Below are 57,671 nucleotides of genomic sequence, written 5' to 3'. Positions count from 1 at the left end.
TCCCGATATTGTATAGAAGCAATCGTGTTGGTGCAGGATTACTACATTCTGCCGACAGTTCGATACATTTTCGGTACAAATCGACGAGGTCGCCAGTCGCACCAGTCGAGACGAAAATGAAAAGAGCCGCACATGGCGGCTCTTGAGAGGGGGAGGCAGGATCAGGCCACGCAGTTCACGCCATCTTTGCGCTCAGGTCCACCATCGCATCGACCAGCTTGTCGACGTCATGCACGCTGGTCCACAGGTGCGTGGAAATGCGCATCACGTAATGATCGCTCGGCGCGCCGACCACCGGCACGTTGACGTTGCGGATCACGAAGCCCGGATTGTAGTCGCTCAACATGCGCGCCACGAACTGGCCCGACTTGGTGCTGTTGAGGACGTCGGCGGGGTTGCGGAACGGATTGAACGAAGTCAGCGCCGACACCAGTTTCGGATCGTCCTTCGGCGAATACAGGCTGCCCACGCCCCAGATCTCGACGATGCGCTCCTTCAGGTAGGCCGACAGGGTCAGGTCGTAGGTCTCGACCTTCTTGCGGCCGAGCTGGTCCCACACGCCGCAGGCCGACACCAGCGCATGGTGCATCGGCGTATGCAGGCTGCCGCACGACGTGATCACCGACGCGATATCGTAGGTCGCGGTGCCGTTGGTGGTACGGGGTTGCGGCGTCCAGCTGCTGGTGTGGATCGGATACCAGGCCGGCAGCGGCAGCGGATTACTGGCCCGGATCTTGTTGCGCACGACCAGGATGCCGGTCGAGCCGGGGCCGCACTGCCACTTGTGGCCGGCGCCCGACATGAAGTCCATGCCGAGGTCCGCATAATTGTAGGCCATCATCCCGGGCAGGTGGGCGCCGTCGACGATGCTGATCAGCTCGTTGCGTTTGGCCACTTCCATCAGTTCCGGGATCGGCAGCATGGTGCCGGTCTTGTAGGTCGGCGACGACCACATCATGGCGCGCACGCGCTTGCCCTGGGTGCGCAGCGCGCGGATACGGTCGTCGAACAGCGTGACATAGGTCTGCGCGTTCTGGTTGTTGCCGACCGGGAGCGCGACGCGCGAAATCTCGATGCCGTAGCGCGCGGCGGCAATCGCCAGCGGCACGTCGCCGCCCGGGTGCTCGTGGTTGGTGGTGACGACCACGTCGCCCGGCGCCCACTGCAGCCCCAGGATCGCATGGCACATGCCGGACGAGGTGTTGGCGGAGAACGCCAGTTCATCGGGATCGACGCCAAAACCTGGCGCGACCTGCGTGCGTTCGGCCAGCAGATTGGTGTAGCCGCTCAGGCACTCGGCCGCCTTGGCGCGGTTTTCCTGGTCGAACAGGTCGAGCGACACCTTCGGCATCGAGCCGGCGGTGCCGACGTTCATGAAGCGCTTGGCCGGATTGAGCGGGAACATCGCATTCACCGTGGCCCAGAAGCCTTCGTCGGCCAGCAACTGGTTGCGCAGTTCGTCGGCACGGCTGCTGGCGTTGCCGCTGCTGCAGCCGGTCAAGGGGGCGAGGGTGGCAGCCAGCGCGCCGGACCCGAGGATGCGCAGGAAGTCGCGCCGGTTGCGGCTCCAGTGTGCGGGGACGGTGGCGAGCTCGAGATCGGTCGGGGAAGCGGCGTTGTCGTGTTTTACCGTAAGGTCTTGCATCCTGGTCTCCTGTTGATTTATCGGTGCTACTTAACGGCGTGCCGCGACGATCGCGATTTCGATCGCCGCGTCGCGCGGCAGGCGTGCCACCTGGATCGTTGCCCGCGCCGGTGGATCCTTCTTGAAGTACTGCCCGTAAATCGCGTTCATGGCCGCGAAGTCGTTCAGGTCGCGCATGTAGACCGTGCTCGACACGACATCCTCGAAGCCCAGCCCCTGCGAGGCCAGGCCGTGGCCGATGTAGTCGAGGACCAGCCTGGTCTGTTCCTCGGTGGTCGTACCCTCGATGGCGGTGCCGGCCTTGTTCAGGGCGATGATCCCGGAGAAATAGATCAGCTTGCCGTGGCCGATCATCTGCGAGTAGGGCCCAATGGCCGGATAAATCTTGTCGGTCGACAGGACGACCTTGCCGCCGCCGGCGCCGGGGCCGGGGATGGCGCAGCCGCCCAAGGCGAGCGCGGCGGCTGCAGCACACGCGGTGGAGATGAATCGCTGTATGTTCACGTTTTCTCCCTGATCAATGGTCTTGGATAAATTACTATTTGTCAGCAAATGTGCCGGACCATTAGACGCTCCATTTCGCACGTAAATAGTGCGTCGGCACTAGCGCTTGCGATGGATCAATCTACTGTTGAAAGAGCGTTGTGGAAACGCAGCGTTGTATGCGGGCGGCATGCAAGGACGCGGATGTGGGGAAGGCGTGGCACAAAAGAAAACGGCCCGCTCGATGAGCGGGCCGTCCGTAGAGCGTTCCGGCCGTAGCCGGAGAGTGCTTGTGGTATTACGCCAGGTTCTTGTTGACGAATTCCCAGTTGACCAGGTTCCACCACGATTCCACGAACTTGGCGCGGGCGTTGCGGTAGTCGATGTAGTAGGCGTGTTCCCAGACGTCGCAGGTCAGCAGGGCCTTGTCGTCCGATGCCAGCGGGGTGTGGGCGTTCGAGGTGTTGACGATGTCGACGCCGCCGTCGGCCTTTTGCACCAGCCAGGTCCAGCCCGAACCGAAGTTGCCGATGGCCGACTTCGAGAACTCTTCCTTGAACTTGTCGAACGAACCCCACTTGGCGTTGATCGCGTCAGCGACCGGGCCGGTTGGTGCGCCGCCGCCGTTTGGCGACATGCAGTTCCAGAAGAAGGTGTGGTTCCAGACCTGGGCCGAATTGTTGAAGATGCCGCCCGACGACTTCTTGACGATTTCTTCCAGCGACATGTTTTCGAACTCGGTACCCTTGATCAGGTTGTTCAGGTTCGTGACATAGGTCGCGTGATGCTTGCCGTAGTGGTATTCCAGGGTCTCGGCGGAGATGTGTGGCTGGAGGGCGTCTTTTGCGTACGGCAGCGGTGGCAGAGTATGTTCCATGTCTTATTCCTTTATTGGTTGGCAACGAATTAATTCTTCGGAAACGGCGCATATTCTAAACCGGATGGGCAGACGCTGCTTGTTTGCTGGCGAAAGCACAAGTCTCCCTTACTCCAGCCGGTTCTGGACGCTCGACACTTTGACTTCGGCACTGCCTTCGGCCAGGCGCACCGTCAACACCTGGCGCGCCTTGATCTCGCCCGGTTTGCGCAGCGCCTGTCCTTCGGCATTGCTGACGATCGCATAGCCGCGCTCGAGCGTACGCTGGGGATTGAGCAGTTCCAGCTGGGCGGCCAGGGCGTCGAGTGCGTCGCGCCGCTGTTTGACCGCGCTGCACAGGCTTGCGTTCAGGTGCCGGCCTTCGGAGATGATCTGGGCGCGCAGCGAACGCACGTCCGGGCGGTGGCGTGCCCAGCGCTGCTGCAGCTGGGCCAGCAGCACGCCGCCGCGGTTGAGCGGTGCGCGTACCACGTGGGTCAGGCTGCCGGCCATGGCGCGCAGTTTCAGGCGCTGGTGCGCGATCTGCGCGGTCGGGCTGAGCAGGCGCCGGCTGAGGTTATCCAGGCCCTGGTTCGCTTCGGACAGCTGACGCCGCATGGCGCGGCGCAGGTCGGTGGCGTCCGCTGCGAGCGAACTCATCCAGTCGTCGCGCGGGGTGGCGGCCAGTTCCGCCGCCGCGGTCGGGGTGGCGGCGCGCACGTCGGCGGCGAAGTCGGCGATGGTGACGTCGGTTTCGTGGCCGACGCCGGCAATCACCGGGATGCTGCAGGAGGCGATCGCGCGCGCCACGACTTCTTCGTTGAAACTCCACAGGTCTTCGATCGAGCCGCCGCCACGGCAGACCAGCAGCACGTCGACCTCGGCGCGCCGCGACGCCGTATTGACCGCTTCCGCAATCTTCTCCGCTGCGAACTGGCCCTGCACCGGCGCCGGATACAGCACGATCTGCACGTGCGGCGCGCGCCGCTTTAGCGCGGTGAGGATGTCGCGCAGGGCTGCGGCCTGCGGACTGGTGACGATGCCGATGCTGCGCGTAAACAGCGGCAGCGGGCGCTTGCGGTCCTGGTCGAACAGGCCCTGGCTGGCGAGCTTTTCCTTCAGGCGCAGGAAGGCTTCGTACAGCTGGCCGACGCCGGCGCGGCGGATCGCTTCGACGTTGATCTGGTAGTCGCCGCGCGCACCATACAGGGTCACCAGCGCGCGCACCTCGACCTTGTCGCCTTCGCGCGGCACGAAGCCGGCGTACTGGGCGCGGCCGCGGAACATCACCGCGCGCACCTGGGCGGCGTCGTCCTTCAGGGTGAAATACCAGTGGCCGGAACTGGCGCGCGTGAAATTCGAGATTTCTCCGCCAATCCAGGTCAGGGGAAACGAACGCTCGAGCAGGCGCGCCACTTGCGCATTCAGGGCGGTGACGGTAAGGACGGGCGGGGCGGCGTAGGCGGCGCCGGAATCTGGATTGTTCAGCATGGTTCATTGGCGGACGGTGGAGCGGACAGCTTATGGCATAAGCAAGGTCTGCCGACAAGGGCTTTTTGTACGGAATCGCAGGGCAGGGCGCGCGCCTTGTTTGCTGGCAGCAGAGGACGATTTGTTTAAAATCAATCACTTAACGGGTACGGGATGCACTTGGGCACAATCTTATCCACAGAAAATGTGGGGAACTCGGCAGTATATTTCCCACCTCGCTTGTCCACTGCCATAAAAGCAGGCAGGAGGATCCTTGCTGTTTATAATCAATCACTTAGCTATCCCTCCCTGATCTTGCGCACATTCTTTTCCACAGTTTGTGTGCACAGACGTACAGGCTGAGCCAATTCGCACCCTGAGCCGCGCATTCGATGCTGGAAAAGCCCGTACGGCAGAGGATGTATGCAGGATTTGGCTCAGTGCAAAATATTTGAGCAGCATAAATTTTTCCTTTTAAATCAAGGAGCTTGCGCTGGCTCAAGTCGCTTCCTCACAATTTTGTCCACAGAAAATGTGCAGAACATCGATAGATGGTGAGCCAGCATTCTCCGTCGCGACAGGCGCCACCCGCGTCGGTACACGAACGCAGCGACTGCCACAAATTCAAGCAGGCCACGCAATCTGAATCGAATCAAGCACTTAAGCTGGCACAAGCAGTCTTGCGCACATTCATATCCACAGAAAGTGTGCAAAGCCAGATTTCCTGACCGGTCAAGAATGCGAACGCCGCTGTCGCCTACCCGGATAGCACAAATCGCATGTGGACAAGGCCCGTTGCCTCATTTCGCGCCAGCAGAGGTTTCTTGTTTTAAATCAAGTGCTTATCTTGGAGGAGAGGGTGTTGCACACAATTTTGTCCACAAAAAATGTGGGGAACAAATCAGCAGCGCTCGCTGACCTGTGACCAAGTTGACATGCCGCATTTTTAATCGCGAAAATAATGCTGAGCCAAATCAAGTACTTAACCATAGGCACGGGCCATTGCGCACAATTTTATCCACAGAAAATGTTTGCAAGTCGCGGCCGAGCTGGGAAGCGTTGGAACAGCGTTTGGCAAGCGTGCGACCGAAGTTTCTTCAGGTGCTACATTATTGCGCATTGGAAAAATTCCCTTAAGAATCAACGCGTTTTGATGTGGAACAGGCCCTTGCACACAATTTTATCCACAGAACTTGTGCAGAACTGTACTTGCCGCATTGCTGCCAACTTGCTACATTGCCGGATTCGCTTCTCATCCTTTGGTTCCACCTCTCTTTACCCTTCAGGAGTTCACTTGTTCGCCATTCTTCAAGCCGCAGGCTGGCCCATCTGGCCATTGTTGATCGCCTCCATCGTCGCCCTGGCCTTGATCATCGAACGCCTGATTTACCTGCGCCGTGAAAAGATCTTGCCGAAGCAATTGCTTGGCGAAGTCATCCAGGTCCACCGCAACAAGAAGGCCACCCCCGACGTCATCAACACCCTCGAGCAGAACTCGCCGCTCGGCACCGTCCTCGCCGCCGCGCTGCGCAATGTCGACGCGCCGCGCGAGGTGATGAAGGAATCGATCGAAGAAGCCGGCCGCGGTGTCTCGCACGGGCTCGAGCGTTTCCTCACCACGCTGGGCACGATCGCTTCGCTGGCGCCGCTGATGGGCCTGTTCGGCACCGTGGTCGGCATGATCGAAATCTTCGGTTCGCAAAACGCCGCCGGCGGCGCCAATCCGGCGCAGCTTGCCCACGGCATCTCGGTGGCGCTGTATAACACCGGCTTCGGCCTGGCCATCGCCATGCCGGCCCTGGTGGCCTACCGCCACTTCCGCGCCCTGGTCGACAGCTTCATCGTCGACATGGAACTGCAGGCCGTGAAATTCGTCGACGTCGTCCACGGGGCGCGCAAATGATGGATTTCCGCCGCGGCCGCAAGCGCGAAGATCCGGAGATCAACCTGATCCCGTTCATCGACGTCCTGCTGGTCGTCCTCATCTTCCTGATGGTCTCGACCACCTACAGCAAGTTCACCGAACTGCAGATCACGCTGCCTACCGCCGAGGCCGACAAGGTCGCCGACAAGCCGTTCGAGATCAACGTCACGGTCGATGCCAAGGGTAACTACACGGTGAACAACACGCCGGTCTCCTTCAGCAGCGTGGCCGGCCTCGCCGACGACCTGAAGGCGGCCGCGCGTTCCGGCCCCAACGGCCTGCCGGTGGCCGACCCGGTCGTCATCGTCAATGCCGACCAGTTCGCCATGCACCAGATGGTGATCAACGTGCTGGAAGCGGCGCGCGTGGCCGGCTACGACAAGCTGACCTTCGCCGCCCAGACCGGCGGCAAGAAGTAATCGGCACCAGGCAGGCAGCACGCCTGCCTGGACTGCCCCTTCCCGTATGTCTGCGAAAAACAATTCCCTCGAATCGATCATGACGCGCGCCTGGCTGCGCCGCGGACCGCTCGCCTGCGCGCTGTGGCCGGTTTCCCTGCTGTTCCGGCTGCTCTCAAGCCTGCGCGCCACGCTCTACCGCCTCGGCATCAAGCGCGCGGGGCGCTTGCCGGTGCCGGTGATTGTGGTCGGTAATATCTTTATTGGCGGTACCGGCAAGACACCGCTGACGATCTGGCTGGCGCAAGCCCTGCTCGAAGCGGGTTTCAAGCCAGGGGTAATTTCGCGCGGCCATGGCGCCGAGGGCGAGGCGCCACGCGCGGTGACGCTCCAGTCGAATACGCTCGAGGTGGGCGACGAGCCGCTGCTGATTGCACGCCGCGCCAAGGTGCCGGTGGTCGTTGCGCGGGAGCGCGTCGAGGCGGGCAGGGCGCTGCTGGCCGCCCATCCCGAGGTTGACGTCCTGATCACCGACGATGGCTTGCAGCATTACGCGCTGGCGCGCGACATCGAGGTCGTGCTGTTCGATGGCCGCGGCGTCGGCAATGGCTGGCTGCTGCCGGCCGGTCCGCTGCGCGAGGCGCCATCGCGCCGCCGCGATTTTACTGTCGTCAACGCAGCGGAGATCACGCCCGCGCTGGCGGCTAGTGTCGGCGCCACGCCGTATCAAATGCAATTGATCGGCGAGGTTGCCGAACGGTTGAACAACCCGGCCGAGCGCTTGCCCTTGGCCGCCTTTGCCGGCCGGCGTGTGCTGGCGGCGGCCGGGATCGGCAACCCGGGCCGCTTCTTCGCCATGCTGCGCGGCGCCGGCCTGGCCTTTGCCGAACTGCCCTTGCCCGACCATTATGATTTCCGCGACAACCCGTTTGCGGACGTCGACGCGGATGTCATCCTGATCACGGAGAAGGATGCAGTAAAATGTGGGCAACTTGAAAACCTGAAGGACGATCCACGCTTGTGGACCGTTCCGGTCACGGCGCGCATCGATGCCGCCCTGGCCGAACATATTGTGGAGAAATGTCGTGGACGCTCGCCTGCTTGATATCCTGGTCTGCCCGTTGTGCAAGGGACCGCTCGAATACGATAAGAAGGCCCAGGAACTGACGTGCCGCCCCGACCGCCTGGCCTATCCGATCCGCGACGGCATTCCGATCATGTGGGCCGACCAGGCACGCAAGGTCGAGCCTGTTTAAGCGGGGCGCGATGAGCTTTACCGTCATCATCCCGGCGCGGCTGGCCTCGACGCGCCTGCCGAACAAGCCGCTCGCCGACCTCGGCGGCAAGCCGATGGTGGTGCGCGTGGCCGAACGCGCCCGCGCATCCGGCGCCGCGCGCATCGTCGTCGCCACCGACCACCCGGACATCCTGGCCGCCTGCGCCGCGCATGGCGTCGAGGCGCGCATGACGCGCAGCGACCATCCGTCCGGCACCGACCGCATCGCCGAAGTGGCGCGCGATCTGGGCCTGGGCATGGAAGAGGTCGTGGTTAACCTGCAGGGCGACGAGCCGCTGATCGACCCGGCCCTGCTGGCGGCCTGCGCCAGCCGCATCGGAGAACAGGTGCCGATGGCCACCTGCGCCCATCCGCTGCACGCGGCGGCCGACGTGTTCAACCCGAACGTCGTCAAGGTCGTGCTCGACAAGGCGGGCAGGGCATTGTATTTCTCGCGCGCCAGCATTCCCTGGCACCGCGACGCCTTTGCCGCCACCCGCTACACGTTGCCGCCCGGCGATGCGCCGCTGCGCCATATCGGCCTGTATGCCTACAGTAACGCCTTCCTGCAAGCCTATCCGGGACTCGAACCGGCGCCGCTGGAACAGGCCGAAGCACTCGAACAGTTGCGCGTGCTCTGGCATGGCTACCCGATCGCGGTCCACGTCACCGACAGCGCGCCCGAGGGCGGTGTCGACACGCCGGAAGACCTGGCGCGGGTGCGTTTGCACTTCCCATCTTGATCTGTATGGCAATTGATTAACGGACTCACTGCGGTATCTCAATAAAGTGATTATCAACCGCCGGGATTGGCGTCGGGGCTTACTTTTGTGGTAAGTTTCGTACCAAGGTAGTCAGATATGCATCAATCCGCATTTGTTGCCAACACAATTACAAATTTCAACATTCATTGCTTTAGGAATTTTTCATGCGTCTCATTCTGTTAGGAGCGCCTGGCGCCGGCAAAGGCACCCAGGCTAACTTCATCAAGGAAAAATACAATATCCCGCAAATCTCGACCGGCGACATGCTGCGCGCGGCGATCAAGGCCGGCACCGAGCTGGGCCTGGCGGCGAAAAAAGTAATGGACGCAGGCGGACTCGTGTCCGACGACATCATGATCGGGCTGGTCAAGGACCGCCTGCAGGAAGCCGATTGCGCCAACGGCTACCTGTTCGACGGCTTCCCGCGCACCATCGCGCAGGCCGACGCCATGAAGGACAACGGCATCAATGTCGACTACGTGCTGGAAATCGACGTGCCCGACGAACTGATCGTCGAGCGCATGAGCGGCCGCCGCTCGCACGCCGCCTCGGGCCGCGTGTACCACACCAAGTTCAACCCGCCGAAAGTGGCCGACGTCGACGACGTTACCGGCGAGCCGCTGGTCCAGCGCGACGACGACAAGGAAGAAACCGTCAAGAAGCGCCTGTCGGTCTACCATAACCAGACCGAAGTGCTGCTCGGCTATTACAACAAATGGGCCCAGTCGGGCCTGCCTGGCGCGCCGAAGTACCGCAAGATCACCGGCGTGGGACCAGTCGAACAAGTACGCGACGCGGCGTTTGCCGCGCTCTCGGAGTAATACCAGGGCGGACAGCGATGTCCGCTTTTTTTTCGTCCCGGATGACCGCATCGCCATCCGTCGCACCGCTGGTTTGAATCAAAGTTTTGCAGTACGCAGTGAGTCAGACTGCTTCGCCGAAGAGGTGGACATCTTTCGTTGTGTTGTTGTGACTTGATCTAAAAACTAAGGGGACGATATGGCTGCAAACTATCTCGCGTTTGCCGTGGCATGCGGCGTCATCGCGGTACTCTACGGGCTCTGGGCCCGCGCCTGGATTCTCAAGCAGGACCCCGGCAACGCGCGCATGCAGGAAATCGCGCAAGCCATCCAGGAAGGCGCCTCGGCCTACCTCGGGCGCCAATACCGCACCATCGGCATCGTCGGGCTGGTCTTGCTGGTTGCCATCTACGCTCTGCTGGGCGGCCGCACCGCGCTCGGCTTCTTCGCCGGCGCCGTGCTCTCGGGCGCCTGCGGCTTCATCGGCATGAACGTCTCGGTGCGCGCCAACGTGCGCACCGCCCAGGCCGCCGCAACCGGCCTGAACCAGGCGCTCGGCGTCGCCTTCAAGGGCGGGGCGATCACCGGCATGCTGGTGGTCGGCCTGGGCCTGCTGGGCGTGACCCTGTTTTACTGGTACCTCACCGCCACCGGCGGCGGCAGCCAGACGCGCCACGCCGTGATCGAGCCGCTGATCGGCCTCGCGTTTGGCGCCTCGCTCATTTCCATCTTCGCGCGTTTGGGCGGCGGCATCTTCACCAAGGGCGCCGATGTCGGCGCCGACCTGGTCGGTAAAGTGGAAGCCGGCATCCCCGAAGACGACCCGCGCAACCCGGCCGTGATCGCCGATAACGTCGGCGACAACGTCGGCGACTGCGCCGGCATGGCGGCCGACCTGTTCGAAACCTATGTCGTCACCCTGATCGCCACCATGCTGCTCGGCGCCCTGCTGGTCGGCGGAGAAAATGGCGCGGCCGTCGTCTATCCGCTGCTGCTGGGCGCGGTGTCGATCATCGGCTCGATCGTCGGCTGCTCGATGGTGCGTGCCCGTCCGGGGCGCAAGATCATGTCGGCCCTGTACACGGGCCTGTGGTGGGCCGCCGGCCTGTCGCTGGTCGGCTTCATCGTCGTCACCTGGCTGGTGTGGGACGACAGCGTCATGCGCGGCAGCATGCTGGGGTGCGCCATCGTCGGCATCGTGCTGACCGGCCTGATGGTCTATATCACCGAGTACTACACCGGCACCGACTTCAAGCCGGTGCGCCACATCGCCGAAGCCTCCACCACCGGCCACGGCACCAACATCATCGCCGGCCTGGGCGTGTCGATGAAGTCGACCGCGTATCCGGTGCTGGTGGTCTGCATCGCCATCCTGGTGGCTTACCAGCTTGGCCAGCTGTACGGGATCGCGATCGCGGCGACCTCGATGCTGTCCATGGCCGGCATCATCGTCGCCCTCGACGCCTACGGCCCGATCACCGACAACGCCGGCGGCATCGCCGAGATGAGCGGCATGCCGGACTCGGTGCGCGCCATCACCGACCCGCTCGATGCGGTGGGCAACACCACCAAGGCCGTCACCAAGGGCTATGCGATTGGCTCGGCCGGCCTGGCCGCGCTGGTACTGTTTGCCGACTACAGCCACGCGCTCGATACGGCCGGCATGTCGATGGCCTTCGAGTTGTCGAACCCGATGGTGATCGTCGGCCTGTTCATCGGCGGCCTGATTCCCTACCTGTTCGGGGCGATGGCGATGGAAGCGGTGGGGCGCGCGGCCGGGGCGGTCGTGGTCGAGGTGCGGCGCCAGTTCCGCGACATCAAGGGCATCATGGCCGGCACCGGCAAGCCCGAGTACCACAAGGCGGTCGACATGCTGACGGCCTCGGCGATTCGCGAAATGATCATCCCCTCGCTGCTGCCTGTGGTGGTGCCGGTGGCGGTCGGCATGCTGCTCGGACCGGCGGCGCTCGGTGGCCTGCTGATGGGCACCATCATCACCGGCCTGTTCGTGGCGATTTCGATGACGACCGGCGGCGGCGCCTGGGACAACGCCAAGAAATACATCGAGGACGGCAATTTCGGCGGCAAGGGCTCGGACACGCACAAGGCGGCCGTCACCGGCGACACCGTCGGCGACCCCTACAAGGACACGGCCGGCCCCGCCGTCAACCCGCTCATCAAGATCATCAACATCGTCGCGCTGCTGATGGTGCCGCTGCTGCCGGCCGCGGGCTGGGTGGCCGTGTCGGAACCGGACGTCGCCCAACTGAAATGGTCGCCCAAGCCGGGCGCCCAGAACGGCATGCAACCGGCCAGCGCCGCGGCGCGCACGACGGTGGCGCAAGAGCCGCAAGAGCGGCATTGATCGGCGCTTGTGATGGCTTACCGGCGCAGTTGCCGGTGTGCTACGGTCAGTGGCAAGAGTGAGCGCTGGAGCCTGCCGCCTCAGGCATCGCCCAGCGCTTCCTCGATCGCCTTCGCCAGCGACGCATGATCCGAATCCCCGTGATAGCGCTTGCCATTGATGAAGAAGGTCGGCGTCCCATGCGCCCCCAGCGCGCGGCCCCCCTCGGCATCCGCCTCGACCCGACCGGCGTGCTTGCCTTCGTCGAACTCGCGCGCAAAACGCTGCGCATCCAGGCCCAGGCTGGACGCCACCGCCGGCAAGGCGTCTTCGTCGAACATGCCCTGGTTCTCGAACAGGGCGTCGTGCATCTCCCAGAACTTGCCCTGCGCACCGGCAGCCTCGGCCGCTTGCGCCGCGGCGAAGGCGAAGGGGTGCAGGTCGACCAGCGGCAGGTGGCGGTAGACCAGGGCCACGCGTCCGCCATGCCGGCGCATCAGCTCGCTCAGCGCCGCATGGGCCCTTGCGCAATAAGGGCACTGGAAATCGCCGTATTCGACGAGGACGACCTCGGCATCACGCTTTCCGCGCAGGTGGTCATGTTCTTCGATCTTGATGCTGTTGCTCATCTTTCCTCCTGTATTCAAGCCTGCTGAGGAGGTCATCATGGCACGCAACACTCGCGCTTGCCGCGCGTTTCCGACCATTACTGATCGCCCGGTTGGCGCAGGCATTCAGCACAGACGTTCAGAACACGCACATCCGGTTCGCCTCGGCCCGCAATTCGGCGCGGAAATCCGGGTGCGCGATGGCAATCAGTTCCTGCGCCCGCTGTTTTGCCGATTTGCCGCGCAGCTGGGCTACGCCGTATTCGGTGACAACGTAATTGACGTCGTTCTTGCTGGTGGTGGCGTGGGTGCCGGGCGTGAGCGTCGGCACGATGCGCGAAATCGTGCCGTCCTTGGCGGTGGAGGGCAGCACGATGAAGGACTTGCCGCCGCGCGAGCGGTTGGCGGCGCGCACGAAGTCAACCTGGCCGCCGGTGCCGGAATAGGGCAGGTGGGCAATGCTCTCGCTGCCGCACTGGCCGAGCAGGTCGACCTGCAGGCTGGCATTGATCGAGACGAGCTTGTCGTTCTGGCCGGCGATGTACGGGTCGTTGGTAAAATTCGACGGGTGCATTTCCAGCATCGGATTGTGGTGCATGAAGTCGTACAGGCGGCGCGAGCCGAGCGCGAAGGTCGCCACCATCTTCCCCGGCAGCAGCGTTTTGCGGCGGTTGGTCACGGCCCCGCATTCGACCAGCGTCAGGATGCCGTCGCCGATCATTTCGGTGTGCACGCCGAGGTCGTGCTTATGAGTCAGCTGCATCACCACCGCATCCGGGATGCCGCCATAGCCGATCTGCAGGGTCGAGCCGTCTTCGATCATGTCGGCCACGTACTTGCCGATCGCTTCCTGCACCGGACCGATGGCTGGCAGGCCGACTTCGAGGATCGGCTCGCTGCTTTCGACCAGGCCCGTTACCTGCGAAATATGGACGTGGCAGTTGCCATGGGCGAAAGGCACGTTCGGATTGACCTCCAGCACCACGACGCGCGCCCTGGCGAGCGCCGCCATGGTGTAGTCGGCGCCCAGGCTGAGGGCAAAATAGCCTTGCGCGTTCATGCTCGAGGCCATCGCGAAGACGACGTCGGCCGGCATCAGGCCGCGCTCGATCAGGGTGGGAATTTCGGAAAAATAGTTCGGGATGAAATCGCACCAGCCGCCCTGGCCGCTGGCGCGCGAGGCGCCGCCGAAGAAGAGGGCGGCGTGGCGCACGTGCTGCGCCGTGTCCTGGTCAAAGTAGCCGTATTTGCGCATCGCCAGGATCTGCGCCACGCGCACGTTGCGCCAGCGCGTGCGTTCGTTCGACAGTGCGGTGAGCAGGGTCGGCGGTTCGCCGACGCCGGTCGGCACGATGATCATGTCGTCGTCGCGCAGGTGCACCAGCGCATCGAGGGCGCTGCCGCGCCTGGCTTCGTAGAGTTCCTGGACCGTCTGCATTGCCGTCTCCAATTGTTGTCGGCGCCTCGGCGGGCGCTTCGAAAACCAGCGTAACCCGGAAAACTGACGCAAACATGACACGGCACCGGTGGCGGCCAGCGCACGAAGGCGCGCGCCATGCACGGCCACGGCGGCAGATAATGGTTCCATGAATCAGCCGCCAATGGAGGCGAACATGAAGCACGCGAAACATTCGAAGCCGCTACGCGCCGTCCAGATCGCACTGGCCCTGCTGGTGGCACTGGCGGCCAGCACCGCGGCAAGGCAGGCAGAGGCGCAGGCGCAAACACCGGCCCCGGCTCCCCGGACCACCCCTGTTCCCGCTCCAACCGGTCCCAGCTATGGCCCGGTGCTGCATCCGCAGCCGCTGAAATCCGAACCGGGCGCCCAGCCGGAACAGACCCCGCAGGCGCAGGAAGAAAAAGCCGGCGCCGCGCCAACCGGCCGCGCGCTCGAGGTCGATCCCTCGGCCCGTCCGGCGCCGCAGCCGACAGACCCGGCCAAGGCCGGCAAAGCGAAGGAGCAGAAGCGAGGCGCCAACCGCAGCGCACGCCGCTCGGCGCCGCAACGCGTCGACGTCGTGCCGGCAGTCGTGCCGGGCGCGCCACCGCTGGCCGCACGGCCGCCGGCCCAGCCGACCGCGATCGTGCCTGGTCCGGCGCAGATCAACAGCTGCCTGGGGGGCACCTGTACCGATACTAATGGCACGACCTATAACACCGGGGGCGGCAATGCGGCCGTCAATAGCCAGGGACGGCTCTGTACGCGTAGTGGCAATACGATGCAATGCTTTTGAACCGGATGCCAGTCAGATAAAACGAATTTTCCAAGAAAGATGCCCAGACCGGTAGGGTGGGCGGCTATACCCAGGTGCATGCACGCTTGCTGCCTGAATGCCGCCCACGCGTTCAACCACATTCTGAAATGTCGCGACGAATCTTTGGCTGGCTGAACGCGTGGGCGGCGCAAACGCTGCTGGTTCGCAAGCCGAAGGGGTCTAGCCGCCCACCCTACCTGTCTGTGCATCGTTCTGCCGGCCCCAACGCTTTTACGACAACCATGGTTTTTCCCTCCAAAAATTCGCTACAATCTGCAGGTTGACGTTAACGTAAACGTCAAAACGACCGGACAAAGCGAAAAGGGAAAACCATGCAAATTCAGAACAATGTGTTCATCATCACCGGCGGCGCGTCGGGCTTGGGAGCGGCTACAGCGCGCATGATGACGGAAGCGGGCGGCAAGGTCGTCATCGCCGACGTGCAGGTCGAGGCCGGCACCGCGCTGGCAAACGAGCTGAACGGCCAGTTCGTCAAGTGCGACGTGACCTCCGAAGCCGACGGCCAGGCGGTCGTGGCCGCGGCCGTGGCCATGGGCACGCTGCGCGGCCTGGTCAATTGCGCCGGCGTGGCGCCGGCCGTCAAAACCGTCGGCAAGGATGGCCCGCACCCGTTGGACGTGTTCCAGCGCGCCGTGAACATCAACCTGGTCGGCACCTTCAACATGTCGCGCCTGGCGGCCGAAGCGATGGGCAACACCGAAGGCGCCGAATACGGCGAGCGCGGCATCATCATCAATACCGCCTCGGTGGCCGCCTTCGATGGCCAGATCGGGCAGGCGGCTTACGGTTCCTCGAAAGCGGCCGTGGCCGGCATGACGCTGCCGATGGCGCGCGACCTGGCGCGCAGCGGCATCCGCGTGATGACGATCGCCCCGGGCATCTTCGAGACCCCAATGCTGATGGGCATGCCGCAGGAAGTGCGCGATTCGCTCGGCAAGATGGTCCCGTTCCCACCGCGCCTCGGCATGCCGAAGGAATACGCGCACCTGGCCAAGGCGATCATCGAAAACGTGATGCTGAATGGCGAAACGATCCGTCTGGACGGCGCCATCCGCATGCAACCAAAGTAATTGGTGGAATGAGCCGTTCGACAATTTGATGTAGGATGCCAACGGTATCGGGCGTGCGGACACCTCGCACGCCCGTTTTGCTTTTGGAGATTCGATGACCAAGTTGAACACCCTCGCCGGCGCGGCGCTACTGCTGGCGCTCGCCACCCCATCTGCTGTCGTACTGGCCCAGGACACTGCCCAGCGCGCCCCCGAAATCGCCACCGGCTACACCGAAAAAGCCGGCTGGGCCGCACGCAAGTACATGGTGGCCGCCGCCAATCCGCTGGCGGTCGAGGCCGGCTACGAGATCCTCAAACAGGGCGGCACGGCGATCGATGCCGCCATCGCCGCCCAACTGGTACTGACCCTGGTCGAGCCGCAAAGTTCGGGCATTGGCGGCGGCGCCTTCCTGGTGCATTACGACGGCAAGAAGGTGCAAGCCTTCGACGGCCGCGAGACGGCGCCGAAAGCGGCGGACGAACACCTGTTCCAGAACCCGGACGGCACGCCGGTGTCGCGCACGACCGGTGTGGTCGGCGGCCGTTCGGTCGGCGCCCCGGGCGTGCTGCGCATGCTCGAGCTGGCCCACAAGCAGCACGGCAAGCTGCCGTGGAAAACCCTGTTCGCGCCGGCCATCCGCCTGTCCGAACGCGGCTTCGCGGTCAGCCCGCGCCTGAACGGCTTGCTGACCTGGGATGCGCACATCCGCAAGGACCCGGCGGCGCTGGCCTATTTCTACGATGCCAAAGGCCAGCCGTGGCCGGTCGGGCACGTGCTGAAAAACCCGGCGCTGGCGAAAACCCTGCGCGAGATCGCCGCGGGCGGCGCCGACGCGTTCTACAAAGGCCACATCGCGCGCGACATCGCCGCCAAGGTCAAGGCGCACCCGACCAATCCCGGGCTCCTGACGGCGAAAGACATCGCCGACTACCGTCCCAAGGTGCGCGAGCCGGTCTGCAGCGACTACCGCGTCTACACCGTGTGCGGCATGCCGCCGCCATCCTCGGGCGGCATTGCCGTGGCCCAGATGCTGGGCATGTTCGAAACGCGCGACATGGCCAAACTGGCCCCGGCGAACGGCGTGCCGGGACCGGATGCCGTGCACCTGTTCTCGGAAGTCGGACGCCTGGCCTATGCCGACCGCAACCGCTATGCCGCCGACACCGATTTCGTCCCGCTGCCGGGGCGCGGCCTGCCGGCCCTGATCGACAAGGCCTATCTGGCCAAGCGCGCGGCCCTGGTCGGCGAACGTTCGATGGGCGAAGCGCCGGCCGGCAATCCGCTCGGGTTAGAGGTGGCCTGGGGCCGCGACAACGCCATCGAAACGCCCTCGACCTCGCACCTGGTGGTGGTCGACAGCCACGGCGCCGGCCTGTCCATGACCACGACGGTCGAAGACGCATTCGGCTCGCGCCAGATGGTCGACGGCTTCATCCTGAACAACCAGCTGACCGACTTTTCCTTCGATTCGAAGGATGCCAACGGTCCGATCGCGAACCGGGTCGAGCCGGGCAAGCGTCCACGCAGCGCCATGTCGCCCACCGTCGTGTTCGACAAGAAGACCGGGCAACTGGTGCTGGCGGTCGGCTCGCCCGGCGGACCGGCGATCATCAACTACGTGGCCAAGGTGCTGGTCGGGACGCTCGACTGGGGCCTGAACGTGCAGCAGGCGATCGCCTTGCCGAACTTTGGCAGCCGTAACGGCCCGACCGAACTGGAAGCGGGGCGCTTCCCGCAGTCGACCGTCGATGCGCTGAAAGCGCGCGGCCACGCGGTGCGCCAGAGCGAACAGAATTCCGGCTTGCACGGCATCATGCGCCTGCCGATCCACGGCGAGCCGTACTGGTTCGGTGGTGCGGATCCGCGACGCGAAGGGGTGGCGAAAGGCGATTAAGGCTGGCCAGAAGGACAATAATTGCCTTAAGGCTTTGTTTTGTTTGATAAGCTTACGGGGTGGAATTTCAACCGACACCCCTTTCCTTCGCCGCCCGCTTCCTGAAGACGCTGTTGCCGGCGCTACTGCTGCTGGCCGTCTGCTGCGGCGCGCCGGCTTCGGCCGCGCCGGCGCCGACCCTGCGTTTCGAGCACCTCAGTGTCGAAGATGGCCTGGCCCAGGAATCGGTGCTGGCGATGGCCCAGGACCGCGACGGCTTCATGTGGTTCGGCACCCAATACGGCCTGTCGCGCTTCGACGGCTACCGCTTCGTGAATTTCCGTAACGCCGTCGGCGACCCCGCCACGCTCGGCAACAACTGGGTGCGCGTGCTGCACGTGGACAAGAAGGGGCGCCTGTGGATCGGCACCGATGGCGGCCTCGACCTGTACGACGCCACCGCCCAGGCGTTTCGCCATTACCTGCCGGACGAACCGGCCCGGCGCGGCAACGGCAACCGCCACGTGCGCGCGATCGCCGAGGACGGCAAGGATGGCCTATGGCTGGCCACCGCCGACGGCCTGCAGCATTTCGACATCGCCAGCGGGCGCTTCACGACCTGGCACCACGTTCCGGGCGACCCGGACAGCCTGTCCAGCGACGACATCAACGCCCTGGCCCTCGACCGCCGTGGCCGCCTCTGGATCGGCACCGGCGCCGGCGTCGACAGTTTCGACCCGGCCAGGCAAGGCTTCGGACACCACACGCTGATCGCCCAGGGGAACCAGGCGGTGCAGGCGCTGCTGGTGGACGCCACCGACAACCTCTGGATCGGCCTCTTGAGCGGGCTCGAACGCAAGCCGCTGGCGGCGGGGGCGCCGTCCAAACGCTATGGCCCGGCCGACGGCATCCCGCAGGTCTGGATCGCGGCCCTGTACGACGACGGCAAGGGCGGGGTCTGGGTCGGCGGCCACGACGACGGCCTGTACCGCTGGGATGCGGCGCACGACCGCTTCGAGGCCAGGCGCCACGTCGTCACGGACAAGCACAGCCTGGGGGACGATCACATCTCCTCGCTATTGCGCGACCGCGTCGGCACCTTCTGGGTCGGCACCTGGTATGGCGGCGTCTCGCACGTCGACCTCGCCAGCGGCGGTTTCGCGCGCATCCTGCGCGAACACGACGGTGCGGGAATACCCGCGGACAACCGCGTGCGCGGCCTCGACAACGACGGCAGCGGCCGGCTCTGGCTGGCCAGCGCCAGCACCCTGCAACTGTTCGATCCGGCCAGGACCGGGCTTGACGCCTACCGCAGCTGGCGCCACGAACCCGCCAATCCGAACAGCCTGATCGACTCGTCGGTCAATGCCGTCGTGCGCGACCGCGACGGCATCGTCTGGATCGGCGGACGTACCGGCATTACCCGCTTCGACGTCGCCAGCGGACGTTTTACGCGGCGGGTGCTGGTGCCGGGCGACGTCAACGCCAACAACGTGCGCGCGCTGACGCTCGGGCGCGACGGCGCGGTCTGGGTCTCGACGCGCGGCGGGCTGCACCGGATGGAGCCGCGCACCGGTGCGCTCGAATCCTGGCGCCACGACCCGGCGCGCCAGGCCAGCCTCTCGGACAACAGCGTGCGCCCGGTGCTGGAAGACCGGCGCGGCCGGCTCTGGATCGGCACCTTCAACGGCCTCGACCTGCTCGACCGCGCCAACAAGCGCTTCCGCCACTTCCGCCACGATCCGTACAACGCCACCAGCATCAGCCACGACGAAGTCCACGCGCTGCTGGAAGACCGCCACGGCAACGTCTGGGTCGGCACCGCGGTCGGCCTGAACAAGATGGTGACCGCCGCCGACGGCTCGGTCAGCTTCGTGCGCTACACCACGCGCGACGGCCTGGTCGACGATCCGGTGGCGGCGATCCTGGAAGACCGCGACGGCATCATCTGGATCAGTACCAACAACGGCCTGTCGCGCTTCGACCCGGCTGCGAACAGCTGGCGCAGTTATACCGCGGCCGACGGCACCATCGACGGCGCCTATTTCGACAGCGCCGGCGTGCGCGCGCCTGACGGCACCTTATACTTCGGCGGCTTCAACGGCATTACCGCCTTCGACCCGAAGGGGCTGCGCCACAACGCCATCGCGCCGCGCGCGGTGATCACCGGCATCCAGGTCTTCAACCGGCCCATCCAGCAGGCCTACCCGGACCTGTTGAACGGACCCGTCGAGAGTGCGCGCGCGCTCACGCTGTCGTCCAGGCACTCGGTGTTCTCGCTCGAGTTCTCGGCTCTGCATTACGCCGCCCCGAAGCGCAACCGCTTCGCCTATAAACTCGAGGGCTTCGACCAGGGCTGGGTCAACGCCGACGCCGACAAACGCTTCGCAACCTACACCAACCTCGACCCGGGCCAGTACGTGTTCCGGGTGCGCGCCGCCAACAAGGACGGCGTCTGGAGCGAGACGCCGGCCGAGCTGGCGATCACGATCGAGCCGCCGGTGTGGGGCACCTGGTGGTTCCGCGGCGCTGCGGTGTTCCTCCTGCTCGGCGCCGGTTACGCCGGCTATGCGCTGCGCGTGCGCGGCCTGTCGCGCCAGAAGCTGCGCCTGGAGCGCCAGGTCGAGGCGCGCACCGAGGAGATCGCCCAGCAGAACCGCCTGCTCGAGCGCCAGACCGAGGAACTGCGCCAAAGCGAACGCGCGGTGCGCCGCAACACCGACGAACTGGCCGCGGCCAACCGCGCCCTGTACGACAACGAGCAGCGCCTGCAACTGGCCAAGCAGCGCGCCGAGGACGCGGCGCGCCAGAAATCCGAATTCCTGGCCAACATGAGCCACGAGATGCGCACGCCGCTGGCCGGCGTGATCGGCATGCTCGGCTTCGCCCTGCGCGACGGCGGCGTGCGCGAGAGCACGCGCGAGCAGATCGCGCGCGGCCAGGCGAATGCCCAGTCGCTGCTGGCCATCATCAACGACCTGCTCGATTTTTCCAAGATCGAGGCCGGCAAGCTCACCATCGAAAACATCGACTTCGCGCTCGATGCCGCGATCGGCAACGTGGCCGGTCTGTTCGGCGAACAGGCGGCCGCGCACAGCGTCGGCTTCGCGATCGACCTGGCCGACGACTTGCCGCGCTTCGTGGTGGGCGACCCGACGCGCCTGCGCCAGGTATTGATCAACCTGCTCGGGAATGCCTTTAAATTCACGCCGAGCGGGCAGGTCACGCTGCGCGTCGAGCGCCGGCTTGAAGACCAGACTGTGGAGGCGCAGCACATGATACGTTTTTCGGTGCAAGACACCGGAATCGGTATCATGTCCAGTGCCCTGCCGCGCCTGTTTAACAAGTTCGAACAGGCCGATACCACCACCACGCGCCGTTATGGCGGCACCGGCCTCGGCCTGGCGATCTGCCGCCAACTGGTGGAGCTGATGGGGGGCGCCATCGGCGTGACCAGCAAGGAGGGCGAGGGCAGTACCTTCAGCTTCGTGCTGCCGCTGCCCGACGGCGTCGAACCGCCGACGCGCACGCATGCGCCGCGCACGCCGCACACCCACCGCCTGCGCGTGCTGTGCGCCGAGGACTTCGCCACCAACCAGATCATCGCGCGCATGATGGTCGAGGAGATGGGCCACCAGATCGAGATCGTCGAGAACGGCGCGCTGGCGGTGGCGGCCTGCGCGCGCACCCGCTTCGACATCGTCCTGATGGATGGGCGCATGCCCGAGATCGACGGCGCCACCGCCACGCGCCTGATCCGCGCCGGCGGCACCCTCGACGCGCCGGTGCTCGACCAGCACGTGATGATCGTCGCGCTCACCGCCAACGCCAGCGACGAGGACCGCGACCGCTATCTCGCTTGCGGCATGGACGGCTTCCTGGCCAAGCCGATCGACGAAGCGGCGCTGCACCATCAACTCGGCCACGCCATCGAACGCCAGCTGCAGCGCGGCATCGCGTTGCCGCCGCTGCAGTCCTTGCCGGTCGCCGGACCGGCCCCAGTGTTCGCCTCTGTTCCTGCCTCTGTGCCCGCATCTGTCCCCGCCTTTGTGCCAACAACGGCCGAACTCGACGCCATGTTTGGCGTGGCGGATGTGGACACGGCGCCCGCGCCGGCGGCTACGGACCCGGGCGCGGTCCTGCAGGCGCGCATGCGCGCGGCGTTTGCCGCCGACCTGCCGCGGCGCCGCGCCGAACTGCGCGCGGCCCTGGACGGCGGCGACAGCGCTGCCTGCGCGCGCCTGCTGCACGGACTGCGCGGCAGCGCCGCCCACCTGGGCGCGTTCGAACTGGCCAACCTGTGCGCGGCCCTCGAAGCGGCGCTCGGCCACGGCCGGCTGGCCGAACTCGCCGCCGCACTGCCGCGGCTCGAAGCCACCCTCGGCACGTTTGAACGGCTTCCGGCCTGATCCGGGGAAGCGTCCTATAATATTCTTCAGAGCAACGACTTACCGAAGATGACGATGGCGGCGATGAAAGTGCTGGTGGTCGACGACGACGTGGTGTCGCGCATGATGCTGATGCATCTGGTCGACAATTGCGGCAACTACGAGATCCTAGAAGCCGAGGATGGCGCCGACGCCTGGCGCCAGCTGCAGGCGTGGCAGACGCTGGGACACCTGCCTGCAATCGTGTTTTGCGACCTGCGCATGCCCGGCCTGTCGGGCGTCGAGCTGCTGGCGCGGGTGCGCGCCGCGCCCGGCCTGGCCGTCCTGCCGTTCGTGCTGGTGTCGGCGGCCAACGACGCCGAGACCATCGGCGAAGCCGCGGCGCTGGGCGCCAATGCTTACGTCACGAAACCGTTCCGGATCGAGGGGGTGCGCCCGCACCTGATGGCGCTCGAGGACGACGACACGCCGGCGGCCAGCCTGCGCCGCCTCGGCATCGACGGCGCGCGCCTGGCGCTTTACCTGGGCGGGCTGGCGCGGCAACTGCAGGAGGCGGGCGCGGCCGTCGACGCCGCCCTGGCGGCAGGCGATGCGGTCGCGGCGCTGGACCGTCTGCGCCGGCTGCGCGAAGGCTGCGTCATGCTCGGCCTGCGCCGCGCGGCGACCGGGCTGGCGCGCGCCGAAGCGGCTCCCGAAGCCGTCACGGTGGCGCACGCCTTGCAAGCCGCGCGCGCGGCGGTCGCTTCCCAGGCGGTTGCCCTGGAGCGCGGCAGCGGCGCCTGACGTTCGCTTCAGTTCATCTCGGCTTCCTGCTTGCGGCTGCCGGCCTGGGCCGGCTTGCGCCAGGTGATCACGCGGTACAGGTACCAGGCCAGCATGGCGCCGAGAACGGCCTTCGACACCGGATCGACATAGGTCGCCACTTCCTTGTAATTATTTTCTAGCAGGAAACCGGCCGCCGTCAGCAAGCCGGTCCAGGCCAGCGAACCAATGCTCGAGTACAGCAAAAACTGCCCCAACGACATGTTACCCAAACCCGCCGGGACCGAAATCAGCGTACGCACGGCGGGGATCAGGCGCCCGAACAGCACCGCCTTGCGCCCATGCTTGCGGAACGATTCCAGCGCGGTGTCGATGTCGTCTGGCGTGACCGTCAGCCAGCGCGCGTGGCTGCCGCCGGCAATGCGCTTGAGGCGTTCGCAGCCGTACACCTTGGCCGCGTAATACCAGGGCAGGGCGCCCGCCACCGAACCGGCCGTGCCGGCCAGCAGCACGCCCACCAGGTTCAAGTCGCCGCGCGCGACCACGAAGCCGGCGAAAGGCATGATCATTTCGGATGGAATCGGCGGAAAGATGTTCTCCAGTGCCATCAGCGCGAACACGCCCAGGTAGCCGCTCTTTTCCAGGAACTCGGTAATGAACTCGAACATCGCATACTCCAGACAGGCTCGGGAATGGCGATGATAGCGTGGAAGAGAGAAGGGGCTCGCACGCCCCGAACGCGCGGACAATGTCGTTTTTTCATCAGCGCAGTGGTTGTGGCCGATTGGCCGGCGTATAGTAAATCGCGGTTTCACTGCCGTTCGAAGCGGTAACCTCGATGCATAGGTTTGCATCATTCCCGTCGCATGTGTTTCAGAATCTACCTGAGGACAATGATGGCTACATTGACACTTGATTTATTCCGATCATGCAAAAGCAATCGAAAAAAGCCTGCTGACATCAAAACGAACTACACGGGAGCAGGCAGTCTTTACCCGGACTATGCCGGTTTTTTCCGAAAAGACAGTAGTTTTCGGGCGCCCGACGTCACGACCTTTACCAAAGATGAAGAAACCTGGGTCAGGGGCGTCGACGATATCAACCCGGATAGCAGGCGCAGGTTCGTCAAGCCGAGCGAGGGTGTCTCGCTGACCAAGGAACACGGCAAGTTCGGATTTCGCGGGTGGTACTATTTTCTCTTGCCGGAGGGGACGAGCATCGATGCAGGGCTGGATGTCCAGCAAACCGGCAGCGACAAGTCGCATTATTCGATACGCTGCATTAACGCCATGACGCAAACAGCCTACGAGGGCGCGCTCGACAATATCGCACGTTCCGCGATTGCACGCGCGGTTGAGCTCAAGCGTGCATCCTTGTATTTCGAGGCGTGAGGAGAGAGCGATGCGCAACATCAGCGAACGAGAATTGTCGATCTTTATTTCTCTCTTGTCCGGCAAGATCATGTCAATCAAGCGCGAATTACGCGAAATGGAAGCGCTGGAAGACGGCGATCTGAGCGCCGAACAAATCGACGACCAGGTCGAGATGCAGGAAAGTATCGACCAATACGAAAACATGCTCGATGGCCTTCGGGAAGAATACGAGGCCGGCCTGGTCGATGGCATCAATCTGCCCAGTTATGAAGAATTAACCACGGCAAGAGCGCCGTGAAGCTGCGGCGATAGGGCCAGTTCGTCGCGGGCGCGATGCCTGCGACGATTTTCCTGGATTTTCCTGATTTGCATATGTTTTGCATACATAGCGCAGTTGACCAGGTATTGATTGCCCCAAGTTCGATCGACGTTGCAGGCAAAGCCAAGCCGTTGATACGGAAATGGTCTGGTCTCACATTCAGACACGGCCTCTGCCTTACTCCGTTTTCCGGGGAGCTGGATATGCAGCCCTCCGTGCAGCTTCCCGAGGTAGCTGCGTTCCCAGATAGTTGCCATCCCTGTATAATTCAGCTCGTGTGTCGCCATCGTACAATGGATAGTACAAGGTCCTCCTAAGACTTAGATGTGGGTTCGATTCCCGCTGGCGATACCACTGAACCCATCCTGCCTCAACATTCCGTGTAGGTCTTCCTTGCCCGCCTGTTTGCTCCCATGGAGATGAACGGCAGCCAGTTCGCACGCCTGGCCAGCGCCGCGCAAGCGCTATATCAACGCGGCGGTCAGTGTGCAAGGATTCGCAAGCAGCATCTTCGCAGCGCGCACTGCGCTGCTCGAGACGGCTCCGGCGGCAACGGGAGAGGCGGATGCCGCCGCTGGCGGCACCCTGCGGTTCGGCGAGCGGGCCCTGCATGGCAGGCCGGTATCGTGAACCGCGTGCAATTATAGCGGGCGAAACCAGCTAATTTGGAAGACTCCTGGAAGTGTCGCCGCCGCAATCGGTACAATGGCGGCTTCTTTCACCTTCTTCCGCCGTACCGCGCCCTCTCAACGATTTTCGTGAGACCACCGCGGGTGGCTCCCTCACAAGATTATGGCTGTCATTTCCCTCTCGTCCGCGCAACTCGCGTTCGGTCACGTCGCGCTGCTCGACCACGCGGACTTTTCCCTCGAAACCGGCGAACGCGTCGGCCTGATCGGGCGTAACGGCACCGGCAAGTCGTCGCTGCTGAAAACCATCGCCGGGCGCTTCAAGCTCGACGACGGCCTGCTCGTCATGCAGCAAGGTATCAAAATCGCCTATGTCGAACAGGAACCGACTTTCGACTCCGAGTCGACCGTGTTCGACGCCGTCGCTGCCGGCATGGGCGAACTGCAGGGCATGCTGGCCGAATACGAAGCACTGACCGGCCAGTTCGGCCAGGGCGACGACGATGCGCTGATGGAGCGCATGCACGTCATCCAGGTCAAGCTCGACGCCACCGATGGCTGGAACCTCAGCAACAAGGTCGATACCACGCTCGACCGCCTCGGGCTGAACGCCGATGCGAAGATGGGCACGCTGTCGGGCGGTATGCAAAAGCGCGTCGCGCTGGCGGTGGCGCTGGTGTCGGCGCCGGACGTGCTGCTGCTCGACGAACCGACCAACCACCTCGATTTCAAATCGATCATGTGGCTGGAAGGCTTGCTGCGCGACTTCCGCGGCTCGGTCCTGTTCATTACCCACGACCGCAGCTTCCTCGACAACGTCGCCACCCGCATCATCGAGCTCGACCGCGGCAAGCTGCTGTCCTTCCCCGGCAATTTCTCGACCTATCAGGAACGCAAGCGCGAACTGCTGGCCAACGAGGAAGTCGAGAACGCCAAGTTCGACAAGTTCCTGGCCCAGGAAGAAGTCTGGATCCGCAAAGGCGTGCAGGCGCGCCGCACGCGCGACGAAGGCCGCGTGCGCCGCCTGGAAGCGCTGCGCCTGCAACGCGTGGCACGCCGCGACACCCAAGGCCAGATCAAGCTCGACGTCGGCATGGGCGAGCGTTCGGGCAAGATCGTCGCCGAACTCGAGAACGTGTCGAAGTCGTACGGCGAAAAAGTCATCGTCTCCAACTTCAGCGGCACCATCCTGCGTGGCGACAAGGTCGGCCTGATCGGTCCGAACGGCGCCGGCAAGACCACGCTGCTGAAGATCATCCTCGGCGAAGAAACGGCCGACAGCGGCACCACGCGCCTGGGCACCAAGCTCAACGTGGCTTACTTCGACCAGATGCGCACCCAGCTCAACGAAGAAGCGAGCCTGGCCGACACCATCGCCCCAGGCAGCGACTGGGTTGAAGTCAACGGCCAGCGCAAGCACGTGATGACGTACCTGAACGACTTCCTGTTCGCGCCGGAACGCGCCCGTTCGCCGGTCAAGTCGCTCTCGGGCGGCGAGCGCAACCGCCTGCTGCTGGCGCGCCTGTTCGCCAAGCCGGCCAACTGCCTGGTGCTCGACGAGCCGACCAACGACCTCGACATCGATACCCTGGAACTGCTCGAAGAGCTGCTCGAAGAGTACACCGGCACCGTCTTCCTCGTCAGCCACGACCGCACCTTCCTCGACAACGTCGTGACCCAGGTGATCGTCGCCGAAGGCCAGGGCCAGTGGCGCGAATACGTGGGCGGCTACAGCGACTGGGAACGCGTCAAGGCGACCGCACCCCAGCCATCGGCCCCGGCCGCCAAGCAGGCGCCGGCCAAGGCCGTAGAAGCGCCCGCCGACGCTTCCGCCAAGAAGGTCAAGCTCAGCTACAAGGAACAGCGCGAACTGGACGAACTGCCGAAACTGATCGCCTCGCTCGAGGACGAACAGTCGGCCATCACCGCCCAGCTCAACGCGCCCGACTTCTACAAGACCAACCCGGCCGACGCGCGCCGCATCAACGCCCGCTACGCCGAGATCGACGACCTGCTGCTCGACGCCCTCGAGCGCTGGGAAAAGATCGAAGCGCGCTCGCGCGGCGAGGGCTGACGCTCATAGGTAGTACAGCCTCGGGCCTCGGCCCGGGGCGATGGTCGAGACAATTCATCGACGGCGGACGCGCCTTGCGTCCCGCCACCGGCTGCATGCCACGTTGCATCCGACCCCATCTTCGCGGCCGCCGTTCCAGGCCGCCATCACCCGACCAACATTAGCCGGCGCAACGATGCGCATATCTTCTTGCGTCAAACGCGCGGGCGGAACTCATGCGTGTGGGCGGCGGTCAGAAATGTGGTTGTCACGCGGTGCAGTCATCCCCGGTCCAGCAATGCCTTTCGAAAGAACGACATGTCGAGAATTTGCCTGCATCCGCTCGCTTTCCTGGCCGGCGTCCTGATTGCGAGTCTGGCTCCGGTTCCAGCTGCGGCCATTCCCGGCACCCCGCTCGACCTGTACGGGCGCATCGGCTGGGCGCACGACGACAACCTGCTGCGCATCCCCGACGGCGCACCGGCCTTCGACGGCCGACGTTCCGATTCCTGGACCACCTTCGAATTTGGCGCGGTGCTCGACAAGCCCATCCGGCGCCAGCGCCTGCTCGCCGTCGCCAAGCTGTCGAAAGTAAAATTCGACCATTTCCGCCAGCTCGACTACGACGGCCGCGACCTGCAGGCGACCTGGTACTGGGAGCTCGGCAACCGCTTCTCGGGCAAGCTCGGCGCTACCCATGCGCAGACGCCGGCGCCGTACACCGATTTTCCCAGCGACGAACGCAACCTGCGCAAGGGGCGGCGCAGCTTTTTCGAGGGCGTCTGGAAGCTCCATCCGCGCTGGGAGGCACGCACCGCACTGTCGCGCGACCGCTTCGACTACGAACTGGCCGCCCAATCCTTCAACGACCGCACCGAAGACGTCGTCGAGCTCGAAGGGCGCTACCTGGCACGCAGCGGCAGCACCGTCGGCCTGGTGCTGCGCCGCATCGACGGCAGCTATCCGAACCGGCGCCCGTTCGCGGGAGGGGTGCTCACCGACGATTTTCGGCAGGAAGAGATCAAGGCGCGGGTCGACTGGAAAGCCGGCGGCTCGACCACGCTGCAGGGACTGGCCGGCTATGCGCGCCGCAGCCAGCCCTCGTTCGGCGCCGGGCGCACGAGCGGCGCCAATGGCCGCGTTACGCTGCTGTACGACCCGGGCGGCAAACTTACCGGGCGCGCCTCGGTGTGGCGCGATTTCGCCCCGCTGGAAAGCCCGGTCGTCAGCTATACGCTGAACAAGGGCGTCAGCCTGGGCGCGACCTGGAACGCCACCGGCAAGATCCGGGTCGAGGCCGACGCCGTCCACGAACGGCGCGACTACAATCCGCGCGACGGTTTTACCGGCACCGGCAGTCTGGACGACACGCTGCGCTCGGCCAGCCTCAAGGCAAGCTGGGAAGTCCGGCGCAAGCTGACGCTGTCGGCGGCCTGGGTGCATCAGTCGCGCAGCGGCTCGCCCGTGCTCGGCATCGGCGACTTCAAGGCCAATACGCTCGCCATCAACGCCAGCGTCCAATTCTGAGCCGGTCACATGCGATGACGGTCAACGACATTCCGCTCATCTCGTTTTTCCAGCGCGTGCTCGACCCCCTGATCATCATGGGTTCGCTGTACGTGTCCTCGCTCGCCTGGCGCGAACCGTTCTCGGGCTATTCGCTGGTGCTGATGGTCCTGGCCTTTTTCATTTCGTCGGCGGTCTACCAGCACATCGATCCCTACCGCACCTGGCGCAGCGGGCGCATGCTGGCCTATGCGCGCGACATCGTGTTCGGCTGGTGCGTGACGATCGGCGTGCTGTACTTCCTCGGCTCGGCCAGCGGCCTCAAATATTATTACGACGAACGCGTGCTGCTGGCCTGGGCGATCGCCACCCCGGCGGCCTTGCTGGCCAGTCACCTGCTGGTGCGGCGGGCGGCGGGGCGGCCCGTGCGCGGCAGCGAGGTGCGCTCGGTCATCGTGGTCGGCGCCAACGAGGTCGGCGCCAAGTTCGCCGCCATCTGCGAGCACCATCCGAACCTGTTCATGCAGATGCACGGCTTCTTCGACGACCGCGCCAGGGTGCGCCATCCAGCGGGCCTGCGCCATCCGGTGCTGGGCGGGGTCGGCGACGTGATCGCGTACGTGCGCAGCAATAACATCAAGCTGATCTTCATCAGCCAGCCGATCTCGGCCCAGCCGCGCATCCGCCACCTCATCGACGAATTGCAGGACACCACGGCCTCGGTGTATTTCCTGCCCGACGTGTACGTGTTCGACCTGATGCAGGCGCGCTTCGACAACGTCGGCGGCATGCCCGTCATCGCCATCCGCGAGACACCCTTCATGGGCATGAACAGCATGATCAAGCGCGCCAGCGACATCGTGTTCGGCAGCATCATCCTGGTCCTGCTCGCGCCGCTGATGCTGTCGATCGCCGTGGCCGTGAAGTGCACCTCGCCGGGGCCTGTCATTTTCCGCCAGCGCCGCTACGGCCTGTACGGCGAAGAGATCATGGTCTGGAAATTCCGTTCGATGTGGACCCTCGACGACGGCAGCGAGGTCGTACAGGCGCGCCGCGACGACGCGCGGGTGACGCCGGTCGGTCGCTTCCTGCGCCGCAGCTCGCTCGACGAATTGCCGCAGTTCGTCAACGTCCTGCAGGGAAGCATGAGCATCGTCGGTCCGCGCCCCCATGCCGTCGCCCACAACGAGCAATACAGGAAACTGATCAAGGGCTACATGCTGCGCCACAAGGTCAAACCGGGCATCACCGGGTGGGCCCAGGTAAACGGTTTACGCGGCGAGACCGCCACCCTCGACCGGATGGAAGCGCGCATCCAGTACGACCTTGACTACCTGCGCAATTGGTCGGTGTGGCTGGACCTGTGGATCATTTTAAAGACAGTGCGCGTGATTTTGACGCGAGAGAACGCGTTTTGAAGCAAAGCGCTTAATCGTCGCTTAAACACGCTGCGCCAAGGGAAGCGCCGCTTCGCCCGTGCCCGAAGAGGGTCCAGGATGATCGTTCGAGCGCGGCGGCGCGTCCGACGTCACCGGAAAGCGTTTTTGGTTCCCTGAAAAACGGCGATGCCCGTCAAGAGACGTGCGGTACACGACAGGTAGGCTTGCACAGCAATGCACGCGATGATGCGCATTGCAACCGATATTGCAACCGATATTGCAACCGGATCGGAGGAAGCGTGAATCATCCAGAACCCCGCATCTATGTGGCCGGTCATCGCGGCCTGGTCGGCTCCGCCATCGTGCGCGCCCTGCGCGCCCGCGGCCACACGCATATCGTCACGCGGTCCCACGCCGAACTCGAACTGACCGACCAGCCGGCGGTGCGCGCCTTCTTTCGCGCCGAGCGCATCGACCAGGTCTACCTGGCCGCGGCCAGGGTAGGCGGCATCCATGCCAACAACACCTATCCGGCGCAATTCATCTACGACAATCTGATGGTGCAGGCAAATGTCGTGCATGAAGCCTGGCGCGCCGGCGTGGGGCGCCTGCTGTTCCTCGGCTCCTCGTGCATCTATCCGCGCCTGGCGCAGCAGCCGATCCGCGAGGACTACCTGATGGAGGGCGGACTCGAACCCACCAACGAGCCCTACGCCGTGGCCAAGATCGCGGGCATCAAGCTGTGCGAAAGCTACAACCGCCAGTACGGTACCGATTTCCGCAGCGTGATGCCGACCAACCTGTACGGCCCGGGGGACAACTACCACCCGCAGAACAGCCATGTGATCCCGGCCCTGGTGCGGCGCTTCCACGACGCCAAGGCGAACGGGGCGGCCGAAGTCGTCATCTGGGGCAGCGGCAAGCCGATGCGCGAATTCATGTACGTCGACGACATGGCCGCCGCCAGTGTCCACGTGATGAACCTGGCGCCCGAGACCTATGCGGCCAGTACCGACCCGATGCATTCGCACATCAACGTCGGCACCGGCGTCGATATCAGCATCCACGACCTGGCCTGCATGGTGGGCGAAGTCGTCGGCTTCGAGGGACGGATCGTGTTCGATGCCGGCAAGCCGGACGGGACGCCGCGCAAGCTGCTCGACGTATCGAAACTGCGCGCCCTCGGGTGGAGCGCCAGCACGCCGCTGCGCGACGGATTGCGCCATGCGTATGCGGCCTTTCTTGCGGCGCAGGTTGCCGATGTGGCCGCCTGACGGCGCGGCCGGCTGTCGTCATTACATTCAGCAGTGTTGCCGTGCTTTCCATCATTGTCGAGGACCTATGTTGACCATCGCGCGCAAGGCAGGATCGGGAAACAGGCCAGGCTGCCGCGCCGCCGCGATGGCCGCGCTGGTGCTGGTGCTGGCGGCATTGTCAGGATGCGGCGACAAGGCGCCGCCGGCCCGGCCCGGCCAGGCGCTGGCCAACGTGAATGGCGAGGAAATCACGGTCCTGCAACTGAACGAAGAGATACAGCGCGCCAACATACCGGCCGCGCGCCAGCAGCAAGCCAGCAAACAATTGCTGCAGGCGCTGATCGACCGCGAACTGCTGGAGCATGCCGCCATCGGCGAAAAACTCGACCGCGACCCGAAGGTCATGGGGGCGATCGAGCGCGCGCGTTCGCTGATCGTGGCCCAGGCCTATATGCAAAAGCGGCTCGCCAAGGTGGCGCCGCCGACGCCGGGCGAGGTGGAAGCCTATTACAAGGCGCATCCCGACTACTTCGACAAGCGCAAGCAGTTCCGCATGGAGCAGCTCACGCTCGCCGCGCGCGACTTGACCCCGGAAGTGCGCGCGGCGGCCGATGGCGCCCGCTCGCTCGAGGAAGTGGCGGTCTGGCTCGATGCCCATGGTATCCAGTACGGGCGTTCCCAGGCGACGCGCAGCACCGCCGACCTCAACGCAGGGCTGGCAAAGAAATTGCTGGAGATGCCGAAAGGGCAGTTGTTCAGCGTGCGCGAAGGCGAGCGCGCCATGCTGCTGGCGCTGGCCGAGGTGCGCGATGCGCCGGTGCCGCTGACGGTTGCCGCACCGCAGATCGCGCAATTTCTCGTCACCCGCAAGCACAAGGAGCTGGCGGCGGCCGAGGTCGAACGCCTGCGCCAGGGGGCGAAGATCGAATACCTGAACAAGGAGCTGGCGCTCGATGCCAACAGCACGCCGGCGGCGCGGCCGGAGAGCAGGACAGGGACCACGGCTGCGGGCGGCGCAGCGCTGCCTGGCGGCCAGCCGCCGCCCGCCGCATCAAGCTCGGCGGCAGCGTCAGCGGCGGCGCCGGCGGCAAGGCCGGCGGCAGCACCGTCTGCAGAGGGCGCCGCACCCGCGGCGGCCAAGCCTGCGCCCGTGCCCGACAACGCAGCCCTCGACCGCGGCGTCGCCGGCCTGAAGTAACGCGGACCATGGACCCACCGACAGGAGCGATCATGACCTCACTACGACACTGGATTGCCGCCGGCCTGCTGGTACTGGGTGCGGCGTTCGCGACGGGGTTCGCAGTTGCAGCCGAAGTACTGCTCGGCCCGGGGGACGTGGTGCGCCTGTCCGTCTATGGCAGTCCCGACCTGTCGGTCGAGACACGCGTGAGCGAAGGCGGCACGATCACTTTCCCGCTGCTGGGCCAGGTCGCGGTGGGCGGCCTGTCAGTGGCGGCGGCCGAGAAAAAGATCGGCAACCTGCTCGAGAAGGGCGGCTACCTGAAACAGGCCGAGGTCAACATGCTGGTCACGACGCTGGCGAGCCAGCAGGTGTCGGTGCTGGGCCAGGTCAACCGGCCGGGGCGCTATCCGGTCGAGGGGCGGCGCAAGGTGCTCGACCTGCTGGCGATGGCGGGCGGCGTCAGCGCCGAAGGGAGCGACCTCATCAGCCTGGTACGCACGCGCGACGGCAAGACCAGACGCGAAACGATCGACATCGTCGACATGGTGCGCAAGGGCGAGCTCGACAAGGATGTCGAGGTGGCCGGCGGCGACATCATCTTTGTCGAACGGGCGCCGCGTGCCTATGTGACCGGCGAAGTGCAGCGGCCCGGCGCGTTCCGCATCGAGCGCGGCATGACGGTGCAGCAGGCGATCTCGGCCGGCGGCGGGCTGACCCCGCGCGGCAGCGACAGCGGCATGCGCATTACCCGGCGCGAGTCCGACGGCCGCGCCGTCACGCTCGAGGTGCGTGCCAGCGATCCGGTGCAGGTCGACGACGTGATCACCGTGCGCGAGAGCTGGTTCTGAGCCGCATCGGAGCCGCATAGTGGAGCCGCCATGAACCTGCGCCAATTTCTCTCCTTGCTGCGCGCGCGGCGGCGCCTGATCCTCGCGACCCTGTTCGCCACCATCCTGCTGGCGCTCGGCTGGAGCCTGATCCAGAGCAAGACCTATACGGCAACCGCCTCAGTGCTGCTGAACTACAAGGGCGTCGATCCGCTGACCGGCCTGACGATGCCGGGTCAGCTCCTGCCCGGCTACATGGCGACCCAGATCGACATCATCAGCAGCAAGAATGTGGCCTTGCGCGTGGTCGACCGGCTGCGCCTGGCGACGAGTCCGGCCGTGATCGCCCAGTTCCAGGAAGCGACCGAGGGCAAGGGCACGGTGCGCGACTGGCTGGCCGACCTGCTGCTCCGGCGGCTCGACATCAAGCCGGCGCGCGAATCGAGCGTGGTCGAGATCGGCTTCAAGGGCGCCGACCCGGCGTTTTCGGCGGCGGTGGCGAACGCTTTTGCCGAGGAATACCAGAATGCCAGCGTGCTGTTGAAAACCGAGCCGATGAAAAAGGCCGCCTCCTATTTCAACGAACAGACGAAACAGCTGCGCGACAACGTCGAAAGCGCCCAGTCACGCCTGTCGAAGTACCAGCAGGAAAAGGGCATCGTCAGCCTCGACAACAACCGCGTCGACGTCGAACTGTCGCGCCTGAACGACCTGTCGAGCCAGCTGGTGGCGGCGCAGGCGGCGGCGCTCGAAGCCACCTCGCGCGAGCGCATGGCGGGCGGGGGCGCCGCCAATTCACCCGACGTGGCGAACAATCCGCTGATCCAGAACCTGCGCGTGGGATTGGCCGCGGCCGAGGCCAAGCTGGCCGAGGGGGCGGCGCGCTATGGCGCCAGGCACCCGCAATACCTGGCCACGCGCGCCGAGGTCGAGAAGATGCGCGCCGACCTGAATGCGGCGCTCGGGATGGTGTCCAAAAGCGTCGGCGGCAACGCCCAGGTCCTGCGCCAGCGCGAGGACCAGTTGCGCGAAGCGCTGGCCGCGCAAAAGACCCGCGTGCTCGAACTGAACCGCACGCGCGACGAACTCGGCGTCCTGCTGAAAGACCTCGACAGCGCGCAGCGCGCGTTCGATGCCGCCAGCGGGCGCTTCTCGCAGACCCGCATCGAAGCGCAGGCGGAGCAATCCGACATCGCCGTCCTGAACCCGGCGGTGGCGCCGGCCGAACCGTCCGGTCCACGCGTGCTGCTCAATACGCTCGTCGCCATCCTGCTCGGCACGGTGCTGGGGCTCGGGCTGGCCCTGCTGCTCGAATTGCTGCAGCGTCCGGTGCGCTCGGCCGGCGACGTGCAGGAGCTGCTCGGCATTCCCGTGCTCGGGACCATCGAATGGCATGCGCAGCCGCGGCGCGGCGGCTTGCCGGCGCTGTTCAGGCCGCGCAGGCCCTTGCGCCTGAATTGAAAGGATTGTTCCGATGAATTCACCGATCCTGTCGCCGCTGCCGCCCGATGCGCCAGGCATGGCCGATGCTGCCGATGTGGCGGACTCGCGCATGGGCATGCTGCTGCAGGAGGCGGGCAAGCTGACGCTTGAAGATGCCGAGCGCGTGCTGCGCATGCACCGCGACCTCGGCATCCGCTATGGCGAAGCGGCGCTGCGCCTGGGGCTGGTCGGCGAGGACGACATCCGCCAGGCACTGGCGCGCCAGTTCGCCTATCCCTACGTGCTGCCGGGGCAGGCCGGCTATTCGGCGCGGCTGGTCGCGGCCTACGAGCCGTTCTCGCCCCAGGTCGAGGCCTTGCGCGCGATCCGCAGCCAGCTGATGCTGCGCTGGTTCGCGCGTGGGCGGCGCGCGCTGGCGGTCGTCGGCGCCGACCCGGACGACGGCGCCGCCCTGTTCGCCGCCAACCTCGCCGTCGTCCTCTCGCAGCTCGGCGAGCAGACGCTGCTGGTGGACGCCAACCTGCGCGCCCCGCGCCAGCACGACATCTTCGGCTTCAAGCCGCGCCAGGGCCTGTCCGACCTGCTCGCGGGGCGTACCGGCCTCGACGTCGTCCATCGGGTACCGGATTTCGTCGACCTGTCGGTGCTGCCGGCCGGTACCTTGCCGCCCAATCCGCAGGAGCTGCTCAGCCGCGACATCTTCCGCAGCCTGCACACGCTGCTGGAAAGCCGCTACGACATCCTGCTCTACGACCTGGCGCCGTTCGGCGCCGGCGTCGATGCGCTGGCCGCGGCCAGGCAGGCCGGCGGCGTGCTGCTGGCCGCCCGCAAGGACCATACGCGCGTGGCCGATGTCGCGCGCATAGCCGAGCAACTGGTCGAGGCGGGCGCCGAAGTCGTCGGCGCCGTCATGATGGAGTTCTGAGTGAGCGCGGACGCACGCTCCGGCTTCGCGGTGCCGAGCGCGCCGGGTAGCGGCCAATCGGCGCCGGGTAGCGGCATTGGGGCCGGTGTCGACATCGGCATCGGGACCGGCTTGGGGGGCGGATCCAGCGCTGGGTCCGGCACCAGCGCCGAGCCTGCACGCGCCGCCACGGCCGATGCCAGCGCCGGCGCCGGGGCCAGCCGTCCAGGCACGCGAGGCAGCGCGTGGCCCCGGGCCACGCTGGGCATGCTACGGACGGCACTGGCCGCTGCCGCCCCAGAATGGTGGCCGGTCTGGCTCGGCCTGGCCGTGCTGTTCCTGCCCACCTTTGCCAGCCTGTTCAGCGGCGCCTGGATCGGCGAGGAACAGGGACATGGGCCGATGATCTTCGGCCTGGCCTTGTGGCTGATCTACCGCAAGTGGCCCGAGGTAAGGGCGCTGGGGCCGGCGGCGTCGGCGGCCGCCGGCTGGCCGGTGCTGGCCTGCGGCCTGCTGCTGCACCTGCTGGGGCGCACGCAGCACATCCTGATGTTCGAGATCGGCGCCATCGTCCTGACCCTTGCCGCGGTCGTGCTGGTCAAGCGCGGCGCGGCGGCGCTGCGCGTGCTGTGGTTTCCCTTCTTTTTCATGCTGTTCATGGTGCCGCTGCCGAGCGAATTCGTCGCCGCGGTGACGATGCCGATGAAGATGGCGGTGTCCTGGGCCACCGAGCACTTGCTGTTTGCCGCCGGCTATCCCGTGGCGCGCGCCGGCGTGATCCTGCAGATCGGCCAGTACCAGTTGCTGGTGGCCGATGCCTGCGCCGGCCTGCAGACCCTGCTCACGCTCGAGGCGCTGGGGCTGTTCTACCTGAACCTGATGCGCCACCCGTCGGCCTTTCGCAATGTCGGGCTGGCGCTCCTGATCGTCCCGATCTCGTTCTCGGCCAACGTCATCCGCGTGATCGTGCTGACCCTGGTCACCTATTACCTGGGCGACGCCGCCGGACAGGGCTTCCTGCACGGCTTTGCCGGCATGGTGCTGTTCCTGACCGCGCTGGCCTTGATCCTGGCGGTCGACTCCGGCCTGCAATGGATGGCGCGCCGGCGCGCCGGCGTGCGGGGGAAGGGACGATGAACCGGCGCTTCCTCTCCAGCCTGCTGCTGGGCGTGGCGATGGCCGTCGCCTCGGCCTTGAGCATCGCGCTCATGCCGTCGCCAAAGGCCGTGGCGGCGCAGGCGGCATTCAGCCTGGAGGCGATGATCCCGGCCCGTTTCGGGGCGTGGCGCATCGATCCGCACATCATCCCGCTCACGCCCAATCCCGAGCAGCAGGGCGTGCTGGAAAAGATCTACGACCAGACGCTGTCGCGCACCTATGTCGACGCGGCGGGACGGCGCGTGATGCTGTCGATCGCGTATGGCGGCGACCAGAGCAAGGCGTTGCAGCTGCACTTGCCCGAGGTCTGCTACGTGGCCCAGGGTTTCGAGCTGCTGCGCGACGGCAGCGACCGCCTCGCCACGCGCTTCGGCGTCCTGCCGGTGCAGCGCCTGGTCGCGCGCCAGCAGGAGCGCAACGAACCGATCACCTACTGGATCACGATCGGCGAACACGCCACCCGTTCCGGCATCGAACAAAAGCTGCGCCGCCTGGCCTACGGCCTGTCGGGCGAAATCCCCGACGGCATGCTGGTGCGGGTATCGAGCATCTCGAACGACGAGCCCGCCGCCTGGCGCGTGCAGGACCGCTTCATCGCCGAACTGCTGGCCGCACTCGGCGCCCCCGACCGCACCCGCCTCATCGGCAGCGGCATTGGCGCTGGCAGCGGCAGCGGCAACCGCAGTGGCCGCGGTTGACACCTGGGGCGGCGGCCATGCTTGACACCTTCCTCCAGTATGTCTTCACCTCGCTGCCGTTTGCCGTCGTGGTCTTGCTGGCGCTGGCCGGCGTGCTGGCCGCCGGGCTCGGCCTGGTGTGGCCGCGCCTGCTCGTCTACCCGTATCTGTGCGCCTTTTTCTGGATGTCATCAACGACCTACGGCAGCCTGGCCGTGTTCGTCACACCCGGCGTCTACAGCCGCGGTTCGGGCTTGCTGCTGTTTCCGGTGGTGCTGTGGACCATGCTCGGGGTGTGGTGCTGCGCGCGGGTCGCGGCCGGATTCCGGCGCGGCGTGGCGCCAGATTGCAACCTGCGGCCCTGGTTCTGGGGCTGGGCGGCGCTGCTGTGCGCCCATGTGGGTGCGGCGGTGCTGGCCGGCGTGCCGCCCAGGGAGGCGCTGGCGCCCTCGGGCTTTTCCAACATCGTCTGGATGGGGCCGCTTGTCGCGCTGCTGCTGCTGGCATTTCGCACCCGTGAGGAGGCGATCGAGCTGGCGCGCTTCGTCATGCTGGCCGGCCTGGTGCGCGCGCTGTATGGCCTCGGACGCTGGGCGGCGTTTGGCGGCGACCCGAACAATGTGTACGCGAACATGAACGCGATCCGCATCCGCCTGACCTTCTTCGACATCAACGACAGCCTGCTGTGCATGATGGCTTGCGCAATCGCCGCTGTCGGCCTGTTCGGGCCGCGCCCGGCATTGGCTGCGTCTGCTTCCTCGGCTGCGGCTGCGCCGGCGGCCCGGTCCGCACGTGTATTCAACGCGGCGATCCCGCGGACCGGCCCCGGCCCGGTCTGGCGGGCCCTCGAATGGCTGACCCTGCTGGCGACGGCGGCCTGCATCGTGCTGTCCTACCGGCGCAGCGCCTGGATCGGTTTCGTATGCGGCTGCGCGGTGGTACTGCTGCGCTTTCCGCCGCTGCGGCGCATCCAGCTGGCGCTGGCGGCGCTGCCGCTGGTGGGCGGCGCGCTCAGCTATGCCGCCCTGAGCCGGCTGGGCCAGGCCAAGGGCAGCAGCAGCGGCCTGGCCAGCCTGCTCTACGACATGCAGTCGCGCCGCTTCGGTCCGGAAAGCGAGCGCGTGCTGGAACTCAAACTGGTGCTGGCCGACATCCTGGCGCGGCCATTCACCGGCATCGGCGCCTGGGGCCGCTACACCGGCTACCAGCAGATTTCCTGGCAAGCCAATCCGGACGGCGGCCTGTTCGTGCACAGCGGCATCCTGCACGTGGCGCTGAAAGCCGGCCTGCCCGGCATCGCGCTGCTGGCGGGCACGGTCTGGGCCTTCGTGCTGGCGGCGCGCCGGACCTTGCGCAGCCTGCCGCCCGAATTGCTGGGCCTGGGCACGGCCGGCGTCGCCGCCGTCGCCTTCATGATCCCCGACGTCCTGATCGGTACGCCGTTCCCCCAGGTGCGCACGACGCAAATGCTGGCCGTCGCGCTCGCGCTGCCGTATGTGGCGCTGGCCGCCGCCGGCGTCCCGGCACCCGCCAAACGCAGCACGCACGTGCGCCTGCGGCCCGACGTGGCGCCCGCATGATGGCCCGCATGCGCCCCTCGTCCGGCACGGCCCGGCCTGCATCCACCCATCCCGCCGTCGGCGATCCACCATGAACCTGCGCCTGCTCCGCAACGCCTGGTCGAACCTGCTCGGCGCCGCCGTGCCGGCGCTGGCGGCGCTGGCGACCGTGCCCCTGGTCGTGGCCGGGCTGGGCGAGGCCGGCTACGGGCTGTATTCGCTGGTGACGGCGATCGTCGGCTATTTCGCGGTGATCGACATCAACGTCACCGCCGGTTCGGTCAAGTACATCGCCGGCCAGCATGCGCGCGGCGAGCACAGGGAGGTGGCCGCGACCTTCTGCTTCGGCCTGGCCGTCTACCTGTTGATCGGCATGGCGGGTGCGCTGGGGATTTTTGCCGGCGCCGAGGTGCTGGTGACGCGCGTGTTCGCGGTGCCGCCGGCGCTCGGAATCGAGGCGGTGGCCTGCCTGCAGCTGGCCGCGCTCGGCTTCCTGTTCGGCCAGTTGCAAAGCTACCTCAACAGCGTGCCGCAAGGGCTGATGCGCTTCGACGTATCGGGACGGATCGAGATGGTGTTCGGTACCCTGGTGCCGCTGCTGACGGTGGCGGTGCTGTTGACGGGGCATGGCTTGCTGGCGGTGATTGCGCTGCGCGTGCTGGCCAGCGGCGTGCATTGCCTGGTGCTGTGGCGCGGCATCCGCCGTTTATTGCCGGAACTGCGCTGGCGCTGGCCGGGGCGCAGCCTGCGCGCGAACATCCTCGGCTTTTCGGCCTGGTCGTGCCTGTCGCGCTTCGCGGCCTTATCATATGCGCATGCCGACAAGCTGATCATCGGCGCCCTGGTCGGCGTCACCGGCCTGGCGTATTTCACGGTGGCGTCTACCCTGGCCAACCGGGTGCTGGGGCTGACCTTTCGCATGTCCGGCATCTTTTTCCCGGCGGCCAGCGCCCTGGCCGCGGGCGGCGAACTGGCGCGCCTGGACCGCGCCTACGTCAAGGCGACGCGCTACGTGGTTTACCTGAACGCCTCGATGCTGGTGCTGCTGGCCGTATTCGCCTATCCCTTGCTGGCGCTGTGGATGGGAGCCGAGTTCGCCCGCAACGGCGCCACCGTGCTGGCGCTGATCGCGCTGGCGCAATGCATCGATTCGCTGACCAGCCTGCCGTCCCTGGTGAACGACGGCATGGGCCACCCGCGCCTGTCCGGCCTGTTCGCGCTGGCGCGGGCGCTGGCCGGGCTCGGCATCGTCTACCTGGGCGTGGCCGGCTGGGGCATCGTCGGTGCGGCCTGGGGCCACCTGGCGGCATCGATCGTGTTCACGCTGGCCTTCATCGTCGTTGTGCACGGGCGCACCGTGCCGACCGGCCTTGTGCGCCTGTGCACACGTGCTTACCTGCCGGGGATGGGCGCGGCGGCCGTGGTGGCGCTGTTCGCCGCCCTGGCCGAACGCCTGTTCGACCGCAGCCTGGCCGACTTCGTGCTGATCCTGGCCACCACGGCGAGCTTGCTGGCGCTGCTCGGCATGGTGTTCATCGCCGAAGCGGGCGACCGGCGCTGGGCCTGGGCGCGCGTCAAGGCGCTGGCGGGAGGCTGATGTGCGCATCCTGCTCGTTTCCGAAGACTTGCCGGGCATCCAGGTCGGTGGCCTGGGCAAGCATGTGGTCACGCTCGGCAATGCGCTGCTGGCGCGCGGCCACGGCGCCTGCATTCTCGGGCGCAGCGATTGCGGTCCCGACGGCGCGGCGCAAATCGGCTTTCGCGGCCGCTTCGAACCCGGCTTCGCTTATGGCCACCAGGGCTGGAAGGAAAAGCAGCTGGGTGTGTTCAATCCCCTGAAACGGCCGTTTATCGCGCGCCGGATCGCCGCCGCCATCAACCGCCATGCCGCCGGCTTCGACGCCGTGCATTACCACGGCCACTTGCCGGCGGTCGGCCTGTACGTCGACCCGCAGGTCAATTTCGTGCAGACCCGCCACGACCAGGGCAGCGAATGCCTGGTGCACCTGCGCTTTCGCGATGGCGCGGCGTGCACGACGCGCAATCCGCGCGATTGTTCAGCCTGCATCCGGCGTGACGCCGGCGCCGTGCGGCGCGCGGTCACCGGGCTGGCCGTGGACGGCTACCGCCAGGCCAGCGCGCGCGCCTTTGCCGCGCGCAAGACCGTGTTCGTGTCGGATTTCCTGCGCCGCCAGTTCCTGCGCGCGGTGCCGGGCGCCGACTTGCGGCGCTGCCGCGTGATCCCGAACTTCGTCGACTACGCCATGCTGCGCCGGGCCGCCGCCGCTGCGCCGTCGCCGCGGGCAGGGGAGGTGGCGCTGGTCGGGCGGGTCGATGCGGGCAAGGGCTTCGGCGAATTCCTGGCCGCGACCAGTGGGCGCCTGCCGCCCCACGCGCGCATCAGCATCGCCGGCGACGGCCCCGAACGCGCGCCCCTCGAAGCGCGCCACGGCGGGCCGGCCGTGCGCTTTCTCGGCTGGCAACCCTATCCGGCGGCGCTCGCGCTGGCGGCGCGCAGCCATGCCTGCGTGGTGCCCTCGACCTGCGAGGAGGCGTGTAGCACCACCGTGCTCGAAGCGCTGGCGCTGGGCAAACCGGTGCTGGCGCTGGCACGCGGCGGCACGCCGGAACTGGCCAGTTATCAACACTACCCGGGGCAGTTGCGCCTGGCCGACAGCATGCCGGAGCTGGTCGAGCGCCTGCGTACGACGCTGGACCAAGCCCCGCCGCAGCAGCAGCCCGGTATCCGTTTCGGTGCTGACGCCGCCCTCATCCTCGACCGCCTGGTGGACCTGTATGAAGAATGAACCGCGATTTTCAATCGTCACCTGCACCTGGAACAGCGCCGCCACCCTGGGCGACACGCTAGCCTCGCTGCAGGGCCAGACCTGGCGCGACTTCGAGCATATCTTCGTCGACGGCGGCTCGCGCGACGGCACGCTCGACATGCTCGCCGCCTATGACGCCGACAAGCGCATCCTGCACGACGTCGGCGGCGGCATCAGCCGCGCCATGAACCGCGGCATCGAAGCCGCGCGCGGCGACATCGTCGCCCACCTGCACGCGGACGATTATTACGCCAATCCGGACGTGCTGGCGCAGGTGGCGCAGACGTTCGACGCCAGCGCTGCCGCCTGGGTGGTCGGCAAGATCCAGGTGCTCAGGGAGGGGCGCCTGCTGCCACCCTACCCGCAGCGACCCTTCAGCTACGCGGCCTACGCGGCGGGGGAGGCGGCGATCCCCCATCCAGCCGTGTTCGTGCGGCGCGAATGGTTCGGGCGCGTCGGCGGCTTCGATCCGCGCCTGCGCTACGCGATGGACATCGACCTCTGGCTGCGCCTGGCCGCCGCCACGCCGCCGGTCCAGCTCGACGCAACCCTGGCCGTATTCCGCGAACATGCCGGCAGCATCTCGACGCGCAACAAGTTGCGCGCGCGCGAAGAAGAATTTCGGGTGCGCAAGCGCCATGCGCACCGGGCGCCGCTGGCCTTCGCGGTGTATTGCATGCGTTACCTGAAACGCATGCACGGCGTGCGCCGGGCAAGCGTGATTCCCGGCTGACAAGGCGTGTTGGCGCTTTGTCTTTGTGAACAAAACACAGCAGTTAATAGTGTGAAATTCAGGGCAAACAACTGTGTTGCTCTGAGGTCAGATTTCCGTGATGCAAGTGAAAAAAGGATGAGTTCGCGAAAAAAGTTGCCGTTGTTCAATTTCTTACTGCGGTAACATCATTTCGTTCGTGCGGCGGGCTCTGCAGAAGTTGTGCACCAGACGCCGTTCTCGGCAGTCTGCGGAAGGCCAGCATACGGCGCTGGCCGGTCCGCCGCACTCATCCATCGTTCTCGGAGCATCATTCATGAAATCCCAACTTCGGGGCCTGGTCCAGGCCCTTGCCCTGGCATCGCTGTGTGCGCTGTCCCTGAATGCGCACGCGGACTGGGCCCAGGCGACCGATCCGCTGATCGTCCAGCCGGGTCCGGCGGGCGGCGCCGTCCAGGCGCAGAATCCGCCAGGCTTCACCTGGGCGCGCCATCCGGCCGGGCCGGCTGCGTATGACATCGAAATTACTCCCGCCGGCGGCGCGCCGACCGTCGCCGTCGTCGACCGCAACTGGTATCTGCCGGCCAAGGCGCTGCCGCTCGGTAATTACACCTGGCGCGTGCGTCCCAGCGGCGGCGGCGACTGGTCGACGCCGCGCAGCTTCGCGCTGACGGCGCGCTCGACCGTGTTCGAAGTGCCGGACAACGCCACGCTGCGCGCGCGCATCGCGGGCAAGGCCAGGCCGCGCGCCTTGCCGCCGTCGTTCACCCTGTATTCGACCTGGAGCGCGGGCAAGAAGGCCGAGCTCGATCCCTACGTCAGCCGCATGACCAACGAGATCAAGCTGCAGATCAATGCCTTGCCGGTCCTGAACGACGCGCGCTGGCCGATCACGATCGCCACGCCGCTGACGGCCGCCATGGCCTCGCAGCAGACCGACATCCGCCAGCGCATCAACGAAGCGAGCCGCCAGCTCGAAGCGGCCGCGGCGATGTGGCGCATGAAGCGCGATCCGCTGTTCCTGAACGAAGCGCTGCGCAAGGGCGACCAGCTGGCCAGCCTCGACCCGAAAGGCCCGACCAGCTATGCCAACCAGGACCAGGCGACGCGCCAGATCTCGGTGTCGCTGATCAAGGCGGTCGACTCGCTCGCCGGCGACCTCGACGGCCCGCGCAAGGCGCGCTGGCTGGAAACGGTGCGCGTGCGTACCGAGGAAATCTACCGCAACCTGGCTGGCGACAATGGCCGCCTCGACCAATACCCGTTCGATTCGCACGGCAATACGAGCCTGGTGTTCCTGGTGCTGATTTCCTCGCTGTCGCTGGGCGACATCCCGGAAGCGCAGAAGTGGTTCGACTTCTCGTTCCGCGCCTACGCCAATGCGCCGTCGCCCTGGGCCGGCCCGGAAGGCGGCTTCGCCAACGGTACCGCCTACGCCGAATACGCAGCCGGCTACCTGGTGCAGCTGTGGGACCCGCTGACCCAGGCGACCGGCGTGAATTTCTACGCCAAGCCGTGGGCGCTCGGCTTCCTCGACTTCGCCACCCAGTTCACGCCGCCGGGCTCGAAGATCCACGCCTTTGGCGACGGCTCGGAAACGAAACCCGACACCCGCGTGTTCCACGCCTTCGGTTCGCGCATGGTGTCGCCGCGCGCGGCCTGGTACGTCTCGAAACTGGGCGGCACCGAAGACACGCTGTCGCTGCTGCAGGCGCCGTACCCGATGCCGGTGGCCGATACCAAGACCCTGGCGCCGCCGTCGAACAGCGCGTATTACCCGAGCATCGGCTGGGTCGCGATGCATAGCGACATCGGCACCAGTGCGCGCAGCTCGCTGTTCTTCAAGTCGAGCCCCTACGGTTCGTTCAACCACAGCCACGGCGACCAGAACGGCCTGCTGCTGTCGGTGGCGGGGCAGCCGCTGCTGGTGAAAGCCGGCTGGTACGACTGGTACGGTTCGCCCTACTGGACCGACTGGTACCACCAGACCCGCTCGCAGAATTCGATCACCTTTGATGGCGGCAAGGGCCAGCTGGTGAACGGCTACCGCGAACAGCTGCAGCGCAACGGCAAGATCATCGGCTTCGCCGCCCAGCCGAGCTACGACTTCGCCGTAGGCGACGCCACCGCCGCCTACGGTGGCCAGCTGACGATGGCCAAGCGCCAGGTCTGGCACCTGCGTAACGCCAGCAACGCGATCCTGGTGCGCGACCGCCTGTCGGCGACCGTGCCGCACACCTATGAATTCAACCTGCACGCCCCGGTGGCGATGACGGTGGAAAGCCCGGGCGCGGTGAAGATCGCCGTCAACGGCCAGTCGGTGTGCGTGCGTTCGCTCAACGGCGACGCCAGTTTCAAGCAGTGGATCGGTCCGGGCGCCAAGGCCAACGTGGTCGAAGACCATGGCGCCTTCTACCTGCCGAACGACGGCAAGTCGGTCGCCGAATTCCTGGTGCTGCTCGACGTCGGCTGCAAGCGGCCGGAAGTCAAGGTGAGTACGTCTGGCACCGTGCGTACGGTCACTGTTGCGGGGCAAAGTGTCACGCTGAACTGAACGCAGGCGGGCGGCCAGCCCACGTTATAGTCGGTGCGCCTGCGGTGGTCCGATGCGTGATGAAAATCGTCCCCGCGGCCCGTGTGCCGCCGGGACGTTTTTTATGGCCGAGGAGGGAGCGATGAAACAGGTGTTCCTGATCCATGCGCACAAGGACCTCGCCCAGCTCAATGCGCTGCTGGCGCGGCTGGCCGACCCGGACTTCATCCTCTACGTCCACCTCGACCGCAAGTGGCGCGTCGATCCGGCCCGGGTCGATGCGCGCGCGCACCAGGTCACGCCGCGCCGCGACGTGCGCTGGGGCACGTTCAGCCAGGTGGAAGCAACGCTGGCCTCGGTGCGCCACGTGCTCGCGCGCGAAGCCGCCTTCGACAAGATGCTGTTCCTGTCGGGGCAAGATTATCCGCTGCTGTCGAATACCGCGCTCAAGGAGGCCCTGGCGGCGCTGGAGGACGTCGAACTGATCGACACCGTGCCGCTCGGCCCGCAGGGCTGGCCGGCCAACTACCGCTACGAATATTTTTACAGCGAAGGCAGCGCCTTGCCGCTGCGGCTGGTGCTGGCGCTGGCCAACCGCACCCTGCGCCTGCTGCGGCGCACGCGCCGCTTTCCCGCCGGCCTGCAGCCCTACGGCGGCTCGACCTGGTGGACGCTGTCGCGCGCCTGCCTGGCCGAGCTGCTGGAGCAGGTCGCGCGCCGTCCCGCATTGTCGCGCTTCTTTCGCAGCGTGCTGTGTGCCGATGAAATGTTCTTCCAGACCCTGGTGATGGCCTCGTCCGCCAGGCAGCGCGTACTGGGGCGCAACTACCGCTACGTGCAGTGGCCGGACGGCAGCGCGCGCAACCCGCAGGTGCTGACCGAGGCCGATGTCGAGCGGGTGCGCGCTTCCGGGGCGCATTTCTGCCGTAAGTTGGAGAGTGGCAGGAGCGATGGGTTGCGGGCGCTGCTCGACGCCTGCGCCCTTGATACGGGCAGCGTGCAAGGGGCCGGGGAGGAACAGCAGTAGCCGTCATTCCGCTCAGTCAAGCCTACCCGCGCTGTTTTCCAGCTAGAACTTGCCACACTGCCCGAATTTCGTTAATCGTAGGGTGGACTCTCGAGTCCACGCGGTACTGCACATGCATTTCGAAAAGCGCAGCGTAGCCCCGAAGCACATACGTGAAGGGGTCCCCGGAGCGCTGGGGTATGCACAGGTACTAACGCGTGGACTCGGGAGTCTACCCTAAATATCGCGAAATGCGCATTGCACGACAAGGTTCTGTACATGAACGGCGTTCCAGCAGCAGCCAGCCATTCCTCCTTGATCGCCCTCAATCGCGCGCCCCGCGCGCTTGCCCCGCGGCGGGCCTGATTCCACAGGGCCTGCGCTAGTATCGACGCGACACCTCGACAGGCTCCCATGCGCACCCGCTCATTTTCGATTGCCTTCATCGTCCGCGACCCGCTGCCGCCGCTGCGCGCCGACGTCGCGACCTTGTTCGGCGCCGAGATGCCGCGCCACGGCGTATTCACCGAGCTGGTGGGGCAGGGCGGGGAAGCAGGAGGCAAGCCCTGGGATGGGGGCGGCATGCACGTCGTCGGCAGCCTGAAAAACCGCTTCGCCAGCCTGCTCGCGCCGCTCTGGGATGCGCTCGGCCTGCTGCGCGCCTGGCGCCGCGAGCGCCCCGACTGCATCCAGGTGCGCGACAAGGTCGCCAGCGCGCTGCTGGGCCTGCTCGCGGCGCGCCTGCTGCGCATTCCGTTCGTCTACTGGATGTCGTTCCCGATCGTCGAAGGCTTCGAGGCGCGCCGCGCCGCGATGGCAGGGCAGCGGCGCTGGGCGGCCTGGCTCGGGCATGCGCTGCGCGCGGCGCTTGCGCGTCCAGTCGTTTACCGGCTGGTGCTGCCGCGCGCCGACCACGTGTTCGTCCAGAGCGACGCGATGCGCGACTGGCTTGCCGGGCGCGGCATCGCCTTCGAGCGCATGACGCCGGTGCCGATGGGGGTCGACGCCGCCGTCTTCGACCGCGCCGCCATCACCCCCAGCCGCGATCCGCGCCTGGCCGGACGCCGCGTCGTGCTCTACCTGGGGCGGGTGGCGCAGTCACGCCGATCGGACTTCCTGCTCGACGTGATCGCCTGCCTGCGCACGCAGTTGCCCGAGGCCTTGCTGGTGATCGCCGGCGAAGCGCCATCAACGGATGAAATGATCTGGATGCGCACCGCCATCGCGACGCGCGGCCTGTCTCACCACGTGCTGCTGACCGGCTGGCTGCAACAGGCGGACGCGCTCGGCTATGCGGTGCGCGCCGAAGTGGGCCTGTCGCCGATTCCGCGCGGGACGCTGTTCGACGTCTCGTCCCCGACCAAGCTGGTCGAATACCTGGCGCTCGGCATCCCCGGCGTGGCCAACGACATTCCCGACCAGCAGCGGGTGATCGAGGAGAGCGGCGCCGGCCTGTGCGTGCCGATGCAGGCCGAGGCCTTTGCCGCCGCCACCTTGCGCCTGCTGCGCGAGCCCGCACTGGCCGCGCAATGCGCCGCCCGCGGCCCGCCCTGGGTGGCGGCGCACCGCACCTACGGCATCCTGGCGCAGGGCGTCGCCCATGCCTACCAGCGCATCCTGGCGCCATGTGGACCTGGTCGCTGAAAGCCACGCTGCGCTCGTTCGCGCGCACGTTGCTGCGCGGCCTGTGGGGCCGCCTGCTGGTCTACCCGCGCCTGGCGCGCCATGAACGCTCGGCCGAAGACTTGAACCGGTACATCGCCGATCGCGCGCGCCGCCTGGGCGTCGCCGTCGCGGCGGACGGCACCCGGCTGTGCCTGGCCGGCGCGCACGGCGCGTTCACGACCAAGGCCATGCTGCGCGAGCATCCGGAACGCTTCCTGCGGCCGCGCACGCCCGGTTCGCTCTTGCGCGCCACGATCCGCACCAGCGGCACCTCGGGCACGCCGCTGTCGCTGGTGCAAACCCTGGGCGCCGTCATCCGCGAGGAGGGCTTCGTGCAGCGCCAGTTGCGCTGGATCGGCTGGCGCCCCGGCGATCGGCGCGCCTGGATCCGCGGCGACATCGTCTGCCCCGACCGCCCGCCGGACGGGCGCTACTGGTGCCACGACCGCTGGGGGCGGATGCTGCTGATGTCTTCGTATCACTTGTCCGAAGCGACCATCGGCGCCTACGTCGCTGCGCTGGAACGCTACGATCCGGTCGTGCTGCACGCCTACCCGTCGTCGGTGGCGGCGCTGGCCGCCTGGCTCGATGCGCACGGGCGGCGCTATCGGGGCCTGGCGCTGCGCGGCGTGCTGACCTCGTCGGAAACGCTGGAGCCCGGCGTACGCACGCTGGTCGAACGCAGCTTCGGGGTGCGCGTGTTCGACTGGTACGGCCAGGCCGAGCGGGTGGCGGCGATCGGCACCTGCGAAGCGGGCAGTTATCACGTACTGACCGATTACGGCGGCGTCGAGCTGCTGGCCGGTGACGACGGTACGTATGAGCTCGTCGGCACCACGCTGAACAACCCGGCCATGCCGCTGGCGCGCTACCGCACCGGCGACCGCGTCGTGCCGGGCGACGGCCGTCCGTGCGCCTGCGGGCGCGTGTTTCCGACCGTGGCGCGGGTGATCGGGCGCCAGGAACGCAGCATCCATTTGCCGGACGGGCGCATCGTGACCCGCCTCGACCGCGTATTCCAGGGGCACGACCGGCACTTGATCGAGGGCCAGGTGTTGTATCGGAGCGACGGCCGTTTCCGCTTGCGCATCGTCGCCACCCCCGGGTTGACGGCCGCGCACGAGGCCGCTTTGGTTGCCGCCTTCCTGCTGCGCGTACCGGGCGTGGAAGTAGGGGTGGAGCGGGTGGCGGCGATTGCGCGCGGCCCCAACGGAAAGTTCGAATTTATCGCCGTCGAGGCATGAACTGTGCGCGGAAAGGGCAACTGATAATGTATGATCGAAATATTGTGCCTTTATCAAGAATAGTGAACACGCTTTCCACCACCAGATCGTCGGACCTCCGTGCTGCCGGAGTTCGCGCATGAAGACGCGCGCGCCGCGCATCCTGATGCTGGGTACCGCGCCCGACGGGCGGGGTGGGGTGGCGGCGCTGGTGGCGGCATTGCGTGCCGGCGGCCTGTTCGAGCAGGCCCAGGTGCGCTACGTCAGCACCCACCGCGAAGGCAGTTCCCTTGCCAAGCTGGAAGCGGCGGTGCGCGGCGGCTGGCAAACCTTGCAGGCTTGCCTGTGGCGGCGCCCGGCCATCGTGCATGCGCACGCGGCCTCGCACGCCAGCTTCGCGCGCAAGTCGCTGCTGCTGTGGCTGGCGCGTTGCGCCGGCTGCCAGACCATTTTCCACCTGCACGGCGGCGGCTTCCGCCAGTTCGCCACCATCGAATCAAGCGCCCTGATGCGGCGCTGGATCCGCCATACGCTCGAGCGCAGCTCGCTCGTGATCGCCCTTACCGAAGGCTGGGCCGGCTTCCTGCGCAGCTTCGCCCCGCGCGCGCGCGTGACGGTGGTGCCGAATGCGGTGCCGCTGCCGGCAAGCATTCATCAAAGCGCCGCCCCTGGCCGGATACTGTTCCTCGGGCGTGTCGAGGCCGCCAAGGGCGTGGCCGAGCTGTTCGATGCCGTTGCGCTGCTGGCGCCGCGTTTCCCGGAGGTGCACCTGGTGTTGGCCGGCGATGGCGACCTGGCCGCCTGGCGCCGCGCCGCGGCCGAGCGCGGCATCGAGGGACGGGTTACCCTGGCCGGCTGGCTCGATGCCGCCGCCCGCGCCGAACAGCTGGCACGGGCCGACGTGTTTTGCCTGCCCTCGCACGCCGAAGGCTTGCCGATGGCATTGCTCGAAGCCATGGCGGCCGGCAAGGCCGTGGTCGCGAGCGCCGTCGGCGGGATTCCCGAAGCCGTGCAGGGCGGCGACAACGGCTTGCTGGTACCTGCGCACGATAGCGCAGCGCTCGCTGCCGCGTTGGCAAGTATGCTGGCGGATGCCGGCCTGCGGCAAAGGCTGGGCGAACGCGCGCGCGCCACGGTGGCGCGGCACTATTCAACCGAAGCAGTATGCGGCCGTCTGGCTGCGATCTACAACGACCTGGTGGGGAATCGATGAACGCTACAGTACGCATGGTTTGGTGGGTGAATCGTCTGCGCTGCATGTCGGTGGCCGAAATCGGCTACCGCGTGCGCCGGATGGCACGCACGAAAATGGCCCGTGGGGCCGCCTTGCGCGCCGTATCGCCAACAACAGCATCATCGGCAGCCGCGGCGGCGCCCATGCCGCGCGCACGCAGCTTCCACGTCCGCGGCGCCCCGGCGCTGAGCCCGGCCCAGGTCGACGCCCTGCTGGCCGAAGCCGACCGCATCTGCGCCGGCCACGTGGTGCTGTTCGCCGACCGCAGTTTCGACGTCGGCGTGCCGACCGTCTGGAACCGCGACCCGGACAGCGGCGTCACCGGTCCCGCCGTGTTTGCCGGCGACATTGCCATCGACAACCCCGAACTGGTCGGCGACATCAAGCACGTGTGGGAGCTGAACCGCCACCTGCACCTCGTGCGCCTGGCCCAAGCCTGGAGCGTCAGCGGCGACGTGCGCTGGCTGCATGCGCTCGAGCAGCAACTGCGCAGCTGGCTCGACCAGTGTCCACCCCTGAACGGCCCCAACTGGACCAGCCCGATGGAGCTGGGCATCCGCCTGATCAACTGGGCGCTGCTGTGGCAACTGGTGGGCGGCGAGGCGAGCACGCTGTTTGCCGGCGAATCGGGCCAGCGCCTGCGCACCGACTGGCTCGACAGTATTCACGCCCATTGCCGCACCATTTCGCGCAACCTGTCGCGCCACTCCTCGGCCAACAACCACCTGATCGGCGAACTGGCCGGCCTGTTCGTGGCGAGCTCGGTCTGGCCCTGCTGGAAGGCGTCCGGCGCCTGGATGGAACAGGCGCGGCGCGAACTCGAACAGCAGGCGCGCCTGCAGTATTCGCTCGACGGCGTCAACCGCGAGCAAGCCTTTGGCTACCACGTGTTCTCGGCCGAGTTCCTGTTCGTGGCGGGACTGGTGGGGCAATCCTGCGACGTGGCGTTTTCGCGCACCTACTGGAGCGTGCTGCAGCGCGCGCTGCGTTTCCTGCGCTCGGTGCGCGATATCAACGGCCATGTGCCGAACGTGGGAGACAGCGACGACGGCAGCGTGTTCCGCCTCGCCGTCGCCGGCAGCGACCGCGCGGCGCAGTTGCTGGCGCTTGGAGAAACCGTGTTCGGCGGCCAGCCGTCCGATCACCCGGGCGTGCGCTGGCTGCTGCACGCGCTGCCCGGCAAGCGGCCCGACGCCGACCCGCACGAATCCGACACCGGCTGGTCCTTCCCCGATGGCGGCTACCTGCTGTTCGGCTCGCATTTCGGCGAGGAAAACGAAATCAAGGGCATGCTCGATTGCGGCCCGCTCGGCTACCTCGGCATCGCCGCGCACGGCCATGCCGACGCGCTGTCGATGACGCTGTCGGTGGCGGGGGAGCAGGTACTGATCGATCCGGGTACCTATTCGTACTGGCAGGAACAGAAGTGGCGCGACTATTTCCGCGGCACCTCGGCCCACAACACGGTGCGCGTCGACGGGCGCGACCAGTCGGTCTCTGGCGGGCGTTTCATGTGGCTGCGCAAGGCGCGCGCCACCATCGAGCGCATGCCGGCCTCGCCCCATGAATTCGATTTCCGCGGCTCGCACGACGGCTATACGCGCTTTGCCGACCCGGTGCGCCACCTGCGCAGCGTGCGTTACGACGCCGCCAGCAGCACGCTCGTCGTGCGTGACGAGGTGGCCGCGAAAAAGGCGCATCCGCTCGAGCTGTTCTGGCATTTTGCGCCCGAACTGAACGTGCGCCTGACCAGCACTGGTTTGCATGTGCGCGGCAAGCGCTTCGCGCTGCAGATGCATGCCACCGGCGCCGACCTGAAGCTCGAACTGGTGCGCGGTGCCGAGAACCCACCGCTCGGCTGGTACTCGCGCGGCTACGAATCGAAGGAGCCGAGCGACGTGCTGCGTATCTCAACCGTATCGTCCGCCGTTCCGGTCGAATGCAGGTTTACAATAACGTTTTTTTAATGTTGTCCGTTTTCCATAATTATTACAGTGGTATAGGGAAGTCTGAACATGCTCATTTATCTGGTCGCGGGCGCTAGGCCCAATTTCATGAAGATCGCGCCGATCGTGCGTGCGCTGCAGGCGCAGTCGGCACTGTCGTTCAAGATCATCCACACCGGTCAGCATTACGATCGCGAGATGAACGACGTCTTCTTCGAGGAACTCGGCATTCCGCAACCGGACGTCTTCATGGCCGCCGGCGGCGGCAGCCATAGCCAGCAGACGGGAAAGATCATGGTCGGCTTCGAGGAACTGTGCATCGCCGAACGTCCGGCCGCCGTGCTGGTCGTGGGCGACGTCAACTCCACGCTGGCCTGCTCGATCGTCGCCAAGAAACTCAACATCCCGGTCGCCCACGTCGAGGCCGGCCTGCGCAGCGGCGACATGTCGATGCCCGAGGAAATCAACCGCCTGGTGACCGACAGCATTTCCGACTGGTTCTTCGTGACCGAACCGGCGGCGCTCGAACACCTCAAGCGTGAAGGCAAGCCGGACTCGGCCGTGCATTACGTCGGCCACGTGATGGTCGACAACGTCCTGTTCCAGGCCGACAAGCTGACCCACGCCGACACTTCCGGCTTCGAAACCGCCGCCTTCAAGGCGAGGGCGCAGCAAAACGGTGGCCAGGGCAAAGGTAAATACGGCGTCGTCACCATGCACCGCCCGAGCAATGTCGACGACCGCGTCATCTTCACCCGCATCGCCGGCGCCCTGAAGGAAATCGCGAGCGAGCTGCCGCTGATCTTCCCGGTGCACCCGCGTACCCGCGCCAACATCGAAAAATTCGGCATCGACCTCGGCCCGAACGTGACCCTGGCCGGCCCGCAAGCCTACATGGCCTTCCTCAATCTGTGGAAGGACGCGGCCGTGGTGCTGACCGATTCCGGCGGCCTGCAGGAAGAAACCACGGCCCTCGGCGTACCATGCGTGACCATCCGCGAGAATACCGAGCGTCCGGTGACGGTCGATGAAGGTTCCAACGTGCTGGCCGGCACCGATCCCGAGAAAATCATGCTGGAAGCACGCAAGGTCTTGCGCGGCGAAGGCAAGCAGGGCCGCCGCCCGCACCTGTGGGACGGCAAGGCCGCCGAGCGCATCGTGGCAGTATTGGCCAAAGAGTTGGCGCTGAAAACCGCCTAGGCACCGCCATGACCCCCGCCATCACGATGATGGGCTGCAGGATCGACAATCTGTCGATGGAGGAAACCCTCTGCCGTATCGAGGAATTCATCCGCTCCGGCAAGCCCCATCAGCACGTGGTGGTGAACGTGGACAAGCTGGTCAAGGCCAGCCGTGACGAAGAACTGCGGCGCATCATCAATGCCTGCGCGCTGGTCAACGTCGACGGCATGCCGGTGGTGTGGGCGTCGCGCCTGCTGGGCAAGCCGCTGAAGGAGCGCGTCGCCGGTGTCGACCTGTTCGAGGCGCTGATGCGCAGGGCGGGCGAGCGCGGCTGGCGCGTGTTCCTGCTGGGGGCGCGTGCCGAGGTGGTGGCCGCGGTGGCCGACAGCTACGCGCGCCGTTATCCGCAACTGGTCATCGCCGGTTGGCGCGACGGCTACTGGCAGGGTGAGGCGCAAGAAGCGGCGGTGGCCGCGCAGGTACGCGACAGCCGCGCCGACCTGCTGTTCGTGGCGATGGGCTCGCCCAGGAAGGAACAATTTCTCGGACGCTGGCAGGAGACCATGGGCGTGCCGTTCGCGATGGGCGTGGGCGGCACCTTCGACGTGGTGATCGGCCGCGTGAAACGTGCGCCGCGCTGGATGCAGCGCGCCGGACTGGAATGGTTTTACCGGTTTTTGCAGGAACCGCGGCGCATGTTCCGCCGCTATTTTATCGAGGACATGGCCTTCATCTGGCTGCTGGTAAAGGAAGCGGCGCGCACGCGCAGGTACTGAATAAAACGCGTTCAACAGGAGGCTCAGGGCAAGGCGCACCGTCGAAGACAGTACGCTAGTACGGCGAGACGGTGCAACGCCGCCATGGGCCTCCTGTTGGACGCGGTAGGGAAGACGCGGTCGTAAGAACCGCTACTGAAGGACAAAGAGGGGACGGTTTTCAACAGCCGTTCTGGAGCGCCGAAACAGGCGCGCATAATTGTGAAGAGAGTGACGACAATGAAGATTCTGGTTACTGGCGGCGTGGGCTATATTGGTTCCCATACCGTCGTCGAGTTGCAAAATGCCGGGTACGACGTGGTCGTGGTCGACAATCTCTCCAACGCCCAGCGCACGGTGCAAGAGCAAGTGCACAAGATTACCGGCAAGTCGTTCGATTTCGTCGAAGCCGACATCCGCGACCGCGCCGCCATGGAAGCGGCCTTTGCCGCCCACAAGGTCGATGCGGTGATCCATTTCGCCGGCCTGAAAGCGGTCGGCGAATCGGTGGCGCAGCCGCTGCGCTACTACGACAACAACGTGTCGGGCAGCGTCGTGCTGTTCGAGACGATGGCGAAGTTCGGCGTCAAGACGCTGGTCTTCAGCTCTTCGGCCACCGTCTACGGCGATCCGGCGTCGGTACCGATCACCGAGGACTTCCCGCTGTCGGCGACCAATCCCTACGGCCGCAGCAAGCTGATGATCGAAGACATCCTGCGCGACCTGATCAAGGCCGAGCCGGACTGGCATATCGCGCTGCTGCGCTACTTCAACCCGGTCGGCGCCCATGAAAGCGGCCTGATCGGCGAATCGCCGTCCGGCATCCCGAACAACCTGGTGCCCTACATCGCCCAGGTCGCCACCGGCCAGCGCGAAAAACTGTCGGTGTTCGGCGGCGATTACCCGACCCCGGACGGCACCGGGATGCGCGACTACATCCACGTCGTCGACCTCTCGATCGGCCACGTCAAGACCCTGGAAAAGCTGGCGCAAGGCCCCGGCCTGCTGACCTACAACCTCGGCACTGGCAATGGCAACAGCGTGCTGGAAATGGTGCGCGCCTTCGAAGCGGCCTGCGGCCGTCCGATCGCCTACCAGATCGTCGACCGCCGCCCGGGCGACATCGCCAAGTGCTATGCCGATCCGGCGCGCGCACGCGATGAACTGGGCTGGGTCGCCACGCGTGATGTCGCGCAGATGTGCGCCGATACCTGGCGCTACCAGACGATGAGCGCGCAGGCCTGAGGCTGCGGCGGCACACGACAACCAGTCAACGAAAACGTCATACCAGACCAATCCGGGCGGGCGCGCCGCAGAACGGCGCATCCGTCCCACAGCATACGAAACGAGGGCGTTTTAATGAAAGCTATGATTCTCGCGGCAGGCAAGGGCACACGCGTTCGTCCGCTCACCTACGATCTTCCGAAACCGATGATCCCGCTGCTCGGCAAGCCGGTGATGGCTTACCTGGTCGAGCACCTGAAAAAACATGGCGTGACCGAAATCATGGTCAACGTCAGCTGGCTGCACGAAAAGATCGAAGAGTATTTCGGCGAGGGCGAGCAGTTCGGCGTCCAGATCGGCTACTCGTTCGAGGGCTATACCACCGACGACGGCACCATCGTGCCCGAGCCGATCGGTTCGGCCGGCGGTATGAAGAAGATCCAGGAATTCGGCCAGTTTTTTGATGACACCACGATCGTGATGTGCGGCGATGCGCTGATCGACCTCGACCTGAAAGCGGCCCTGCTCGAACACCGCCGCAAGGGCGCGATGGCCTCGGTCATCACCAAGGAAGTCCCGTGGGACAAGGTCTCGTCGTACGGCGTCGTCGTCACCGACGAAGAGGGCCGCATCACCGAGTTCCAGGAAAAGCCGAGCCAGGAAGAGGCGAAGTCGAACTTCATCAGCACCGGCATCTATATTTTCGAACCCGAAGTGATCGACCTGATCCCGCCGGGCGTGACCTTCGACATCGGCTCCGAACTGTTCCCGCTGCTGGCCGAGCGCGGCCTGCCGTTCTTCGCTCAGGGCCGCCCGTTCAACTGGCTCGACATCGGCACCATGTCCGACTACTGGGAAGTGCTGCAGACCGTGCTGACCGGCGAAGTCAATCACATGGACGTGCCCGGCACCCAGATCGAACCGGGCCTGTGGGTCGGCCTGAACACGAGCATCGACTGGAACGGCACGACCATCGAGGGCCCGGTCTACATCGGTTCGGGCGTGCGCATCGAAGCGGGCGTGCACATCGTCGGACCGACCTGGATCGGCCACGGCAGCCATATCTGCGAAGGCGCGGAAATTGTCCGCAGCGTCTTGTTCGAATATACGCGTGTGCTGCACGACGTGACGCTCAACGAGATGATCGTATTCAAGGAATACAGTGTCGACCGTGCCGGAGAGATGAAGCACGCCTCCGAATACAGCTCCGAGGAATGGGTGAATGCGCGCGATCGCCGCCGCAGCAGCCGCAAGGAAGGCGCCGGTCAAAAAAAAGTAGCAAGCGGGAATAATCGATAGAAAGCCCAGGCATGAAAATTTACCCAGTGATTCTCTCCGGCGGCGCCGGCACCCGTTTGTGGCCGCTCTCGCGCGCCGTGCTGCCGAAGCAATTGCTGCCGCTCGTCGCCGACAAGACCATGCTGCAGGACACCGCGCTGCGCGTGGCCGGCCTGCCGGGGCTGCAGGCGCCGCTCGTCGTGTGCGGCAATGACCACCGCTTCATGGTGGCCGAGCAGCTGCGCGCGGCCGGCATCACGCCGCTGGGTATCCTGCTCGAACCGGCCGGGCGCAATACCGCACCGGCGGTGGCCGCGGCGGCGCACTACCTGAAGGCGATCGATCCCGAGGCGGTCATGCTGGTGCTGCCGGCCGACCACGTGATCGAAAACACGGGCGCCTTCAAGGAAGCCGTCGCCCGCGCCGCCGGCCTGGTGGCAGGCGGCGGCCTGGCCACCTTCGGCATCGTGCCGCAGGCGCCGGAAACCGGTTACGGCTACATCCGCCGCGGCGCGGCGCTGCCCGGCTGCGATGATTGCTACCAGGTGGAGCGCTTCGTCGAAAAGCCGGACCTGGCCACCGCCGAAGGCTTTGTCGCCGATGGCGGCTACTACTGGAACAGCGGCATGTTCATGTTCGCCGCCGACCAGTACCTCACCGAGCTGGCCAGTTTCGCTCCGGCCATTGCCGAGGCGGCCGAAAAAGCGGTCGCCACCGGTTACCGCGACCTCGACTTCTGCCGCCTCGACGAAGCCGCGTTCTCGAGTTGCCCGTCGGACTCGATCGACTACGCGGTCATGGAGCGCACCGCCAACGCAGTCGTGGTGCCAGCCGACATCGGCTGGAGCGACGTCGGCTCCTGGTCGGCGCTGTGGGAAGTGCAGCAGCACGACGAAAACG

The 57,671-nt window shown here is 66.1% G+C and carries 46 protein-coding genes and 1 tRNA gene; 40 read left to right on the top strand and 7 right to left on the bottom strand.

Going from position 1 to position 57,671, the window contains the following annotated elements; translation table 11 throughout:
- Positions 1 to 175: 175 nt before the first annotated feature.
- The 4 genes from IFT60_RS21525 to xseA all read right to left on the bottom strand — a co-directional run bounded on the left by IFT60_RS21525 (position 176) and on the right by xseA (position 4,475).
- Positions 176 to 1,645 (bottom strand): aminotransferase class V-fold PLP-dependent enzyme, encoded by a 1,470-nt coding sequence (locus IFT60_RS21525; RefSeq protein ID WP_192055522.1) that lies wholly within the window; start codon positions 1,643 to 1,645, stop codon positions 176 to 178.
- 30 nt (positions 1,646 to 1,675) lie between these two features.
- Positions 1,676 to 2,143, bottom strand: coding sequence for a Rid family detoxifying hydrolase (locus tag IFT60_RS21520; RefSeq protein WP_192055587.1), 468 nt, complete (start codon positions 2,141 to 2,143; stop codon positions 1,676 to 1,678).
- 283 nt (positions 2,144 to 2,426) lie between these two features.
- A complete protein-coding gene (locus tag IFT60_RS21515; protein ID WP_192055520.1) occupies positions 2,427 to 3,005 on the bottom strand; it encodes a superoxide dismutase in 579 nt (192 codons plus the stop codon).
- A 108-nt stretch (positions 3,006 to 3,113) separates the two neighbouring features.
- Positions 3,114 to 4,475 carry an exodeoxyribonuclease VII large subunit gene (gene xseA / locus IFT60_RS21510; protein WP_192055518.1) on the bottom strand — a complete coding sequence of 454 codons (1,362 nt, stop codon included), beginning with the start codon at positions 4,473 to 4,475 and terminating at the stop codon, positions 3,114 to 3,116.
- A gap of 1,273 nt (positions 4,476 to 5,748) precedes the next feature.
- On the opposite strand from xseA, the gene IFT60_RS21505 reads away from it, so the two are divergent.
- From IFT60_RS21505 to IFT60_RS21475, 7 genes are all read left to right on the top strand, one after another.
- Positions 5,749 to 6,357 (top strand): MotA/TolQ/ExbB proton channel family protein, encoded by a 609-nt coding sequence (locus IFT60_RS21505; protein ID WP_192055515.1) that lies wholly within the window; start codon positions 5,749 to 5,751, stop codon positions 6,355 to 6,357.
- The gene (locus tag IFT60_RS21500) at positions 6,357 to 6,797 is read left to right on the top strand and encodes an ExbD/TolR family protein (protein ID WP_192055585.1); all 441 of its coding nucleotides are present in this window, start codon (positions 6,357 to 6,359) and stop codon (positions 6,795 to 6,797) included. Before IFT60_RS21505 ends, IFT60_RS21500 begins: the two co-directional genes overlap by 1 nt.
- A gap of 46 nt (positions 6,798 to 6,843) precedes the next feature.
- Positions 6,844 to 7,881 carry a tetraacyldisaccharide 4'-kinase gene (gene lpxK / locus IFT60_RS21495; protein ID WP_192055513.1) on the top strand — a complete coding sequence of 346 codons (1,038 nt, stop codon included), beginning with the start codon at positions 6,844 to 6,846 and terminating at the stop codon, positions 7,879 to 7,881.
- Positions 7,862 to 8,032 (top strand): Trm112 family protein, encoded by a 171-nt coding sequence (locus tag IFT60_RS21490; protein WP_192055511.1) that lies wholly within the window; start codon positions 7,862 to 7,864, stop codon positions 8,030 to 8,032. Before lpxK ends, IFT60_RS21490 begins: the two co-directional genes overlap by 20 nt.
- A gap of 10 nt (positions 8,033 to 8,042) precedes the next feature.
- Complete coding sequence (gene kdsB / locus IFT60_RS21485; protein WP_192055509.1) at positions 8,043 to 8,795, top strand: 3-deoxy-manno-octulosonate cytidylyltransferase; 753 nt, start codon at positions 8,043 to 8,045, stop codon at positions 8,793 to 8,795.
- A 185-nt stretch (positions 8,796 to 8,980) separates the two neighbouring features.
- Positions 8,981 to 9,637, top strand: a complete 657-nt coding sequence (gene adk / locus IFT60_RS21480) for an adenylate kinase (protein WP_192055507.1) — start codon at positions 8,981 to 8,983, stop codon at positions 9,635 to 9,637.
- Between the two features lie 178 nt (positions 9,638 to 9,815).
- On the top strand, positions 9,816 to 11,981 hold the full coding sequence (locus tag IFT60_RS21475) for a sodium-translocating pyrophosphatase (RefSeq protein WP_192055505.1): 2,166 nt from the start codon (positions 9,816 to 9,818) through the stop codon (positions 11,979 to 11,981).
- Positions 11,982 to 12,061: 80 nt separating this feature from the next.
- Here IFT60_RS21475 and IFT60_RS21470 read toward each other — a convergent pair whose 3' ends face one another.
- Both IFT60_RS21470 and IFT60_RS21465 read right to left on the bottom strand, forming a co-directional pair.
- Entirely contained in the window at positions 12,062 to 12,589 is a 528-nt protein-coding gene (locus IFT60_RS21470) for a DsbA family protein (protein WP_192055503.1), read from the bottom strand.
- A 118-nt stretch (positions 12,590 to 12,707) separates the two neighbouring features.
- On the bottom strand, positions 12,708 to 14,006 hold the full coding sequence (locus IFT60_RS21465) for an acetyl-CoA hydrolase/transferase family protein (protein WP_192055501.1): 1,299 nt from the start codon (positions 14,004 to 14,006) through the stop codon (positions 12,708 to 12,710).
- Positions 14,007 to 14,181: 175 nt separating this feature from the next.
- Here IFT60_RS21465 and IFT60_RS21460 point away from each other — a divergent pair, with 175 nt between their 5' ends.
- The 5 genes from IFT60_RS21460 (at position 14,182) to IFT60_RS21440 (ending at position 22,940) form a co-directional block, all read left to right on the top strand.
- Positions 14,182 to 14,802, top strand: coding sequence for a hypothetical protein (locus tag IFT60_RS21460; RefSeq protein ID WP_192055499.1), 621 nt, complete (start codon positions 14,182 to 14,184; stop codon positions 14,800 to 14,802).
- Between the two features lie 353 nt (positions 14,803 to 15,155).
- On the top strand, positions 15,156 to 15,914 hold the full coding sequence (locus IFT60_RS21455) for a 3-hydroxyacyl-CoA dehydrogenase (RefSeq protein ID WP_192055497.1): 759 nt from the start codon (positions 15,156 to 15,158) through the stop codon (positions 15,912 to 15,914).
- Positions 15,915 to 16,008: 94 nt separating this feature from the next.
- Positions 16,009 to 17,790: a gamma-glutamyltransferase gene (ggt, locus tag IFT60_RS21450; protein WP_192055495.1), complete on the top strand. Its 1,782-nt coding sequence runs from the start codon at positions 16,009 to 16,011 to the stop codon at positions 17,788 to 17,790.
- A gap of 59 nt (positions 17,791 to 17,849) precedes the next feature.
- Positions 17,850 to 22,178, top strand: coding sequence for a hybrid sensor histidine kinase/response regulator (locus tag IFT60_RS21445; RefSeq protein WP_374001089.1), 4,329 nt, complete (start codon positions 17,850 to 17,852; stop codon positions 22,176 to 22,178).
- Between the two features lie 54 nt (positions 22,179 to 22,232).
- Positions 22,233 to 22,940, top strand: coding sequence for a response regulator (locus IFT60_RS21440; RefSeq protein ID WP_229511065.1), 708 nt, complete (start codon positions 22,233 to 22,235; stop codon positions 22,938 to 22,940).
- A gap of 8 nt (positions 22,941 to 22,948) precedes the next feature.
- On the opposite strand, the gene IFT60_RS21435 is transcribed toward IFT60_RS21440, so the two are convergent.
- Positions 22,949 to 23,587, bottom strand: a complete 639-nt coding sequence (locus tag IFT60_RS21435) for a DedA family protein (protein WP_192055493.1) — start codon at positions 23,585 to 23,587, stop codon at positions 22,949 to 22,951.
- Between the two features lie 225 nt (positions 23,588 to 23,812).
- Here IFT60_RS21435 and IFT60_RS21430 point away from each other — a divergent pair, with 225 nt between their 5' ends.
- From IFT60_RS21430 to IFT60_RS21295, 28 genes are all read left to right on the top strand, one after another.
- Complete coding sequence (locus IFT60_RS21430) at positions 23,813 to 24,310, top strand: Tse2 family ADP-ribosyltransferase toxin (protein WP_192088000.1); 498 nt, start codon at positions 23,813 to 23,815, stop codon at positions 24,308 to 24,310.
- A 10-nt stretch (positions 24,311 to 24,320) separates the two neighbouring features.
- Positions 24,321 to 24,590, top strand: a complete 270-nt coding sequence (locus tag IFT60_RS21425) for a hypothetical protein (RefSeq protein ID WP_192055489.1) — start codon at positions 24,321 to 24,323, stop codon at positions 24,588 to 24,590.
- A 300-nt stretch (positions 24,591 to 24,890) separates the two neighbouring features.
- Positions 24,891 to 24,965 (top strand) — tRNA-Arg (locus IFT60_RS21420).
- A gap of 438 nt (positions 24,966 to 25,403) precedes the next feature.
- Positions 25,404 to 27,314: an ATP-binding cassette domain-containing protein gene (locus IFT60_RS21415; RefSeq protein ID WP_192055487.1), complete on the top strand. Its 1,911-nt coding sequence runs from the start codon at positions 25,404 to 25,406 to the stop codon at positions 27,312 to 27,314.
- Positions 27,315 to 27,611: 297 nt separating this feature from the next.
- Entirely contained in the window at positions 27,612 to 28,820 is a 1,209-nt protein-coding gene (gene epsL, locus IFT60_RS21410) for an XrtB/PEP-CTERM-associated polysaccharide biosynthesis outer membrane protein EpsL (RefSeq protein ID WP_192055485.1), read from the top strand.
- Between the two features lie 14 nt (positions 28,821 to 28,834).
- Positions 28,835 to 30,217 (top strand): undecaprenyl-phosphate glucose phosphotransferase, encoded by a 1,383-nt coding sequence (locus IFT60_RS21405; protein ID WP_192055482.1) that lies wholly within the window; start codon positions 28,835 to 28,837, stop codon positions 30,215 to 30,217.
- A gap of 260 nt (positions 30,218 to 30,477) precedes the next feature.
- Positions 30,478 to 31,452, top strand: a complete 975-nt coding sequence (gene fcl / locus IFT60_RS21400) for a GDP-L-fucose synthase (protein ID WP_192055480.1) — start codon at positions 30,478 to 30,480, stop codon at positions 31,450 to 31,452.
- Positions 31,453 to 31,519: 67 nt separating this feature from the next.
- Positions 31,520 to 32,632 (top strand): EpsD family peptidyl-prolyl cis-trans isomerase, encoded by a 1,113-nt coding sequence (locus IFT60_RS21395; protein WP_192055478.1) that lies wholly within the window; start codon positions 31,520 to 31,522, stop codon positions 32,630 to 32,632.
- Between the two features lie 32 nt (positions 32,633 to 32,664).
- Positions 32,665 to 33,465 (top strand): polysaccharide export protein EpsE, encoded by an 801-nt coding sequence (gene epsE / locus IFT60_RS21390; protein WP_192055476.1) that lies wholly within the window; start codon positions 32,665 to 32,667, stop codon positions 33,463 to 33,465.
- Positions 33,466 to 33,495: 30 nt separating this feature from the next.
- The gene (gene epsF, locus IFT60_RS21385; protein ID WP_192055473.1) at positions 33,496 to 34,905 is read left to right on the top strand and encodes a chain length determinant protein EpsF; all 1,410 of its coding nucleotides are present in this window, start codon (positions 33,496 to 33,498) and stop codon (positions 34,903 to 34,905) included.
- A 13-nt stretch (positions 34,906 to 34,918) separates the two neighbouring features.
- Positions 34,919 to 35,812: a chain length determinant protein tyrosine kinase EpsG gene (gene epsG / locus IFT60_RS21380; protein ID WP_374001084.1), complete on the top strand. Its 894-nt coding sequence runs from the start codon at positions 34,919 to 34,921 to the stop codon at positions 35,810 to 35,812.
- Positions 35,813 to 36,928: an exosortase B gene (gene xrtB / locus IFT60_RS21375; protein ID WP_374001083.1), complete on the top strand. Its 1,116-nt coding sequence runs from the start codon at positions 35,813 to 35,815 to the stop codon at positions 36,926 to 36,928. It abuts the gene before it with no gap.
- A complete protein-coding gene (gene epsI / locus IFT60_RS21370) occupies positions 36,925 to 37,647 on the top strand; it encodes an exosortase-associated protein EpsI, B-type (RefSeq protein ID WP_192055471.1) in 723 nt (240 codons plus the stop codon). Before xrtB ends, epsI begins: the two co-directional genes overlap by 4 nt.
- A gap of 17 nt (positions 37,648 to 37,664) precedes the next feature.
- Positions 37,665 to 39,206 (top strand): O-antigen ligase family protein, encoded by a 1,542-nt coding sequence (locus IFT60_RS21365; RefSeq protein WP_192055469.1) that lies wholly within the window; start codon positions 37,665 to 37,667, stop codon positions 39,204 to 39,206.
- 70 nt (positions 39,207 to 39,276) lie between these two features.
- On the top strand, positions 39,277 to 40,782 hold the full coding sequence (locus IFT60_RS21360; RefSeq protein ID WP_192055466.1) for an oligosaccharide flippase family protein: 1,506 nt from the start codon (positions 39,277 to 39,279) through the stop codon (positions 40,780 to 40,782).
- A gap of 1 nt (position 40,783) precedes the next feature.
- Positions 40,784 to 41,992 carry a glycosyltransferase family 4 protein gene (locus IFT60_RS21355; RefSeq protein WP_192055464.1) on the top strand — a complete coding sequence of 403 codons (1,209 nt, stop codon included), beginning with the start codon at positions 40,784 to 40,786 and terminating at the stop codon, positions 41,990 to 41,992.
- A complete protein-coding gene (locus IFT60_RS21350) occupies positions 41,982 to 42,746 on the top strand; it encodes a glycosyltransferase family 2 protein (protein ID WP_192055462.1) in 765 nt (254 codons plus the stop codon). The genes IFT60_RS21355 and IFT60_RS21350 overlap by 11 nt, the downstream gene beginning before the upstream one ends.
- A gap of 295 nt (positions 42,747 to 43,041) precedes the next feature.
- On the top strand, positions 43,042 to 45,279 hold the full coding sequence (locus tag IFT60_RS21345; RefSeq protein WP_229511064.1) for a heparinase II/III domain-containing protein: 2,238 nt from the start codon (positions 43,042 to 43,044) through the stop codon (positions 45,277 to 45,279).
- Positions 45,280 to 45,400: 121 nt separating this feature from the next.
- On the top strand, positions 45,401 to 46,285 hold the full coding sequence (locus IFT60_RS21340; RefSeq protein WP_192055459.1) for a beta-1,6-N-acetylglucosaminyltransferase: 885 nt from the start codon (positions 45,401 to 45,403) through the stop codon (positions 46,283 to 46,285).
- 393 nt (positions 46,286 to 46,678) lie between these two features.
- Positions 46,679 to 47,908, top strand: a complete 1,230-nt coding sequence (locus tag IFT60_RS21335; protein ID WP_192055457.1) for a glycosyltransferase — start codon at positions 46,679 to 46,681, stop codon at positions 47,906 to 47,908.
- Complete coding sequence (locus IFT60_RS21330; RefSeq protein ID WP_192055455.1) at positions 47,890 to 49,173, top strand: phenylacetate--CoA ligase family protein; 1,284 nt, start codon at positions 47,890 to 47,892, stop codon at positions 49,171 to 49,173. The genes IFT60_RS21335 and IFT60_RS21330 overlap by 19 nt, the downstream gene beginning before the upstream one ends.
- Before the next feature lie 118 nt (positions 49,174 to 49,291).
- On the top strand, positions 49,292 to 50,365 hold the full coding sequence (locus IFT60_RS21325) for a glycosyltransferase family 4 protein (RefSeq protein WP_229511062.1): 1,074 nt from the start codon (positions 49,292 to 49,294) through the stop codon (positions 50,363 to 50,365).
- Between the two features lie 164 nt (positions 50,366 to 50,529).
- Complete coding sequence (locus IFT60_RS21320) at positions 50,530 to 52,353, top strand: heparinase II/III family protein (RefSeq protein WP_229511060.1); 1,824 nt, start codon at positions 50,530 to 50,532, stop codon at positions 52,351 to 52,353.
- A 48-nt stretch (positions 52,354 to 52,401) separates the two neighbouring features.
- On the top strand, positions 52,402 to 53,532 hold the full coding sequence (gene wecB, locus IFT60_RS21315; protein WP_192055453.1) for a non-hydrolyzing UDP-N-acetylglucosamine 2-epimerase: 1,131 nt from the start codon (positions 52,402 to 52,404) through the stop codon (positions 53,530 to 53,532).
- A gap of 8 nt (positions 53,533 to 53,540) precedes the next feature.
- Positions 53,541 to 54,290 carry a WecB/TagA/CpsF family glycosyltransferase gene (locus tag IFT60_RS21310; RefSeq protein WP_192055450.1) on the top strand — a complete coding sequence of 250 codons (750 nt, stop codon included), beginning with the start codon at positions 53,541 to 53,543 and terminating at the stop codon, positions 54,288 to 54,290.
- A gap of 219 nt (positions 54,291 to 54,509) precedes the next feature.
- On the top strand, positions 54,510 to 55,514 hold the full coding sequence (galE, locus tag IFT60_RS21305; protein ID WP_192055448.1) for a UDP-glucose 4-epimerase GalE: 1,005 nt from the start codon (positions 54,510 to 54,512) through the stop codon (positions 55,512 to 55,514).
- Positions 55,515 to 55,628: 114 nt separating this feature from the next.
- The gene (locus tag IFT60_RS21300) at positions 55,629 to 56,792 is read left to right on the top strand and encodes a nucleotidyltransferase family protein (protein ID WP_192055445.1); all 1,164 of its coding nucleotides are present in this window, start codon (positions 55,629 to 55,631) and stop codon (positions 56,790 to 56,792) included.
- Between the two features lie 11 nt (positions 56,793 to 56,803).
- A partial coding sequence (locus IFT60_RS21295) for a mannose-1-phosphate guanylyltransferase/mannose-6-phosphate isomerase (protein WP_192055443.1) occupies positions 56,804 to 57,671 on the top strand: 868 nt, incomplete at its 3' end.

It is taken from the genome of Massilia sp. CFBP 13721 (genome assembly GCF_014842025.1).
Lineage (GTDB): Bacteria > Pseudomonadota > Gammaproteobacteria > Burkholderiales > Burkholderiaceae_D > Telluria.
This window is presented reverse-complemented; position numbering and strand designations above follow the sequence as displayed.

Excerpts from the sequence above, each read along its gene's own strand:
- IFT60_RS21525 (WP_192055522.1), bottom strand. The coding sequence starts at position 1,645 with ATGCAAGACCTTACGGTAAAACACGACAACGCCGCTTCCCCGACCGAT.
- IFT60_RS21515 (WP_192055520.1), bottom strand. The coding sequence starts at position 3,005 with ATGGAACATACTCTGCCACCGCTGCCGTACGCAAAAGACGCCCTCCAG.
- xseA (WP_192055518.1), bottom strand. The coding sequence starts at position 4,475 with ATGCTGAACAATCCAGATTCCGGCGCCGCCTACGCCGCCCCGCCCGTC.
- IFT60_RS21500 (WP_192055585.1), top strand. The coding sequence starts at position 6,357 with ATGGATTTCCGCCGCGGCCGCAAGCGCGAAGATCCGGAGATCAACCTG.
- lpxK (WP_192055513.1), top strand. The coding sequence starts at position 6,844 with ATGTCTGCGAAAAACAATTCCCTCGAATCGATCATGACGCGCGCCTGG.
- kdsB (WP_192055509.1), top strand. The coding sequence starts at position 8,043 with ATGAGCTTTACCGTCATCATCCCGGCGCGGCTGGCCTCGACGCGCCTG.
- adk (WP_192055507.1), top strand. The coding sequence starts at position 8,981 with ATGCGTCTCATTCTGTTAGGAGCGCCTGGCGCCGGCAAAGGCACCCAG.
- IFT60_RS21475 (WP_192055505.1), top strand. The coding sequence starts at position 9,816 with ATGGCTGCAAACTATCTCGCGTTTGCCGTGGCATGCGGCGTCATCGCG.
- IFT60_RS21470 (WP_192055503.1), bottom strand. The coding sequence starts at position 12,589 with ATGAGCAACAGCATCAAGATCGAAGAACATGACCACCTGCGCGGAAAG.
- IFT60_RS21465 (WP_192055501.1), bottom strand. The coding sequence starts at position 14,006 with ATGCAGACGGTCCAGGAACTCTACGAAGCCAGGCGCGGCAGCGCCCTC.
- IFT60_RS21460 (WP_192055499.1), top strand. The coding sequence starts at position 14,182 with ATGAAGCACGCGAAACATTCGAAGCCGCTACGCGCCGTCCAGATCGCA.
- IFT60_RS21455 (WP_192055497.1), top strand. The coding sequence starts at position 15,156 with ATGCAAATTCAGAACAATGTGTTCATCATCACCGGCGGCGCGTCGGGC.
- ggt (WP_192055495.1), top strand. The coding sequence starts at position 16,009 with ATGACCAAGTTGAACACCCTCGCCGGCGCGGCGCTACTGCTGGCGCTC.
- IFT60_RS21440 (WP_229511065.1), top strand. The coding sequence starts at position 22,233 with ATGGCGGCGATGAAAGTGCTGGTGGTCGACGACGACGTGGTGTCGCGC.
- IFT60_RS21435 (WP_192055493.1), bottom strand. The coding sequence starts at position 23,587 with ATGTTCGAGTTCATTACCGAGTTCCTGGAAAAGAGCGGCTACCTGGGC.
- IFT60_RS21430 (WP_192088000.1), top strand. The coding sequence starts at position 23,813 with ATGATGGCTACATTGACACTTGATTTATTCCGATCATGCAAAAGCAAT.
- IFT60_RS21425 (WP_192055489.1), top strand. The coding sequence starts at position 24,321 with ATGCGCAACATCAGCGAACGAGAATTGTCGATCTTTATTTCTCTCTTG.
- IFT60_RS21415 (WP_192055487.1), top strand. The coding sequence starts at position 25,404 with ATGGCTGTCATTTCCCTCTCGTCCGCGCAACTCGCGTTCGGTCACGTC.
- epsL (WP_192055485.1), top strand. The coding sequence starts at position 27,612 with ATGTCGAGAATTTGCCTGCATCCGCTCGCTTTCCTGGCCGGCGTCCTG.
- IFT60_RS21405 (WP_192055482.1), top strand. The coding sequence starts at position 28,835 with ATGACGGTCAACGACATTCCGCTCATCTCGTTTTTCCAGCGCGTGCTC.
- IFT60_RS21395 (WP_192055478.1), top strand. The coding sequence starts at position 31,520 with ATGTTGACCATCGCGCGCAAGGCAGGATCGGGAAACAGGCCAGGCTGC.
- epsE (WP_192055476.1), top strand. The coding sequence starts at position 32,665 with ATGACCTCACTACGACACTGGATTGCCGCCGGCCTGCTGGTACTGGGT.
- epsF (WP_192055473.1), top strand. The coding sequence starts at position 33,496 with ATGAACCTGCGCCAATTTCTCTCCTTGCTGCGCGCGCGGCGGCGCCTG.
- epsG (WP_374001084.1), top strand. The coding sequence starts at position 34,919 with ATGAATTCACCGATCCTGTCGCCGCTGCCGCCCGATGCGCCAGGCATG.
- epsI (WP_192055471.1), top strand. The coding sequence starts at position 36,925 with ATGAACCGGCGCTTCCTCTCCAGCCTGCTGCTGGGCGTGGCGATGGCC.
- IFT60_RS21365 (WP_192055469.1), top strand. The coding sequence starts at position 37,665 with ATGCTTGACACCTTCCTCCAGTATGTCTTCACCTCGCTGCCGTTTGCC.
- IFT60_RS21360 (WP_192055466.1), top strand. The coding sequence starts at position 39,277 with ATGAACCTGCGCCTGCTCCGCAACGCCTGGTCGAACCTGCTCGGCGCC.
- IFT60_RS21350 (WP_192055462.1), top strand. The coding sequence starts at position 41,982 with ATGAAGAATGAACCGCGATTTTCAATCGTCACCTGCACCTGGAACAGC.
- IFT60_RS21345 (WP_229511064.1), top strand. The coding sequence starts at position 43,042 with ATGAAATCCCAACTTCGGGGCCTGGTCCAGGCCCTTGCCCTGGCATCG.
- IFT60_RS21340 (WP_192055459.1), top strand. The coding sequence starts at position 45,401 with ATGAAACAGGTGTTCCTGATCCATGCGCACAAGGACCTCGCCCAGCTC.
- IFT60_RS21335 (WP_192055457.1), top strand. The coding sequence starts at position 46,679 with ATGCGCACCCGCTCATTTTCGATTGCCTTCATCGTCCGCGACCCGCTG.
- IFT60_RS21330 (WP_192055455.1), top strand. The coding sequence starts at position 47,890 with ATGTGGACCTGGTCGCTGAAAGCCACGCTGCGCTCGTTCGCGCGCACG.
- IFT60_RS21325 (WP_229511062.1), top strand. The coding sequence starts at position 49,292 with ATGAAGACGCGCGCGCCGCGCATCCTGATGCTGGGTACCGCGCCCGAC.
- IFT60_RS21320 (WP_229511060.1), top strand. The coding sequence starts at position 50,530 with ATGCCGCGCGCACGCAGCTTCCACGTCCGCGGCGCCCCGGCGCTGAGC.
- wecB (WP_192055453.1), top strand. The coding sequence starts at position 52,402 with ATGCTCATTTATCTGGTCGCGGGCGCTAGGCCCAATTTCATGAAGATC.
- IFT60_RS21310 (WP_192055450.1), top strand. The coding sequence starts at position 53,541 with ATGACCCCCGCCATCACGATGATGGGCTGCAGGATCGACAATCTGTCG.
- galE (WP_192055448.1), top strand. The coding sequence starts at position 54,510 with ATGAAGATTCTGGTTACTGGCGGCGTGGGCTATATTGGTTCCCATACC.
- IFT60_RS21300 (WP_192055445.1), top strand. The coding sequence starts at position 55,629 with ATGAAAGCTATGATTCTCGCGGCAGGCAAGGGCACACGCGTTCGTCCG.